Annotated in this window: 52 protein-coding genes and 1 other annotated feature (1 of these 53 running past the window's edge); of the genes, 38 read left to right on the top strand and 14 right to left on the bottom strand. The window is 26.0% G+C overall.

Translation table 11 applies throughout. The features are described from left to right. From BUA70_RS08215 to BUA70_RS08185, 7 genes are all read left to right on the top strand, one after another. A protein-coding gene (locus BUA70_RS08215; protein WP_072896191.1) for an L-lactate dehydrogenase crosses the window boundary here: on the top strand, positions 1-102 show its 3' end. 843 nt of this gene lie to the left of the window's left edge; only the last 102 of its 945 coding nucleotides appear in the window; the start codon falls outside the window, past its left edge; it ends in the stop codon at positions 100-102. Positions 103-235: 133 nt separating this feature from the next. Continuing rightward, positions 236-820: a protein kinase gene (locus tag BUA70_RS08210; RefSeq protein WP_072896189.1), complete on the top strand. Its 585-nt coding sequence runs from the start codon at positions 236-238 to the stop codon at positions 818-820. A 72-nt stretch (positions 821-892) separates the two neighbouring features. Then, on the top strand, positions 893-1,819 hold the full coding sequence (locus BUA70_RS08205; RefSeq protein WP_072896186.1) for an alpha/beta fold hydrolase: 927 nt from the start codon (positions 893-895) through the stop codon (positions 1,817-1,819). Between the two features lie 62 nt (positions 1,820-1,881). After that, positions 1,882-2,799, top strand: coding sequence for a tetratricopeptide repeat protein (locus BUA70_RS08200; RefSeq protein WP_072896183.1), 918 nt, complete (start codon positions 1,882-1,884; stop codon positions 2,797-2,799). Positions 2,800-2,916: 117 nt separating this feature from the next. Next, a complete protein-coding gene (gene ptsG / locus BUA70_RS08195; RefSeq protein ID WP_072896181.1) occupies positions 2,917-4,947 on the top strand; it encodes a glucose-specific PTS transporter subunit IIBC in 2,031 nt (676 codons plus the stop codon). A gap of 221 nt (positions 4,948-5,168) precedes the next feature. After that, positions 5,169-7,106, top strand: coding sequence for a PAS domain-containing sensor histidine kinase (locus BUA70_RS08190; RefSeq protein WP_072896179.1), 1,938 nt, complete (start codon positions 5,169-5,171; stop codon positions 7,104-7,106). Then, the gene (locus BUA70_RS08185) at positions 7,096-9,111 is read left to right on the top strand and encodes a sensor histidine kinase (protein ID WP_072896177.1); all 2,016 of its coding nucleotides are present in this window, start codon (positions 7,096-7,098) and stop codon (positions 9,109-9,111) included. Before BUA70_RS08190 ends, BUA70_RS08185 begins: the two co-directional genes overlap by 11 nt. A 99-nt stretch (positions 9,112-9,210) precedes the next feature. On the opposite strand, the gene BUA70_RS08180 is transcribed toward BUA70_RS08185, so the two are convergent. Together BUA70_RS08180 and BUA70_RS08175 are read right to left on the bottom strand one after the other, a co-directional pair. Next, positions 9,211-10,653, bottom strand: a complete 1,443-nt coding sequence (locus BUA70_RS08180) for a sensor histidine kinase (protein WP_072896175.1) — start codon at positions 10,651-10,653, stop codon at positions 9,211-9,213. A 2-nt stretch (positions 10,654-10,655) separates the two neighbouring features. Continuing rightward, positions 10,656-11,339: a response regulator transcription factor gene (locus tag BUA70_RS08175; protein WP_072896173.1), complete on the bottom strand. Its 684-nt coding sequence runs from the start codon at positions 11,337-11,339 to the stop codon at positions 10,656-10,658. A 123-nt stretch (positions 11,340-11,462) separates the two neighbouring features. On the opposite strand from BUA70_RS08175, the gene BUA70_RS08170 reads away from it, so the two are divergent. The 5 genes from BUA70_RS08170 (at position 11,463) to BUA70_RS08150 (ending at position 19,877) form a co-directional block, all read left to right on the top strand. Beyond that, a complete protein-coding gene (locus tag BUA70_RS08170; protein WP_072896170.1) occupies positions 11,463-11,960 on the top strand; it encodes a TspO/MBR family protein in 498 nt (165 codons plus the stop codon). Between the two features lie 326 nt (positions 11,961-12,286). Then, on the top strand, positions 12,287-14,026 hold the full coding sequence (locus tag BUA70_RS08165; protein WP_242977324.1) for a peptide-binding protein: 1,740 nt from the start codon (positions 12,287-12,289) through the stop codon (positions 14,024-14,026). 662 nt (positions 14,027-14,688) lie between these two features. Further along, the gene (locus BUA70_RS08160; RefSeq protein WP_072896166.1) at positions 14,689-16,416 is read left to right on the top strand and encodes an ABC transporter substrate-binding protein; all 1,728 of its coding nucleotides are present in this window, start codon (positions 14,689-14,691) and stop codon (positions 16,414-16,416) included. Positions 16,417-16,681: 265 nt separating this feature from the next. Beyond that, on the top strand, positions 16,682-17,833 hold the full coding sequence (locus BUA70_RS08155) for an amidohydrolase (RefSeq protein ID WP_072896163.1): 1,152 nt from the start codon (positions 16,682-16,684) through the stop codon (positions 17,831-17,833). Between the two features lie 82 nt (positions 17,834-17,915). Then, a complete protein-coding gene (locus BUA70_RS08150; RefSeq protein ID WP_072896161.1) occupies positions 17,916-19,877 on the top strand; it encodes a DNA topoisomerase in 1,962 nt (653 codons plus the stop codon). A gap of 111 nt (positions 19,878-19,988) precedes the next feature. On the opposite strand, the gene BUA70_RS08145 is transcribed toward BUA70_RS08150, so the two are convergent. The 3 genes from BUA70_RS08145 to BUA70_RS08135 form a co-directional block, all read right to left on the bottom strand. Continuing rightward, complete coding sequence (locus tag BUA70_RS08145) at positions 19,989-20,696, bottom strand: LrgB family protein (protein WP_072896159.1); 708 nt, start codon at positions 20,694-20,696, stop codon at positions 19,989-19,991. 11 nt (positions 20,697-20,707) lie between these two features. Next, on the bottom strand, positions 20,708-21,058 hold the full coding sequence (locus BUA70_RS08140; RefSeq protein ID WP_072896156.1) for a CidA/LrgA family protein: 351 nt from the start codon (positions 21,056-21,058) through the stop codon (positions 20,708-20,710). 335 nt (positions 21,059-21,393) lie between these two features. After that, positions 21,394-22,236, bottom strand: a complete 843-nt coding sequence (locus BUA70_RS08135; RefSeq protein WP_072896152.1) for a tetratricopeptide repeat protein — start codon at positions 22,234-22,236, stop codon at positions 21,394-21,396. 164 nt (positions 22,237-22,400) lie between these two features. On the opposite strand from BUA70_RS08135, the gene ppaX reads away from it, so the two are divergent. Further along, positions 22,401-23,054, top strand: a complete 654-nt coding sequence (gene ppaX, locus BUA70_RS08130) for a pyrophosphatase PpaX (RefSeq protein WP_072896149.1) — start codon at positions 22,401-22,403, stop codon at positions 23,052-23,054. Positions 23,055-23,209: 155 nt separating this feature from the next. Here the strand turns inward: ppaX and BUA70_RS08125 are convergent, their stop codons facing one another. The 5 genes from BUA70_RS08125 to BUA70_RS08105 all read right to left on the bottom strand — a co-directional run bounded on the left by BUA70_RS08125 (position 23,210) and on the right by BUA70_RS08105 (position 28,519). Further along, a complete protein-coding gene (locus BUA70_RS08125; RefSeq protein ID WP_072896146.1) occupies positions 23,210-23,923 on the bottom strand; it encodes a flavin reductase family protein in 714 nt (237 codons plus the stop codon). A gap of 136 nt (positions 23,924-24,059) precedes the next feature. Then, positions 24,060-25,340 carry a D-alanyl-D-alanine carboxypeptidase family protein gene (locus tag BUA70_RS08120; protein WP_072896143.1) on the bottom strand — a complete coding sequence of 427 codons (1,281 nt, stop codon included), beginning with the start codon at positions 25,338-25,340 and terminating at the stop codon, positions 24,060-24,062. 193 nt (positions 25,341-25,533) lie between these two features. Continuing rightward, positions 25,534-26,265 (bottom strand): type 1 glutamine amidotransferase, encoded by a 732-nt coding sequence (locus BUA70_RS08115; protein ID WP_072896139.1) that lies wholly within the window; start codon positions 26,263-26,265, stop codon positions 25,534-25,536. Positions 26,266-26,279: 14 nt separating this feature from the next. Beyond that, on the bottom strand, positions 26,280-27,635 hold the full coding sequence (locus BUA70_RS08110; RefSeq protein ID WP_072896212.1) for a Mur ligase family protein: 1,356 nt from the start codon (positions 27,633-27,635) through the stop codon (positions 26,280-26,282). Between the two features lie 53 nt (positions 27,636-27,688). Next, on the bottom strand, positions 27,689-28,519 hold the full coding sequence (locus BUA70_RS08105; RefSeq protein ID WP_072896136.1) for a hypothetical protein: 831 nt from the start codon (positions 28,517-28,519) through the stop codon (positions 27,689-27,691). Between the two features lie 451 nt (positions 28,520-28,970). Between BUA70_RS08105 and BUA70_RS08100 the strand changes: the two genes are divergently transcribed. From BUA70_RS08100 to pflA, 16 genes are all read left to right on the top strand, one after another. Next, entirely contained in the window at positions 28,971-29,948 is a 978-nt protein-coding gene (locus tag BUA70_RS08100) for a type I phosphomannose isomerase catalytic subunit (protein ID WP_072896133.1), read from the top strand. Positions 29,949-30,229: 281 nt separating this feature from the next. Then, the gene (locus tag BUA70_RS08095; protein ID WP_072896128.1) at positions 30,230-31,132 is read left to right on the top strand and encodes an undecaprenyl-diphosphate phosphatase; all 903 of its coding nucleotides are present in this window, start codon (positions 30,230-30,232) and stop codon (positions 31,130-31,132) included. Between the two features lie 349 nt (positions 31,133-31,481). After that, on the top strand, positions 31,482-31,616 hold the full coding sequence (locus BUA70_RS13295) for a hypothetical protein (protein ID WP_278337204.1): 135 nt from the start codon (positions 31,482-31,484) through the stop codon (positions 31,614-31,616). A gap of 83 nt (positions 31,617-31,699) precedes the next feature. Further along, on the top strand, positions 31,700-32,059 hold the full coding sequence (locus tag BUA70_RS13375; RefSeq protein ID WP_341457269.1) for a tyrosine-protein phosphatase: 360 nt from the start codon (positions 31,700-31,702) through the stop codon (positions 32,057-32,059). Positions 32,060-32,065: 6 nt separating this feature from the next. Next, positions 32,066-32,401 (top strand): tyrosine-protein phosphatase, encoded by a 336-nt coding sequence (locus tag BUA70_RS13370; protein WP_341457274.1) that lies wholly within the window; start codon positions 32,066-32,068, stop codon positions 32,399-32,401. Positions 32,402-32,654: 253 nt separating this feature from the next. Further along, positions 32,655-33,752 carry a 6-phosphofructokinase gene (locus BUA70_RS08085; protein WP_072896123.1) on the top strand — a complete coding sequence of 366 codons (1,098 nt, stop codon included), beginning with the start codon at positions 32,655-32,657 and terminating at the stop codon, positions 33,750-33,752. 157 nt (positions 33,753-33,909) lie between these two features. Beyond that, positions 33,910-34,689, top strand: coding sequence for a serine hydrolase (locus tag BUA70_RS08080; RefSeq protein WP_072896120.1), 780 nt, complete (start codon positions 33,910-33,912; stop codon positions 34,687-34,689). Positions 34,690-34,903: 214 nt separating this feature from the next. After that, a complete protein-coding gene (pyrB, locus tag BUA70_RS08075) occupies positions 34,904-35,827 on the top strand; it encodes an aspartate carbamoyltransferase (protein ID WP_072896116.1) in 924 nt (307 codons plus the stop codon). Continuing rightward, a complete protein-coding gene (locus BUA70_RS08070) occupies positions 35,827-36,255 on the top strand; it encodes an aspartate carbamoyltransferase regulatory subunit (RefSeq protein WP_072896113.1) in 429 nt (142 codons plus the stop codon). The genes pyrB and BUA70_RS08070 overlap by 1 nt, the downstream gene beginning before the upstream one ends. 17 nt (positions 36,256-36,272) lie before the next feature. Continuing rightward, positions 36,273-37,463 carry a dihydroorotase gene (locus BUA70_RS08065; protein WP_072896109.1) on the top strand — a complete coding sequence of 397 codons (1,191 nt, stop codon included), beginning with the start codon at positions 36,273-36,275 and terminating at the stop codon, positions 37,461-37,463. Then, positions 37,453-38,340, top strand: coding sequence for an orotidine-5'-phosphate decarboxylase (gene pyrF, locus BUA70_RS08060; protein ID WP_072896105.1), 888 nt, complete (start codon positions 37,453-37,455; stop codon positions 38,338-38,340). Before BUA70_RS08065 ends, pyrF begins: the two co-directional genes overlap by 11 nt. A 13-nt stretch (positions 38,341-38,353) precedes the next feature. Further along, positions 38,354-39,088: a dihydroorotate dehydrogenase electron transfer subunit gene (locus BUA70_RS08055; protein ID WP_072896101.1), complete on the top strand. Its 735-nt coding sequence runs from the start codon at positions 38,354-38,356 to the stop codon at positions 39,086-39,088. A 12-nt stretch (positions 39,089-39,100) separates the two neighbouring features. Next, entirely contained in the window at positions 39,101-40,003 is a 903-nt protein-coding gene (locus BUA70_RS08050; RefSeq protein ID WP_072896098.1) for a dihydroorotate dehydrogenase, read from the top strand. A 70-nt stretch (positions 40,004-40,073) separates the two neighbouring features. Further along, positions 40,074-40,640, top strand: a complete 567-nt coding sequence (gene pyrE, locus BUA70_RS08045; protein WP_072896094.1) for an orotate phosphoribosyltransferase — start codon at positions 40,074-40,076, stop codon at positions 40,638-40,640. 247 nt (positions 40,641-40,887) lie between these two features. Further along, positions 40,888-43,113 (top strand): formate C-acetyltransferase, encoded by a 2,226-nt coding sequence (gene pflB, locus BUA70_RS08040; RefSeq protein ID WP_072896091.1) that lies wholly within the window; start codon positions 40,888-40,890, stop codon positions 43,111-43,113. A 1-nt stretch (position 43,114) separates the two neighbouring features. Next, positions 43,115-43,837, top strand: coding sequence for a pyruvate formate-lyase-activating protein (pflA, locus tag BUA70_RS08035; RefSeq protein WP_072896088.1), 723 nt, complete (start codon positions 43,115-43,117; stop codon positions 43,835-43,837). Positions 43,838-44,010: 173 nt separating this feature from the next. Here pflA and rd read toward each other — a convergent pair whose 3' ends face one another. From rd to rocF, 3 genes are all read right to left on the bottom strand, one after another. After that, positions 44,011-44,175, bottom strand: coding sequence for a rubredoxin (gene rd, locus BUA70_RS08030; RefSeq protein ID WP_072896084.1), 165 nt, complete (start codon positions 44,173-44,175; stop codon positions 44,011-44,013). Positions 44,176-44,507: 332 nt separating this feature from the next. Beyond that, positions 44,508-45,122 (bottom strand): 3'-5' exonuclease, encoded by a 615-nt coding sequence (locus BUA70_RS08025; RefSeq protein ID WP_072896081.1) that lies wholly within the window; start codon positions 45,120-45,122, stop codon positions 44,508-44,510. Between the two features lie 87 nt (positions 45,123-45,209). Continuing rightward, positions 45,210-46,112 carry an arginase gene (gene rocF, locus BUA70_RS08020; protein WP_072896078.1) on the bottom strand — a complete coding sequence of 301 codons (903 nt, stop codon included), beginning with the start codon at positions 46,110-46,112 and terminating at the stop codon, positions 45,210-45,212. A gap of 217 nt (positions 46,113-46,329) precedes the next feature. Between rocF and BUA70_RS08015 the strand changes: the two genes are divergently transcribed. The 7 genes from BUA70_RS08015 to BUA70_RS07985 all read left to right on the top strand — a co-directional run bounded on the left by BUA70_RS08015 (position 46,330) and on the right by BUA70_RS07985 (position 53,117). Continuing rightward, positions 46,330-47,265 (top strand): LCP family protein, encoded by a 936-nt coding sequence (locus tag BUA70_RS08015; RefSeq protein ID WP_072896075.1) that lies wholly within the window; start codon positions 46,330-46,332, stop codon positions 47,263-47,265. A 228-nt stretch (positions 47,266-47,493) separates the two neighbouring features. Beyond that, positions 47,494-48,870, top strand: a complete 1,377-nt coding sequence (locus BUA70_RS08010; RefSeq protein WP_072896072.1) for a PhoH family protein — start codon at positions 47,494-47,496, stop codon at positions 48,868-48,870. 171 nt (positions 48,871-49,041) lie between these two features. Beyond that, on the top strand, positions 49,042-50,061 hold the full coding sequence (locus tag BUA70_RS08005) for a phosphodiester glycosidase family protein (protein WP_072896069.1): 1,020 nt from the start codon (positions 49,042-49,044) through the stop codon (positions 50,059-50,061). Between the two features lie 22 nt (positions 50,062-50,083). Then, complete coding sequence (locus tag BUA70_RS08000; protein WP_072896066.1) at positions 50,084-51,103, top strand: hypothetical protein; 1,020 nt, start codon at positions 50,084-50,086, stop codon at positions 51,101-51,103. Positions 51,104-51,143: 40 nt separating this feature from the next. After that, positions 51,144-51,791 carry a site-2 protease family protein gene (locus BUA70_RS07995; RefSeq protein WP_072896061.1) on the top strand — a complete coding sequence of 216 codons (648 nt, stop codon included), beginning with the start codon at positions 51,144-51,146 and terminating at the stop codon, positions 51,789-51,791. Between the two features lie 59 nt (positions 51,792-51,850). Then, on the top strand, positions 51,851-52,093 hold the full coding sequence (locus tag BUA70_RS07990) for a DUF3892 domain-containing protein (RefSeq protein ID WP_072896057.1): 243 nt from the start codon (positions 51,851-51,853) through the stop codon (positions 52,091-52,093). Between the two features lie 103 nt (positions 52,094-52,196). Further along, on the top strand, positions 52,197-53,117 hold the full coding sequence (locus BUA70_RS07985; RefSeq protein WP_072896054.1) for a DMT family transporter: 921 nt from the start codon (positions 52,197-52,199) through the stop codon (positions 53,115-53,117). Between the two features lie 224 nt (positions 53,118-53,341). On the opposite strand, the gene BUA70_RS07980 is transcribed toward BUA70_RS07985, so the two are convergent. Beyond that, positions 53,342-54,859, bottom strand: coding sequence for a Ppx/GppA phosphatase family protein (locus BUA70_RS07980; protein ID WP_072896051.1), 1,518 nt, complete (start codon positions 54,857-54,859; stop codon positions 53,342-53,344). Between the two features lie 292 nt (positions 54,860-55,151). Further along, positions 55,152-55,380 (top strand) — a binding site (T-box leader). Positions 55,381-55,444: 64 nt separating this feature from the next. Here BUA70_RS07980 and argS point away from each other — a divergent pair. Continuing rightward, entirely contained in the window at positions 55,445-57,136 is a 1,692-nt protein-coding gene (argS, locus tag BUA70_RS07975) for an arginine--tRNA ligase (protein ID WP_072896047.1), read from the top strand. Position 57,137: 1 nt separating this feature from the next. Further along, the coding region (locus BUA70_RS07970) for a ribonuclease H-like domain-containing protein (RefSeq protein WP_072896044.1) at positions 57,138-57,671 on the top strand (534 nt) is incomplete at its 3' end.

Here is a 57,671-nt window from a genome sequence, read left to right as displayed (position 1 = left end):
ATCTTAGAAATAGAACTAAAAAAAGAGGAAAAAGAAAAGTTAGAGGAATCTGTTAAAATCTTAAAAGAAGTATATAATGATGTTTCTAAAAATAATAAATAATATTTAAAAGAAACTTAATTTAAGATAGAATAAAATTAAATTTTTATTCTATCTTATTTTTTATATATGAAAAAGTTCTTTATAATCTTTATATAAAATATAAATTAATAAGAATAATTTAATGGAGTTTTATATGGTTAGACATTGGGATTATAGTGTAGAGCTTTCAAATGATTTAGAAAAAGATTTAAAAAAAGGTAAATTACTAGCAGAAGGTCATGAAGGAATAGTTTTTTTACTTCCTAATAATAGAATTCTAAAAATATTTAGGGAAGAAAAAATATGGAGAGATGAGCTTTATATTTTAACAAAAACTAAGGGATCTAAGTACTTTCCAAAGGTTTATGAAGCGAATACTAACTATATAGTAAGAGAATATGTAAAAGGTGAAAGACTAGATGATTATATTAAAATTAATGGATTATCAAAAGAACTTGCTTTAAAGCTTTATTATATGCTTATGGAGTTTAAAAAATTAAAGTTTAGAAGGATAGATATAAGATGTAAGGATATATATGTATCAAAGGATAAAATAAAAATTATAGATCCTAAAAATAATTATAAGAAAGTGGTAGGATTTCCAAGGCATTTAATGAAGGGCTTAAAAAATCTTAATGTATTAGATAAGTTTTTAAAAACAATTTACAAAAAAGATAAGAAGCTAGCGAAGGAATGGAAGGAGCACTTTGAAAATTATATAAAGTTTAAGTTTAAATAAGTAATTGTATAAATCTATATTAAAATTGTATAATATTTTTAAAGGCAATAACATCGTATAGAGGTGAAATTAATGAGAAAAAACTTTAAATTTAAAGATAAAGAAGATTTAGAGATAAATTGTTATAAATGGACTCCAGATAATGATATAGAAATGAAAGGTGTAATTCAGCTTGTACATGGAATGGCTGAAAATATAACTAGATATGATTATTTTGCAGAAAAGTTATGTAAAGATGGATATATTGTATATGGTCATGATCATAGAGGTCATGGATTTACAGCTAAAAAGAATCTTTTGGGATATATTGCAGATGATGATGGCTTTAATTGGATGCTTAATGATATAAAGGAATTAACAGATATAATAAAAGAAGAAAATAAAGATTTACCTATAATTTTATTTGGTCATAGTATGGGTTCCTTTTTAAGTCAAAGATATATAGAACTTTATGGAAGTGAAATAAAAGCAGTTATTTTATCAGGAACTAATGGAAAACCAAGTCCTCTAGTTAAATTAGGGAAAGCTATAGCTAAATTTGAAATGAATAGAAAAGGAAGAAAAAATATAAGTAGTAAATTAGAAAAACTATCCTTTGGAAGCTTTAACAAGCATTTTAATCCTGTTAGAACTAGTTATGACTGGATATGTAGTGTTGATGAAGAAGTAGATAAATACATAGATAATAAGTATTGTGGATTTACTTGTACATCATCTTTTTATTATGATTTATTTAATGGATTTGAAGATATTCATAATAAAAAAAATTTAAATAAAATACCTAAGAATCTTCCAATATATATTTTTGCAGGAGAAGAAGACCCTGTAGGTAATTTTGGTAAGGGAATACTTAATCTTTATAATATTTATAAAGATTTAGAAATAAAGGATGTTGAATTTAAATTATATAAAAATGGAAGACATGAAATGCTTAACGAATATAATAAGGATCAGGTTATAGAGGATATTTTATCTTGGTTGAAAAGTAGAGTTTATTAAATTATAATAATTTTTAAGAGAGGTTTTCCTCTCTTATTTTATGCTTTTAGAAAGGATTACAGATGAAAGATGAAATTTTTATAAATAATATATTAAAAAAAGCAGAAGAGGCCTATGAAAAAGGAAAACTTTTAATAGCTTTAAATTATTATTTAAAACTTTTAGAATTAGATAATAAAAATGAAGATTTTTATATAAATGTAGCATTAATTTATGATGAATTAGGAGAAAGAAAAGAAGCTAAAAAGTATTACGAAAAAGCAATAGAAATTAATCCTTATAACGGAAGAGGATATTATGGACTTGCAGTTATTTATGATGAAGATAAGGAATATGATTTAGCTATTAAAAATTACAAAAAAGCAATAGAAATTAATCCTTGCTATGATAAAGCTTATTTCTTCTTAGCTAATGCTTATGATTTAAAGGGAAATAAAGAGAAAAGCATATATTACTATAAAGAATTACTAAAAATATCTCCTTTAGACTTTTGGGGAAATTTAAATTTAGGTTCTATCTATGACGAAATAGGGGAAATAGATAAAGCTTATAAATATTTTAAAAAATCATTAGAAATAAAACCTTCTCATTATATGGCTTTATTTAATATGGCAGTAGTATGTAAAAAATTTAATTCTATAAATAAGGCTGAAAGTTATTATAAAAAAGCAATTAATAAAAATCCAGGTTATCCATACTCTTTTTTAAACTTAGCTGTTTTATATAAAGAAGAAGGTAATATAGAAAAAGGATTAGAAATATTATCTAAGGGAATAAAATATAATCCTAATTGTGAATTTTTATATTATAATAGAAGCTGTTTTTATGTGAATTTAAATATGATAGAGGAGAGTTCTAAAGACTTAATAAAAGCAGTGAAACTCTATCCAGGATTTCTTCAATATATAAAAGAAGATGATGAACTTATAAAAACTAAAAATGAAAAAAACTTTATAGAGTTTATAAAAACAATAAAATAAAAAAATTTATATTAAGGCTTAATTATATGTTTTATAATTAAGCCTTAATTTTTTTAATAAAATTTTAAGTACTAGGAAAGAATAACTCTATAGTAATTGAAGGAAAGGAGAAAAACAATGGGTAAAAAATTTTTTGGTGTGTTACAAAGGATTGGTAAAGCTTTAATGCTTCCAGTTGCATTATTACCTGCAGCAGGATTATTATTAGCTTTTGGAAATATGCTTAGAAATCCAGCTTTTCTGCAAAATGCTCCCTTTTTAGCATCTTCAGGCTTTCAACTTTTTGCAAGTGTTATGGAAAATGCAGGAGATATTATATTTGGTAATTTATCACTTATTTTTGCAGTAGGAGTTGCAGTAGGACTTTCAGACGGAGAGGGAGTTGCTGGACTTGCAGCTATTGTTGGTTTCTTGATTTTAAATGTAACTATGGGTACATTTGTTGGAGTTACATTAGATATGACTAAAGACCCGATGTATGCATTAGTTATGGGTATACCTACACTTCAAACAGGGGTTTTTAGTGGTATTATAATAGGAGTTTTAGCATCCTTCTTATATAAAAAGTTTTATAATATACAATTACCACCATACTTAGGTTTTTTTGCAGGAAAGAGATTTGTACCTATAGTAACAGCGGTGGCAGCATTATTATTAGGAATATTAATGACCTTTATATGGCCACCTATTCAAAGTGGACTTTTTGCTTTTTCAAAAAGTATGATAGATGCAAATAGAAATCTTTCTGCTTTTTTATTTGGTATAATTGAGAGAGCATTAATTCCTTTTGGACTTCATCATATTTGGTATAATCCATTTTGGTACCAATTTGGAGAATATATAGATAAAGCAGGAAATCTTATAATTGGAGATCAAAATATATTCTTTTCACAATTAAAAGACGGAGTTAATTTTACAGCAGGAACTTTTATGACAGGAAAATTTCCAGTTATGATGTTTGGTCTTCCAGCAGCAGCATTAGCAATATATCAAGAAGCTAAACCAGAGAACAAAAAAGTTGTATCAGGGATTATGGTTTCTGGAGCACTTACCTCTTTTTTAACAGGTATTACAGAGCCTTTGGAATTTTCTTTCTTATTTGTAGCTCCAATTTTATTTGGAATTCACTGTATACTTGCTGGTTGTTCATTTTTGGTAATGAATTTATTAAATGTAAAAATAGGTATGACTTTTTCAGGAGGAATTATAGATTTTATTTTATTTGGAGTAATTCCTAATAGAACCCCTTGGTATTTGGTCATAGTAGTAGGATTAGTACTTGCAGTTATTTATTATTTCTTATTTAGAACTGCAATTAGATTATTTAATTTAAAAACACCAGGAAGAGAAGATAATAAAGAAGACTTAGTATCTACAGATTTAGTAGACGATCTTCCAATTAAAGTTTTAGAAGCTTTAGGTGGCAAAGAAAATATAAATAATTTAGATGCTTGTATAACTAGATTAAGAGTTATTGTTAAAGATAATGAAAAAGTTAATAAAGAAGAACTTAAAAGACTAGGTGCAGCTGGTGTTATGGAAGTTGGGAATAACATTCAAGCTATTTTTGGACCTAAATCAGATACTCTAAAATCTCAAATAAAAGATGTTATGGAAGGAAAACCTCCAACAAAGGTTCAAGATGTTCCATCTAGGGAAGAATTATTAAAGGAAGGATTAGAAATAGGTGATGAAAGTATAGTAGCACCTTTGTCTGGTAAAGTGTTAGATATTTCTGAGGTGCCAGATTCAGTATTTGCTCAAAAGATGATGGGTGATGGTTTTGCTATAAATCCTTCTGGTGGAGAAGTATTTTCTCCAGTATCAGGAACTATATCTATTTTATTTCCAACAAAGCATGCAGTAGGTATTACATCTGAAAGCGGATTAGAAATTCTTATACATGTAGGAATGGATACTGTTTCTTTAAATGGAGAAGGATTTAAAGCTTTTGTAGAACAGGGTGATTCTGTAAAAGCTGGGCAAAAACTTTTAGAAGTAAATATAAAAGAAATAGAAAATAAAGTTCCTTCAATAATAACACCTATAGTTTTTACTAATCTTAAGGAAAATCAAAAAATAGTTATTGACAAAAATATTAATATAAAAGGTGGAGAAGATATAGTAGCAAAGGTAGTAAAAGAATAATCTTTTATATTTTATTAAAATTTTATATAAAATTTATAGAAATTAAAAAGCTATAATTGATAAATAAAAAATATCAGTTATGGCTTTTTTGTTTGTTTGAAAATGCATAAAGTTTAAATAAATTCATAATTATGGTAAAATGTGCAATGATATGCAAAGTATAAAATACTATTCCTATTTGAAGTAAAATAATGTAAGATAATGTTATAGGAGGAGTTATAATGGAAAATAAAATTCATAATTATGAATTAATATACATAAATAAAAGTAAATTTAAAAATATAAGTTTATTTTGGATTATATTAATTGTATTTTTTTCTTGTTTAAAATACATGGATTATAAAATAACAGAAGATATAATACATATATGTTGCATTATTTTATGTTTATCAACTATGCTTATTGCTTTTGTAACATCTAATTATGTAAAACATGACTTTTTTTTGTTTACAGGAATAGCATTTTTATTTATAGCGGCTATAAGTATTCTTCACATAGAACCTAATAATTCTAGAGAGAGTTTATTACTTCTTTATAATCATCATTATTATGATATTTCCTTAGAATTTAGTGAGGGAATGTTTGTATATTGGGGATATAAGATATTAAATAATAATATCTCTTATAAGAAGGCAAATATAATATATGTTTTTTGTACAGCTGTTATATTTATTCTCCAATACAACATAAAGAACTCAAATTATAAAAATAGAATATCAATAGAATATATAGTGTCTTTAATTACAATTTTCACATTGTTTTTTATATTGTTTAAACTAAGAAATAAAAAATGTATAGAAGAAGATAAAGTATGTTATTTTAAATTATTTATATTTTTAATTTTAATTAGTGATTTTTTAAATTTATTTGTAATAAGTAAGTTTAATAAGCAATTATTATTTCTTATAAATATAGGGGAATGTTTTGCTTATAGCATAATATTTACTGCTATATTAGATAAATTATTTAATAAACCATATAATCTATTGTTTACAGATTTATATAAAAGAAATGAACAATTATATGAAATAAATAGAAAAATAATAAATAGAAACAAAGAATTAGAAAAACTTCAAGAAGAATTAAAAGAATCTGAATCTACATATAAGAATTTATTTAATAATTTACCTCTTCCTATTGCTATAATTAATAGGGAAAATTCAAGAGTAATATATGCAAACAAGAGTCTTAAAGAACTTTTTAAGTTAAACGATATAAAGAAGATAATAAATAAAAACATAAAAGATATTGTTAATTTTAAAGAAGATATTGATGAAAATATAAATAAAACTTTAAGTATAGAAGCGGAGCTTAAAAACAGTGATAAAAATATTCAATTAGAAGTTAGAAGATTCGGAAACAATGTAATTCTAGATGAGAATATATTAATATTTCAAGATATTACTGATGACAAAAATATTGAATATATGAAGTCTAAAGTAGAGAAAAAGAAATTAGAAGAAAAAATTAGAAATGATTTTTTATCTAATATTTCCCATGACTTAAAAACACCAGTAAATATTATATATAGTGCAATGCAGCTTCAAAATATTTTTTTAGAGAATGATAACTTCGAATCTATAAAAAAATATAATAGAATAAATAAAGAAAATTGTATGACCTTAATAAGACTTACTAATAATCTTATAGATTGCTCAAAAATTAATAACGATTATTTAAAGCCACAATTTGAAATTATAAATATAGTAGATCTTATAGAAAATACAGTTACTCATATGGTTGAGTACAGCAAAAGTAATAATATCAAACTAATATTTGATACTGATGAAGAAGAGATATTTGTATTATGTGATAGAAACTTTATGGAAAGAATAATTCTTAATTTGGTGTCTAATAGTATAAAGTATACAAAAGCAGGAGTTATTTTAGTTACTTTAAAGATAAGAGGAGTTTATGTAGATATAAATGTTGAAGATAATGGAAAAGGAATGGATGAAAAATTTCTTCAGAAAGCATTTAATAAATATAGTATAGAAGAAAAGCATAAAGATATTTCTTATAGAAATAGTGGTATTGGATTATATGTTGTAAAAAACTTAGTAGAACTTCAAGGTGGAATTATAAAAATTGAAAGTAAAAAGGATAGAGGAACAAAGGTAATAATAACTTTTATGAGGGAGTGTATTTATGAATTTTAATAAAGATATATATCTTCAATTTAATAATAAAAGATATCATATAAGTGTTTTATTTTTAATAATACTTTTCCTTAATATAGTATATTATTTTTTAACTAATGATTATATAATGACAGAAATTATTATAGAAGCTATATGTACAACCATAGGTCTAGTTATAGGAATAATTTCAATTTCTAAATATACTACTAGGAATAGAAATCTATTTAATTATATAGGTATAAGTTTTTTTACTATTACTTTTGTTCAAATAATCAATTTGGCATATTTAGTAGGTGGAATACATTATCAACTAAATAATTTCTCATATTTAGCTGTTAATTACGGAGAATATAGTATATTTATAATTGCATATTTTGCTTATAAATATAGAATTAAGTATAGTAAATACTTTAAGTTAAACATACTTCTTTCAGGAGTTTTAGCTATTTTACTAACAATAAATTATTCTATGATAAGCAGAGGATATGTGTCTTTATATATCAGTAGAAACTTTTGGTTAGCTAACTTCATAATACTAACTGTAATATATGTTATAGGAATATTATTATTTACCTTTGGAAAATTAAAATTGACTGCTATAGAAAAATTCTATCTTTTTACCTTTATGGCTTTTTTAGGTATATATCAAACATCTAGTAAAATTTTATATTTAACAGATGGTATCTATGATTTAAGATTATTATTTATAGTACATGTATTTAAATATTTAGCCTATTACACAATATATGAATCTATATCAGAATTTTTAGTTAATAATACATATAATCAAATATATACAGAACTTTTAGTTATAGAAAAAGATAGGGAATATTATAACAAGATTTTAAGTGATAGAATGAATCTTTTAAAAGACTTAAATAGAATGATTAAAAAAAGTGAAGGCAAATATAAAGATTTAATAAACTCAATAGAAGATCCAGTCATAATTTTAGATGAAAAATCTATAGCTTATTTAAATAAGACAGGATTAGATTTATTAAAAACTCTTAATATGTCTACAAAAACTATAAAAAACAAAATGGATTTCATATCTAAGTTTAACTTAGAACAAAAAGGTAATAATTTTTTATTTAGTTATAAAGATTCAGAAGGAAACTACAGAAAATGTCAGTTTAATGATTTTTTAATAAGTGATAATTCATTAATGATTTTAATAAAGGATATTACAGAGAGCTTTAAGGTGAATTTATTAAAAAAGGAACTAGAAAATTATTTAACAGAAGAAAATTTAAAAAGAGACTTTTTTACAAATATATCACATGAACTTAGAACTCCTGTGAATGTAATATTTTCAGCTCTTCAATTAAATGATATATATATTAATGATAAAAATAAAAATGGACTTATGAATAATGGAAAAAATATAAAAAGGAATTGTTTAAGACTTATAAGAACTATAAATAACTTTATAGAAACTAATAAAATATATGAGGGGTATGTTACTCCTAATTTAGAGGTAGTAAATGTGGTAGAGTTAATAGAAAGTGTTGCAGAAGCTGCCTATGTTTATTTTGAAAAAATGAATTTTAAATTTACCTTTGATTCAGAGTATGAGGAGATATTTATAAGATGTGATAAAGAATTTTTAGAAAAGATATATTTAAACTTATTATCTAATAGTGTAAAGTACGGAAAAGTTATGGGTCAAATATGGACAACAATACAAATAAAAGGGGATAAGGTTGTAATAACAGTAAAGAACGATACATCTCCAATGGTTCATGATGAAGATATTTTTGAAATATTTTCAAAGGCTAATCAGCCTTTTGCAGTTAGAAAAGAAGGAAGTGGACTTGGCCTTTTTATAACTAAATCATTAACAGAACTTATGGGTGGCAACATTCTTCTTGAAAGTCGGGAAGAGGAAATACAGTTTATTTTAACTTTTGATATTTTAAGGGAAGATATAGACTACTCATCTTATTATGAAAAAGAGGAATTTTATAATATTAATGAATTAAAGGAAAAGGTAGATATAGAGTTTTCAGATATATATATATAAATAAAAACTATGAAACTAAACTTTATAAAATTTAGTTTCATAGTTTTTTATTATATGGATAAATTTAAAAATCTTTCTATATGAAAATAAATATTAATATTATTTTTGAGAAATAGGAATGTTTATAATAAACTTAGAACCTTCTCCTAAATTTGAAATTAAATTTATAGAACCTTTATGTTTTAGAACTATTGATTTTGTAATAGCTAAACCTAAGCCAGTGCCGCCGCTTTTTGAGTTTCTAGATTCATCTACCCTTACAAAAGGATTAAAAATAGTTTCTATTTTTGATTTATCAATGCCTATTCCAGTATCATAAAAAATAATATTAATATGATCTTCATAACTATTTAAAGTTATTATAAACTTAGTGCCAGGAGGATTATATTTTAAGCAATTAGTTATGATGTTTGAAAAAGCTCTATCTAAATTTTTACTATCAAAGTCTACTAAAATTGGAGTTTCAGGAATTTCAAAATCATAAATGAAACCTTTATCCTCAAGTTCTGTTATATAGTTTGCAATTAAGGTCCTCAAAAATTCACAAATATCTTGATTTTTTAATGAAAGAGAAAAATCAGGACTTTCTAATTTAGAAAATTGAAATAGCTCTTGAATTAAATCATTAGCTCGTATACTGTTACTTTCTATAACAGATAAGTATTTTTTTAAATCTTCCTTAGATATATCATTTGTTTTATTTAAATAACTAGAATATCCCATAATGCTTGCAAGAGGATTTTTTAAATCATGAGATATATCTAAAATTAATCTTTTTCTTTGCTCTTCAGATTTTTCTTTTAATTTTCTTTCCTTTTCAATTTTCATTGCCATAACATTGAAAGCATCAGATAAATCTGCAAATTCATTAGTAGTTTCAAGCTCTATTCTAGCATCATATTTTCCATGGGCAAGTTTATTTGCACCATCAATTAATTTTTTTAAAGGCTTTATAAAATATCTAGAAGTTATTCTAGAATAGATTATAAATATAAGAGAAAGTAATAAAACACATATTAAAATAGAAATAGATGCAAATTCTTTACCATTAATCTTAGTTTTTCTAGTGGTGAATTCACGATATTTATCAGCTGGAATAGCAACAATTAGCATAAATCCTTTTTCTTTGTTATAACTTGATTTATATATGTAATCATTAGAATCTTCTTTACTATCTAAAGGAACCTCTGAATAATCTGAGTCATTAATCATTCTATTAAAGTCATCTAGGGTGATTTTATCATTAAAACCTTTAACTTCACCTTTAGAGTATATTATATTAAAATCCTTATCTACTATTAAAATAAATCCACCTAATTCTTCTAATTTAGAAGAATCTATAGATTTATAATTTTCATTCATAAGTATATTAGGATCATGCATATTTGATGGCAAAAGATCAAAATAAATTAAAGCTACGAAAGTAGCTATAATCGTAGAAGATAATATAACAAAAGACATAAGTATAAAAGAAATAATATAATTTTTTAAAAGTAAATTTGCTAATTTTTTTCTTTTAGGTTTGTGATTGAAAATTTTCATAATTAAAATTTCTCCATTTTATAGCCTATTCCTCTAATGGTTTTTAGATATTTTGGAGATTTTGGATTGTCTTCTATCTTATCCCTTATATGGCTTATATGAACCATTATAGTATTATCATCACCATAATAAGGCTCACCCCATACTATTTCATAAAGTTGTTTTTTAGTATATACTTTCCCAGCATTCTCTATTAAAAGTTCTAAAATTTTATATTCTTTTGCATTTAATTCTAGTGGAATATGATTTTTTTCTATAGAGCAACTTTCCTTGTTTAACTTTAAATTTCCTAAGGTTATTTCATTAGATACAGCATCGCTATTATATTTATAATATCTTCTAAGTTGAGCATGAATTCTTGCTATAAGTTCTATTGGACTAAAGGGTTTTATAACATAATCATCTGCTCCTAATCCTAAACCTAATATTATATCATTATCTTCCCCTCTTGCAGTTAAAAAAATTACAGGAATTTTGCTTTTAGATCTTATATGCTTTAATACAGCAAGACCATCCTTTTTAGGCATCATAACATCTAATAATGAAAGATTTATATCCTCTTTATCAAATATTTCAATAGCTTCTTCACCATTTTCAGCTAAAAAAACATTAAAGCCTTCTTTAATTAAATGAAGTTCAATAAGATTTCTTATATCTAGTTCATCTTCAGCTAAAAGTATATTCATATTTTCACCTCTTTAATAATTCTGTTAATAGATTATAACATATATTTATTTTAAAAGTAAAAATAAGTATTTGTAATATAAAGGTATTTATCAGAATAAATTAATAAATAAAGGAGGAATAATATGAATTTATTTAAGGTAGATAATAAAGTAAATATAGGAGATTTTTTAATTACTTTATTATTAATATCTGGAATACCAATAATAACGACTTTTTTTATAACTAATATTAAAGAACAATATGAAATCTTAAATAAACCTAATTTTGCACCGCCAAATTGGATTTTTGGTGTAGTTTGGCCAATACTTTATTTATTAATAGCTATAGCGACTTACAGAATATATCAATATAAAAAGGAAGGAGTGGATATAAAGACAGCATATATTTTTAATTTTAGTCAGCTGGCCTTAAACTTTTTTTGGCCATATATTTTTTTCTTGTTAAGACTTTACGGCCTATCTTTTATCGTAATAGTTCTTTTAGTAATATTATCATTTATAACTTTTATTAAGTTTTACAAAATTGATAAGATATCAGCATTACTTATTATCCCTTATATAATTTGGTTATCTTATGCATCAGTATTAAATTTTTATATTTGGAAATTGAATGAGATGTAGTAATTTATAAAATTATAAATGCTCATATGAATTACAATTTTTAGAATAATTATTTAGAAAAAACTTATTTACTTAATTAAAATTAAATAAAAAAACAAAAAACTATAATAAAATGAATAAAAAATATTGTTATATAAGTTAAAATATGGTATAAAATATATAAACATTTAAAATTTGTTAATAATTTTATTGTATTTATTAATTAAATAAATGTTTATAAGAATTAAAAAATAAATAAGCAAAGAATGTCGAAAATCAATAAGTAGAATAAAGGGGGTGAATCTATATATTCGTTTACTTAATAGATGACGGATATATAGTATATTATGAAAAGAAGATCAATAGCACTGTTAACTTTATTTATGGCAAGTTCTTTTGTTTTAGGGGCATGTAATTCTGGTGAAAAAGAGCCACCGGCTAGTAATGAACAATCTCAAAGTGAGGATAAAGAGGATAGTAAATTAAAAGAAACTCTTAAAGCATCAGAACCTTCTAAAATTCCAGAAGTAGCTAAAAAGAGAGATGATACTTTAGTGGTAGGAACAGTAGATCCATCAGGAAAATTCTGCCCAATTTATTCAGATACTACTTATGATCAAAGAGTTTGTGAACTTTTGTTTAATGGACTTATAAGTAATGATGAAAAGGGAAATCCTATACCAGATGTAGCTGAAAGTTGGGAGATATCAGAAGATGAGAAAACTTATACCTTTAAGCTTAAAAAGGGAATTAAATTTTCTAATGGAGAAGAATTAACGGCTAAAGACGTAGCATTTACTTATACTGCAATTTGCGATCCAAAGTATGATGGGGCTAGAACTGATGCGGTTGAAAAGTTATTAGGATATGAAGAGTATAGAAATGGTGATGCAAAAACTGTAGAAGGAATAAAGATTATAGACGACTATAATATTTCCTTTACTTTAAAAGAGATAAAAGCTTCTGGAATATATGATTTTGGTTATGGAATAATGCCAAAGAGTGTTTATAACTTTGAAAAGGGAAATATTCAGGTGTTAAAAGATAAGTTTTTACAACCTATAGGATCAGGTCCATATAAGTTTGTAGAATTTAAACAAGGGCAATATGTAAGCTTTGAAAAAAATCCTGAATTTTTTAAGGGAGAGCCTAAAATTCCTAAAATTATAATGAAGGTTACAAATGCAAAAACTAATATACAAGAACTTCAATCAGGTAATGTAGATATGGATTCTATACCAGCAAATAAACAAAATATTCAAATGCTTCAAAGTGCAGGATTTTTAAATATACAATTATATACTCAAAATTCTTATGGATATTTAGGATATAATACAAGAGATCCTAAATTTGAAGACAAAAGAGTTCGTCAAGCTTTAACTTATGCTATAGATAGAGAAGGATTTTTAAATAACTATTATCAAGGATATGCTACTATATCAAATACTCACTGTTCACCAGTTTCATGGGCATATCCAGATGAAAGTAAATTAAATCCTTATAAATATGATCCAGAAAAAGCTAAGGAATTGTTAGATGAAGCAGGATGGAAGTTAAATGAAACTACAAAGATAAGAGAGAAAGATGGAGTTCCTTTAGAAATTAGATGGATGACTTATACAGAATCTAAATATGTAGAAAGCTTAATTCCTATAATCAAGGAAAACTGGGAAGCTATAGGGGTTAAGGTTACTCCAGAACTTATGGACTTTGGAACATTGTCAGAGAAAGTTCATACAAAACATGATTTTGACGTTTACAATATGGCGTGGAATTTATCAATAGATCCAGATCCATCAGGAATATTTTCAGCAGCTCAAGATTCAGCAGGAGGATTTAATGGTCCAGGTTGGCATCCACAAGAATCAGAAGAGTTAATCCAAAAGGGATTAGCAACAACAAATCAAGAAGAAAGAAAGAAAATATATCAAGAATGGAATGAATTAGTTAATGATGAACTTCCTTATACATTCTTAGGATCTAATAAAGAATGTGTAGCTGTTAGTTCAAGAGTTAAAGGATTAGAGTTATCAGCTTATATTAATTGGACAGCAAATATTCATGAAGTAGAATTAGTTACACCTTAATTTTAAAAGTAAATATTAAATCAATATAACTTAAATTACAAATAAAAAGAAGGAGATTGCTCCTTCTTTTTATTTATTAATAATGGTTTTTGTTATATATAATTTATTATTTAAAAAATAAAAAAAGTAAATTAATATAGTTTTGAAAAAATTTCTTTATATTTATACAATTAATATAAAAGCTTTTCAATAAATTCTTTATAATAAACTAACTTATTCAAGAAATTTTTTAATAAATTGCAAAGAATTTTATTTAATATAAATAAAATTAATAATAATATAAATTCCAAAAAATTCACATACATAATTTGTAAGGAATAATAAAGATTATTAAAAATAGGGCCAAAAAAGTAATAAATTGATAAAAAATAATTCTACAAAGAAGGATATGCTTAAAAAATAAATTACAATAATGTAAATTTTTAATTAGAAAATGTTGTACATTTATAAATTTTGTGGTATAAATATATAAAGATTTAAAATTTGTTAACATTCAAAAAAAACTGACAATATTATTAATTATATTTTATGGGGCAATTTAAATATATTAATCTATTGTTAGAAAATGATTAACATTAAAATGATGAGCTAATAAGTTAATAAAGAAGGGGGTGAATCTACTTAGATTTAAATAAAAAAATAATAATCTAAGTAGAAAATTAATGAAAAGAAAGTCAATTGCGTTACTTTGTTTACTAATGTCAGCTTCATTTGCTCTTGCAGGATGTGGTGGCGGAAGTGATAATGTTTCAAGTAATCAAGAATCAGGAAACAAAGAATCTACAGAAAAAGAGATTCTTAAAGCAAAGGATCCATCTAAAATCCCAGAAGTATCTAAAAAGAGAAAAGATACATTAATAGTAGGTACTCAGAACCCAGCAGGACAATTTTGTCCAATATATTCAAGTACAACTTATGATAGTACTGTTAATTCTTTAATATTTGAAGGACTATTATCAAATGATGAAAAAGGAAATGCAACTGCTAATATGGCAGATTTACCAGAAATATCAGATGATGGTAAAACTTATACCTTCAAAATAAAAGATGGCATAAAATTCTCAGATGGTTCTGATTTAACAGCAGATGATGTAGCATTTACTTATACAGCAATTTGCGATCCTAAGTATGATGGACCAAGAACAGATGCTGTAGAGGGATTAGTTGGTTATGAAGAATATAGAAATGGTGATGCTAAATCTGTATCTGGTATTAAAGTTATAGATCCACATACAATTTCATTTACTTTAAAGAAAGTAAATGCATCACAACTTTATAATTTTGGTTATGGCATAATGCCAAAGAGTGTATATAACTTTGAAAAAGGAAATATTCAAGTTTTAAAAGATAAATTCTTACAACCAGTAGGTTCTGGTCCATATAAATTTGTAAAATTTGAACAAGGACAGTACATAAGTTTTGAAAAAAATGATGGTTATTGGCAAGGTGAACCTAAGATTCCAAATATCATAATGAAGGTTACAAATGCTAAAACAAACATACAAGAACTTGAAGCAGGAAATGTTGATATAGATGATGTTGCAGCTAAAAAGCAAAATATTCAAATGCTTCAAAGTGCAGGTTTCTTGGATTTACAATTATATCCCCAAAGTGCTTATGGTTACATAGGATTAAATTTAAGAAATCCTAAATTCCAAGATAAAAAAGTTCGTAAGGCTTTAATGTATGGGCTAGATAGAAAAGGCTTTATAGATAACTATTATCAAGGATATGGTGCAGTGCAAAATACTCATGGTGCTGTAGTATCTTGGGCGTATCCTTCAGAGGATTCATTAGAAAAATATGAATATAATCCAGATAAAGCTAATGAATTATTAGATGAAGCTGGTTGGAAGATGAATAAACAAACAGGACTTAGAGAAAAAGATGGAGTTCCATTTGAAATAAGTTGGTTAACTTATACTGATTCTAACTATGTTGATAGTTTGATTCCAATTGTTAAAGATTGCTGGGGAAAACTTGGTATAAAGGTTACTCCAGAGCTTATGGAATTTGCAACATTATCAGAAAAAGTTAATGATAAGAGAGATTTTGAAATTTATAATATGGCATGGAACTTATCAATAGATCCAGATCCATCAGCAATTTTCTCAAAGAGTCAAGATGTACCAGGTGGATTTAATGCTGTAGGATGGCATCCAGAAGAATCTGATAAATTAATGGAAGAAGGAATTGCAACTACTGATCAAGAAAAGAGAAAAGAAATCTATGGAAAGTGGATGCAACTTATAAATGATGATCTTCCATATATATTCTTAAATAATAATAAAAAGTGTACTGTAATAAGCTCTAAAGTTAAGAATATTAATCCATCAGCATATGTTTCTTGGACTGATAATATTTATAAAGCAGAAATTTCTACTAATTAATATAGAATAATATTTTAAAAGTTAAAATAATATACTTTTAAAATTCAATTTAAAATTAAAGAATTAGTGTATTATTGCACTAATTCTTTTTTTATACTATAAAATTTATATTATTATTTAAAAGTAAACATATAAATAGTAATTAAAGAAATATTTCTATATAAATTTAATATATAGAGTATATAAACATTATTAAAAGTTATGTGTAAATTAGGATTATGAATAAAAATTCTAATTATTTAATTAATAAAAGGGGGCAAATAAAATGATTATAAAAAATGGAAATATATTTACCATGGCAGGAGAGCCTTTAGAAAGAGGAGATATTTTAATTAAAGATGGAAAGATTAAAGAAGTTGGGGTAGATTTAAATTATGAAGAAGAAGAAATCATTAATGCTGAGGGAAAAATCGTGATTCCAGGTATGATAGATGCTCATTGTCATGTTGGTATTTTCGAAGAAAATATGAGAGCGGAAGGTTCTGATGGAAATGAAATGACTAATCCTGTAACACCGGAACTTAGAGCTATTGATGGAATAAATCCTTTTGATAAATCCTTTGAAGATGCAAGAGAAGGGGGAATTACTACTGTAGTTACAGGACCTGGTAGTGCTAATGTAGTAGGTGGACAATTTGTAGCATTAAAAACTTATGGAATTTCAATTGATGAGATGATTTTAAAAGAACCTGTGGCTATGAAAGTTGCCTTTGGAGAAAATCCTAAAAGAGTTTATAGAGAAAAAGGAAAAACACCAATGACAAGAATGGCTACAGCAGCTATTCTTAGGGAAACTTTACTTGAAACTTTAAACTATATAGAGAAAAAAAAAGTCGCAAAGGAAAAAGGAGAATTTTTTGAGAAAAAATTAAAATATGAATCTTTAATTCCTGTAATTGAGAAAAAAATACCTTTAAAGGCTCATGCTCATAGAGCTGATGATATATTAACAGCTATTAGAATTGCTAAAGAGTTTGATTTAAAGATTACTTTGGATCACTGTACAGAAGGACACTTAATAGGGGAACAAATAAAAAGAAGTGGAAAAGATGCTATAATAGGTCCTACAATGACAACTAATTCTAAAATAGAATTAAGTAACAAAACTTTTAAAACTCCTAAAGAATTAGTAAATAAGGGAGTTAAGGTAGCTATTATGACAGATTATCCAGTAATTCCTATTAAATATTTACCAGTTTGTGCCGCATTAGCAATGAAGGAAGGACTAAGTTTTTATGAATCCTTAAAGGCTATTACAATAAATGCTGCAGAGATTGTGGGAATCGATAATAGAGTAGGTTCTATAGAAAAAGGAAAAGATGCTGATATAGTTATATTATCAGGAAGTCCCTTTGAACTTTCTACAAAAACATTGTATACTATAATAGATGGTAAAGTTGTATATAAAGAAGCGTAATTTTATATAAATAATAAATAGTTACCTTTAAAGGTAACTATTTATTATTTATATAGACTTTAAATTAGAAAGGAATTAAGGTATGGGAAAAGCTTTATTTGTAACAGAAAAACCCTCTGTTGCTATGGATTTTGTAAAACTTTTAAATATTAAGGGTAAGAGAAATGATGGGTTTATTGAAGGAGATAAAGCAGTATTTACTTGGTGTGTAGGACATATGGTAACTATGTGTTATCCAGAAGCTTATAATGAAAAATTAAGATTTTGGAACCTTAAAGACTTACCTTTTTTACCTAAAGATTATAAATATGAAGTAATAAGTGGAGTGAAAAAACAATTTGATATCGTATCTACTTTATTAAACAGAGAAGATATAGATACCATATATGTTTGTACTGACTCTGGAAGAGAAGGAGAATATATTTATAGATTAGTAGATCAAATGGCAGGAACTCCTAAAAAGGCGAAAAAAAGAGTTTGGATAGATTCTCAAACAGAAGAAGAGATAAAAAGAGGTATAAGAGAAGCAAAACCTTTAGATGAATATGATTCCTTAGGTGATTCTGCATATTTAAGAGCTAAAGAAGATTATCTTTTAGGAATAAATTTTTCAAGACTTCTAACTTTGATATATGGAAGAAGAGTTTCTGATATATTAAAGGAGGATAAAGTTGTTATTGCAGTAGGAAGAGTAATGAGCTGCGTTTTAGGGATAGTAGTAGACAGGGAAAGAGAAATTAGAAATTTTAAGAAAACATCATTCTACAGATTAAATGGTAAGTTCTCAAAGGATAAGGAAGAATCTTTATATGAAGGAGAATGGAAATCAGTAGAGGGCTCTAAATATTTTGAAAGTAATTTACTTTACAATGAAAATGGATTTAAAAAAGAAGAAGACTGTAAAAAACTACTTCAAGAACTTTTAGATGAAGGAGATGGAGTGGTAGATTCTGTAAAAAAGACAAAAGAAACAAAATATGCACCGCTTTTATTTAATTTAGCAGAAATTCAAAATGAATGTAGTAAAAAGTTTAAAATAAGTCCTGATGAAACTTTAGGAGTTATACAAAAGCTTTATGAAAAGAAACTAGTAACTTATCCAAGAACAGATGCTAGAGTTATATCAACTGCTGTAGCAAAAGGAATAAAAGGAAATTTAATAAAACTTTTAAAACTTCCATTAGGAGAAGATGTGGAAGGATATGTAAATGAAATTTTATCAAATAATTGGAATAGTAAAATATTAAAAAGTAAATATGTAGATGATTCCAAAATAACAGATCACTATGCTATAATTCCTACTGGAGAGGGAAATTTACAGGGAATAAGTAAAAGGGAATATGAAATATATATGCTTATTTTAAAGAGATTCTTAGCTATATTTTATCCTGCTGCAAAGTATAATAAAGTTCAAGTTATAACAAAAATAAAAACAGAAAGTTTTTTTACCACAAAAAAGGTTTGTGTTGAAAAGGGATATTTAAATATATTAAAAAATCAAGATAATAAAGAAGAAAGTAATGAATCTGAAATTTTAAATTCCTTAAGAAAGGGTAACAAAATAAAAATTGAAGATTTATACATAAAAGAGGGGGAAACAACTCCACCTAAAAGATATACAACAGGGTCTATTATTATTGCTATGGAAAATGCAGGGAAATTAATAGAAGATGATGAATTAAGAGAGCATATAAAATCACAGGGCATAGGTACATCTGCTACTAGAGCAGAAATAATAAAAAAGCTTATTAATATTGGTTATTTAAAATCTAATAATAAAACACAAGTTTTAACCCCTACAATTAAAGGTGAAATGATATATGAAGTTATTAAATCCTCAATTCCGTCTCTTTTAAATCCTATATTAACTGCTAGTTGGGAAAAAGGATTAAAGATGGTTTGGGAAAAAGAAATAATACCAGATGTGTTTATGGGAAAACTTGAAAACTATACAAAAAACAATATATCTAAAGTTATGGAAAATTGTAATTTAGCTTTTATAAATAGAAGACTTATAGAAGTTAAAAATATATATGAAAAATAAATCTATAAATTAATATATAAAATATATGAAAAAAACTAAAAGCTAGGAATTTTCCTAGCTTTTAGTTTTATCTATAAAATTTAAAAACACAAAAAATTAAAGAATCTATTTTTATTTAATAAAAATCTTTGATAAAAATGTTATTATAATTGGTGCTAAAAATACTGTCATTAATCCAGATATTCCAATAGATAAACTGCTCATAGCACCTTCAGTTTCTCCAAGTTCTAAAGCTTTAGTTGTTCCAACAGCATGGGATGCTGTTCCTAAAGAAATTCCTTGAGCCACTTTATTTTTTATTTTAAATATTTTAAATATTAAAGGTCCGATTATAGCACCTATTATTCCTGATAAAATAATAGCAGCTACAGTAATTGGAAGTAATCCATTAAGCTGTTTTGAAATTTCTAATCCTATAGGAGTAGTAACTGATTTTGGTACTAAAGATAATAATAAATTTTTATCTAAGCCTACAAGAGTAGATACTAAAACTACACCAAGTATAGATGAAATACATCCAATGAAAACACCTAATAAAATTGGTAGAGCATGTTTTTTTAATAAATCTAATTGTTTATATAAAGGAACAGCTAATATTATAGTAGATGGTCCTAATAATAGATTTATAAATTGAGCACCTTTATTATAGGTATCAAAACTTGTGTGAGTTAAACTTAAAAATATTATAATAAGTATTATAGCTATTAAAAGTGGATTAAAAATTGCAAGTTTAGTTTTTCTATATATAAAAAGCCCAATTTCAAAGGCTATTAAGGATATTACTATTCCAAATAAAGCATTATGCGTAATAAATTCCATTTGAGAGCCTCCTAACTTTTCTTTCTTTCAACAAGAAATTGCACAACTAATCCAGTTATAGCTATAACTATCATAGTAGTAAGAATACAAACTATTAACAATTTAGCCCATGCACTTTTTAATATTCCAAAAGATGATATTAAACCAACACCAGCAGGAATAAAGAAAAAAGCTAAATGGTCTAGAAAAAAGTTTGAAACTGTTTCAATTGCTGAAACTTTAATTTTTTTTGTCATTAATAGTACTAAAAGTAAAATCATACCGATAATATTACCTGGTACAGGTAGATGAAAAATATAAGATACAAATTCACCTATTAAATAAATAGATAAGATAATTATTAATTCTCTAAATAATTTCATTCTAAATCCTCCTCAAATTACTTTTATAATTTAGCACATTTTTTTAAAATGATAAAACTTAATATTTAAAAAAAATAGAGGTGTTAAACAATTACATTAGCTGATATTAAAAGTATATAGTATATATTATATATTTTCTCGAAATACCTTCGTTTTTGAGTAGTATAGGGAGAATTTTAGGAATATATGTATTTTTTATAGGAATTTTTAAATGAAATTTATAAATCTACAAAAAAATATTCTAAATCTAAATTAAAAATATATTAGATTTAGAATATTTTATTATTATTTTAATAAAATATTAAGGTTTCTAAATATTAGCTATATGTTAAAATTTAATTATTATTTAAGATAAGTGTATTATTTATATCAAGAGAAGAGAGTTCTTTTTTTATAGTTTCTAAATTTAAGGTGCTTAAAAAAGATTCAGGAAAGGATAAAGCTTTTTCAAACATAGCCTTTGCTTCAGATAAATTTCCTTTTTCTTTTAGTATAAGGCCACAGTAAAAAAAGGGTTCTGAAAAATTTACATTTTCATCTATTAGAGATTTAAAAATTTCAAAAGATTTATCTTTTTTATCTAATTTATAATAAATTTCACCTAGATTTGCAAGGATTACAGGAGATGGCTCATATTCTAAAGCTTTATTATTTATATCTAAAGCTTTTAAATAGTCTTTATTTGCAATTAGCATATAACCTAAAGTTTCATAAATAGATAAATTTTCTCCATCCTTTAATAATTTTTCTAATATATCAATAGAATCATTTATTCTTTTTTCTTTCCACATTATAAGAGATTCCGTAATTTTTATGTTGTATAAATCATGTCCATAAAAAGTTCTAGATTTAATTATTTTATTAAATACATTTTTAGCTCTCTCCAATGAACCTTCCTTTAGCTCTACAAGAATATAACTTTTTATTATTTTTGCCTTAGAAGAGTTACTTAAAGCAGCTTTTTTATACCATTTTAAGGCTTTATCATAGTTTTTTTTACTGTAAGCAAAATTGCCTAATAATCCAAAAATTAAATCTTTATGTTTGAAGGCCTTATATATTAAATAAATCCAAAAAATAATACTTCCAACTAAAACATTTATGAAAGTTATTAACACAGCCCCAACTAATATTATAGAATCAATGGTTAGTATAGATTTAGTTCTTTTCTTTTCCATTAATATTCCCCCAATTTATAATATTATATTGTAATAATTATACTATCTTTTAAAGATAAGATAAATATATTAGAAGAAATATTAGAAAAAGCTGTAGGTTTGAGAGAATAGTTAGTATTTGATATAATAAAAAGGAATAAATTAAATTAGAAAAGGAGATACTAATGATTAAAGCAGTTTTATTTGATCTTGACGGAACTTTAATTGATACAAATGAATTAATTCTTCAGTCTTTTAGATATGCCTTTGAAAAAGTATTAAACTTAAAAGTAGATGATAAAGAAATAACTAAAATGTTTGGAGAGCCATTAAAGTATAGTTTCAAAAGATATAGTGAAGAGCACTTAGAGGAACTTATAACAACTTATAGAGGGTACAATGAAGATATACACGATACAATGTGCAAGGCGTTTCCAGGGGTTATAACTATGCTAGATAACCTTAAAGAAAAAGGGCTAAAACTTGGAATTGTTACATCTAAAAGAAAAGTTCTTGCAGAACGTGGTATGAAAATTGCAGGAATATATGATTACTTTGATGTAGTTGTAAGTCCAGAGCTAACTGAGAATCATAAACCACATAAGGAACCGGTAGAAAAAGCTTGTGAACTTTTAGGAATATCACCTAAAGAAGCTATAATGGTTGGAGATAGTCCTTATGATTTACTATCAGGAAAGAGTGCAGGGGCAAAGGTTTGTGCAGTAAATTATACAGCATTGCCAATTGAAAGATTAAAAAAGGAAGAGCCTGAATATTATATAGATGAAGCTTTAGAAATTATAGATATAGTTGAAAAAGAAAACTGGCATGTAGCTTAAAAATATTAATATATTAGTATAATTTTGAAAATCATTTTCATAGAAACTTTTTATCTTAATATCTTAAAGAAAACTGTAAATATTTATATTAATAATAAATAAATCATAAAAAAGAGCAAACTTCTTAAAAGTTTGCTCTTTTTTATATAAGAAAATTATTTAAATTTCTTTTTGTTAGGTTTAGTGCTTTTTTTATTATTGGTTTTAGTATTTAATTTAGGTCTATTATTTTTTATAGTGCTTTTTTTATTTTTAGGCTTATTGTTTTTAATAGTAAAAGATTTAGTAGATTTAGCTTTTGATGTTTTTTTTGCTACTGAAAATCCAAATTTTCCAATAGATTCACTAGGAAGAGGATAATATTCTCCATGACAATAAGCTATTAAATTAGCCCATTCAAAATGAATTTTTCCCTTATCATCTAATAAATCACTATTAACTAAAGAATTAGTAACTTCTCCAATAAATAAATCATGAGTACCTAAAGGAATAATTTGTTTTACTTTACATTGTATATTTACAGGACATTCCTTTATAAATGGGGTAGTAAAGGATTCATCACTACCTAAACTAAAATTCATTTCTTTAATTTTATCTAAATCTCTACCAGATCTTACTCCACAAAAATCTACAGCTTTAGTTAAATTTTTAGATGGTAGGTTAACTGTAAATTCCATAGTTTCTTTTATATATTCATAAGAAAGACGCTCAGGACGTATTGATATACCAATCATAGGAGGTTTTGTACAAATTGTTGAACACCAGCCTATTGTTAGTACATTTACTTTACCTTCATTATTCTTACATGTTACAAGAACAGCAGGAACAGGATTTAAAATTGCGCTACCTTTAAATTTTTCTTTTTTCATATTATCCTCCTAATTTACAACTAGTTAAACTTATATATAAATTATATAAAATATATTTATAGGTGAAAAGAATAAGTGTAACTAGAAAGTCATTAGAAAAAGAGAAGTCTTTTTTTTAAGGCTTCTCTTTTTACTATTAAAATCTTATTCTTCTTTTTCTTCTATGTCTTCTTCCAGAGATTAATTTTATTATTAATAAAATTAATATTATAATTACTGCAATTACTATTAAAGAAACAATATATAAGCCAATATTTGCTTTAAATAAAGTACCTTTGGTTATATTAGCTTTTAGATTATAGTCTTTTTCATACACTCTTTCTGAAACCTTAAGTTTTAATAAATTATTATTACCAGCTAAATTCCATGCATCTACATCAGTTATATTAATTGTAGTTTTTAGATCCTTTTTATTTATTTCGTTATTGTAATATGATACATCCTCTGTTAAAACTAAAGGAACATCAATTGTTTTTGTAGGACCAAAGAATTTAAATGGTTTATAATTTACAGTTATTTTATCAATTTCTGTACCAGCTTTAAATGCAGGAACCTTTTCCGCTTTATAACTATAGTCCATTATTTTATTCATATCATCAAAAACTATTTGATCGTTTGCATCATACTGAGATTGCAAAACAGCTCCAACGATTTTTCTACCATCTCTTTCATAAACAGAAACTAAACATCTTCCAGCAGGAGTAGTGTAGCCTGTTTTACCACCGATATTACCATCTTTGCCAAGACCTTTGTTTCTATTTTCTAAGTTAACAATAGAGCCATCCCCTAAATGGATTTGAGCTTTATCAGTTTTCATTACATCACTAACCCAAGAGTTTTCGAAGGCAGCTCTTCCTAAAACAGAAAGATCATAAGCTGTTGAATAGTGATCATCATTATGAAGTCCATTAGGAGTTATAAAATGAGTATTAATCATACCTATTTCTTTAGCTTTATTATTCATAAGATCACTAAATGCCTTAGAATTACCAGAAACAGAATCTGAAATCATATAAGCTGCATCATTAGCAGAAAACATTAATAAAGCTTTCATTACATCATCTGCAGACATTTTTGAACCTACAGTTTGAGGTTTAAAATTTACATTTAAAGCATATTCAGGTTGCTTTTTTGCAGATTGAGTATATTCTAATGAATCATTTGGAGATTTATTTTCAGCAAGAAGTAAACCTGTCATAAGTTTTGTAGTACTTGCTGGATATTTTTTTTCATCACCGTTTTTGGCATAGATTACCTCACCGGTGTCATAATCAATAGTTACAGCTGCTTTACCATGAATAGTTGGAGGCTTGGCATCTGAAATTTCATCGGCTTTTACAATTTTAGCAGATGAAGCGAAAATTGAAATACTAAAAGTTAATAATAATGTTGTGATTATAGGCTTACGTTTCAACATACATCTCTCCTGTTAATTTTTTTAGTAAATATTTAAAGTATATCATTTATATAAATGTATAACAATAAAATCGTATAATTTTCCAATAATTTTATATTAAAATTATTGGAAAATTAATAGTTTTTTTAGTAGAAATATATCAAAAGAAGGTAGAATTTTAATAATAGAATAAGTTCATACCTTCTTTTAAATTTTATTTTTCTGTTTTATTTAGCATATCTAGAACTGCTTTTTTAGCTTTAAGTTCAAGAGAATCATCTAAAGGTTCTAAGTTAAAATTTTCATATTTTTTATTTAAGGCTAAAGTAATAAGTCTATCTGCTAATTCAGGATTCTTAGATAGAAGGGAACCATGAAAATAACTTCCAAAGGTATTTTTATAAATACAACCCTCATTATTATCAGAACCATTATTGCCATATCCATGAAGACACTTTCCAAGAGGTTTAAGGTCATTTATATAAGTTCTTCCTGAATGATTTTCAAAGCCTACATAGGTTTCATTAAAATCTTCATTTAAAATTGCGGTATTTCCAATAAACCTTGTATCTCCACCTTCAGTATATATATTTAAAGCACCTAAACCTTCAAGCTTTTCTCCAGTTGGAGTTTCATAATATTTTCCTAATAATTGATATCCTCCACATATAGCTAAGAATACACCGTTATTTTCTATATAGTTTATAATTGAAGTCTTCTTTGTTTCAATTAAATCTTTAGATACAATTGATTGCTCATAATCTTGACCACCACCAAAGAAAACTATATCATAATCTTCTTCTTTAAAAGAATCATTAAGAGAAACATTAATTATATTCACTTTAATTCCTCTAGCTTCTGATCTATATTTAAGAACTAGTATATTTCCCAAATCACCATATACATTTAAAAGATCAGGATATAAATGACATATATTTAACTCCATAATAATTTTCCTTTCTACCAAAGTTTTTCAATATAACCTTTTGAATGAAGGAATTTTCTATAGTTTATCATAGCAGTATAGGTTGCTAATATATATACTCTATTTTCTTTTCCTTCTATAATTTTATTTGTTAGATTTTCATAGTTTTCTTCAATTATAAATTTACTAGGAGAAAGAGAAGCAATCTTTAATCTAACAGCCATGTCATATCTTCTTGTACCTGAAATAAATATTTCAGCAATATCCATAGAATATAATTTTTCAAAATTAACATCCCAAAGCCAAGAAATGTCTCTTCCGTCAGCGTAATTATCATTTAATAAAAATGCTGCTGAAAACTTATCTTTATTTAAGCACAAAGTATCTAAGGCTTGATTATAACCGGCAGGATTTTTAACCAAAATAATTTTAATTTCTTTTTCATTAAGATTTATATTTTCCTGTCTTCCAAAGCTTGATTCTTGCTTTTTAAAAGATTTTTCAATTGTTTCATCATCAATATTTAATTCTTTACATATAGAATAAGCACATAATCCATTATAAATATTATAGGTACCAGACTGTGTTATTGTGAAAGGTTTATTATTAAATTCTACTAATGATCCATCAGGAGTAGATTCAATAATTTTTGTAACCTTATATTTTAAATCTTCTCTTTTATAACCACAGCTTGGACAGTAAAAATCTCCTAAATGATTATAGGTTATATAATTATAGGAATAAGGACTTTTACAAAACTTACAAAACTTAGCATCAGCATTTAGTTCTATTTCAGTGTTATCATTTATTTTAGTATCAAAACCAAAATATACAGTAGGATTTTTAAGGTTTAGCTTACCAAGTAAAGATTCATCACCATTTAATATAAGTTTAGTGGAAGGACTTTTATTTACGCCTTCAAGAATTTTTTCTAAGGTAGTATAAACTTCACCATAACGGTCTAATTGATCTCTAAATAGATTAGTTATAGTAAGAAGTTCTGGAGATATATATTCTGTTATAAATTTTACATTAGCCTCATCTACTTCTATAACAGCATATTTTTTTTCTTTATTAAAAAATTTATAATTAGATACAAAACAATTAGTTATCCCAGGAAACATATTAGCTCCTGTGCTATTTGTTATTACATTATATCCCTTTTCTTTTAAGATATTGTATATCATACTAGTGGTAGTAGTCTTACCATTAGTACCAGTTATTAAAATTACATGATAGTTTTTACATACTGTATTTAATATGGATCTATCAAATTTTAAAGCGATTTTTCCTGGAAAGTTACTTCCACCTTTAAAAAAGTTTTTAGCAACAAAATGAGTTAATTTAGAAGTTATGATTGCAAAAAAAGTATTTAATTTAATTTTAGACACCACCTTTTATTGTTATCTTTTGAATTATTTACAGATTACCTTAAAATTAATCACTAATAGTCTATATAGGAAAAGTTTTTGCTTAAATCAATGGCAAAGTTTTTAGAATTTTTTATTATATCATCGTATTCTTTATCATTTTTTGAGCCATTAGAGTGTAGCTTAATTCCTAATGCTATAGGATTATTATCTTGAAATATTAAATCAAATTGAGGCATACATTCTTCAAAATTTTCTACTCCATAAATTATAACTGAGCTTTTATTTTTTTCAATAGAAGTATTATTAAGAGCTGGTGAAAAAATTATGTTTACTCCTTCATCACATAAAAAATCTAAAGTATTTTTTGTAACTCTTGCTTTTGAAGATATATAAATAACTATAAAGCCTTTTTTAGCTTTATATCTTTTAATAATATTTTTATATGTAGATATTTCAGAAGGTGAAGATAAATCTTTATCAAGATACATATAGTTAATAAAATTATTTTCTATAGAAGTTTCATAGAAATGATTAGTATTTAAAATATGAATATCATTGTTTAATAAATTTTTATCATCATCTGCAATTAAAGTTATTGATTTTGAGAAAGAATTTAAATTTAAACCTTCATTTTTTTTAATAATTCCTAAAGTTAAATCAAAATTAGATATATCGGAAGGATTAACAAAACTTTCATTTTCTAACAAAACTGGTGAAAACATAATTTCTGTTATATCATCGTTATTATTTTTATTAGAAAAAACTCTACAGTTTTTATCTAAAATATTATTAAACTTTAAAGATATATTTGGTATTAAATAAATTGTAAAACCAATAAAAATAAAAATTAGAAAAATTATTATAGATTTTATTAGTTTTATTATGATACTTTTGTTAAACATTAATAGCTTTTCTCCTAAAAAATAAACTATATTTAAGTATATCATAATATCTATACTATACAATATTGCTATACTGGTTTTTAAGATGATTAATATATTTTATTTTAATTAAACAATATATTTTTTATAAATTTTGCAAAATATTTTAAAGATAAAAGTATATAAATTTAAAAAATTTACTTTAGCAGTTAACAACTAAAAATTTTTTCTATGTAACATAAAGTATTAATATAACTTATTAAAATAAATTTAGTTATAAATATGAAATAAGTACATTTTTTATTGTAATTATACAATTATGGATACTTTTAAAAACTTTTTTAAAATGATATTATGATTTTAGTTGTTATATTTTATGAATAAGATAAAATCTTTGAATTTTGTAAGTAAATATTAAAGTTAATAAGATTAATTAAAATAAAGAATTTATAGCGGTAGGAGGAATTTTTACATGTATCCAATTAAATTTGAAAATTTATATTATGATAAAATATGGGGTGGAAGAGATTTTGAAAGTTTTAGAGATAATCTTCCTAATGGAAATATAGGGGAAACATGGGATATAGCTTGCCATCCCAATGGAACTGGTATTGTATCAAATGGAGCTTTTAAAGGAATAAAGTTTGATGAACTTATAAAAAAATATGGAGATGATTTATTAGGTAGTAAAATAAACAAAGAAAAGTTTCCACTACTAGTTAAGCTTATAAATGCTAAAGACAAACTTTCTGTACAAGTACATCCTGATGATGATTATGGAAAAAGGGTAGAAGGAGAGCTTGGAAAAACTGAATGTTGGTATGTAGTTGAAGCTTTTAAAGGAGCCAATTTAGTTGTAGGAACTAAAAATTGTAATAAGGAGCAATTTATAAAAGCTATAGAAACAGGAATTTTTGATGAATATTTAAATAAGATACCAGTTAAAAAAGGAGATTTTTTCTTTGTAAAAAGTGGATTGGTACATGCTATTGGAGAAGGCGTTATAATTGCAGAGATACAACAAAATAGTGATACTACATATAGAGTATATGACTATAATAGAGGAAGAGAAATTCATGTGGAAAAAGCTTTAGATGTTATTGACTTCTCATTAAAAGGTCATAATAATAAAGGACTTAAAGCAGAATTTTCAGGATATACTAAAACTTATTTAAGTCTTTGTAAATATTTTGCTATAGAAAAATATGAAATAAAAGATTTATTAGAAGAAGAAAGTGATAAGGAAAGATTTTTTATATTTACAGCAGTAGATGGAAAAGGAATTATTTCTTATGATAAAGGAGAAGAGGTAATAAAAAAAGGAGATAGCATACTTATACCAGCATCCTTAGGAAAGTATACTATAAAAGGTGATATAACATTATTAAAAAGTTATGTTCCAGATGAAAAAAAAGTAGAAAAAGAAATAATTGATATAATAAGATATTAAAATAAATAAGTTAAAATAATTTTCATAAAGACTCTTTATATTTAGATTGACCTAAAAATTAGAATTAAAAATTAAAATTTTAGGCTTAGTATAAGGAGTCTTTATATTTTATGTAAAATCAATATAAACTATTTTTCTACCTTAAATTCTATTATTATTGGTATTATAGCTTATATATTAAGAAATAATTTATTTTAATTTAAGTATTTTATAATAGACAATTTGAAAAATCAAAATTATAATTAAATGGTGTGTGATTATAATAGAAAGAGAGTGAAAATATGGGTTTAAATTTTATATTTATATTAAAAGCTATAGTTATAGCCATAGTAGAAGGTTTAACAGAATTTGTACCAGTTTCTTCTACAGGCCATATGATTTTAGTTGGAGACTTAATAGGGTTCCATGGAACAGAATTTACTAACATGTTTGAAGTAGTAATACAATTAGGTGCAATTCTTGCAGTAATTGTTTTATATTGGAACAAATTATGGGGCCTTTTATGTTCTTTCTGTAAATGGATTGTAAGTCCTATAGCAAGATTAATTAAAGGGAAAAATTATTCATTAAGTAGTAAAGATAAAAAAGGTGTAAAACTTAGTTTAGCAATAATAATTGGATGTATTCCAGCTGCAATTTTAGGTCTTTCATTAGATGATTTAATAGATAAATATTTATTTAGTACAAAGACTGTAGCTATAGGATTTATAGTTGGTGGTATATTATTGTTAATAGTTGAAAATAATTTTAGATCTAGAGCTAAAAGAAGCAAAACAACAAAAACTGTTGATGATATATCGTATGGACAAGCATTAAAGGTAGGTATTTTCCAATGTCTTTCTTTATGGCCAGGAATGTCAAGAAGTGCATCAACAATAATGGGCGGATGGATTGCAGGTATTTCAACTACAGCTGCTGCTGAATACTCATTCTTTTTAGCTATTCCAGTTATGTTTGGAGCATCTGGATTAAAAATTTATAAATATAAAGGTTTTGCAACTATGACATCAACTGAATGGGTATCTTTAATCGTAGGATTTATTGTTGCTTTTATTGTATCAATATTAGTAATTGATGGATTCATAAGTTACTTGAAGAAGAAACCTATGAGAATTTTTGCATTATATAGAATAGTTGCTGGTATAATACTAGCTCTTTTAATATTAATTGGGGTAATTAGCTAATATATTAAGGCTTTATAAGCTGATTTTTGTAAAAAACATATTTAATATTAATTTAAATCAAGTAATACTTATATAAAATAAATCTCCTAAAGTAATATTTTTTACTTTAGGAGATTTATTTTATTTTGAATATAAGACAAAGAAAATTTTTATTTAAAACTTAAAAGGAATTTTTCAATAAATATTTTTAAAGTAAAAGAATAATACTTTAAAAAGTATTATTATGATATTATAAATTTTGTTAATTTAGCGTTAGCATTAGGCAAAATCACTTTTTATATTTTTTACTTAAGTTAGAATATAAATTATAGATTTAAATTTATATTGAAAAGATAAAAAGGGATACAAAGTGAGTAATTTAGATGGAAGTTTAGTGAAAAATAAAGATGAAAATATTAAAATAACATTAAGTAAAAATTTAAGTGATGGAGAGATTTACTACTTTAATAAAATAGATGGAGATAAGATTTTCTTAAAAAAATAAATGGAGAAAATTCTATAATTTTCAAAGATCCATCTCCTAACAATAGAACTTTTTATATAATAAAATATGAAGGAGAAAAACTAATGATAGCAGAAAGAATAGTTCCTTTAAAAAAATTCCATAACTTTAGGAATTTAGGAAGATATAAAACAAGGGATGGAAGAAAAGTAAAATGGGGATTATTTTACCGTTCTGAAGATCTTTCTAAATTAAAAGATGATGATTTAAAGTATTTTAAAACCTTGGGAATAAAATATATTTTAGATTATAGATCAAAAGAAGAAAAGGAGAGATTTCAAGATTTTAAGTTAAATGATATAAAAAATATCAATATATCAGCTATGACTAATTTAGATGTATATAAAATAATGCCTATAAATAATAAGGATTTTAAAGAACTTATGAAATTATTTAAAAATCCTAAGGATACTGCAATATTATAACACTGTATATCAGGAAAAGATAGAACTGGGATTGGATCAGCTTTAATTTTATTAGCATTAGGTGTAGATGAAGAAACGGTTACAGAAGACTATTTAAAGAGTAATCTTCATATAAAAGAAAATGAGAACCAAATTATAAATGTGTATAGTGATTTTTTTAAAAGTAAGGATTCTTTAAATATGTTAAGAGATATTTTAGAAATAAAAAGAGAATATATAGAAATATCCTTAAAATCTATAAAAGATAATTATGGGAACTATGAAAGATATTTTGAAAAGGAATTTGGATTAGGGGATGATGACATAGAGAATCTTAAAAATGTCTATTTATATTTATATTAATATTTATAGTATATTTTAATTTTAAAATTATTAATTAAGCTAAGGATTTAAAAATAAGTTCTTAGCTTTTATTTATATAAATATAAAATAATATAAGAAGAAAATGATAGAAAATTATAAAATAACACAAAATTTAAAATATTAAAAAAATAACTTTGAAATGAAAAATTATTATGATATCATAAAATAAAATAGGAAAAATTTTAATTTGGTGTAAAGAGCTTGTAGTTATTGGGTAGAGGAGGAAAGATTTATGAGAAAAGAAATTAAAAAAATAGCAATACTCACTGGAGGTGGAGACTGTCCAGGATTAAATGCAGTTATTAGAGCAGTTACTAGAACAGCAATATTGCAGTATGGGTATGAAGTATATGGTTATAAATTTGGATATAAAGGGTTATACAATAATGACTTAATTCCTCTAACATTGGAAACAGTTTCAGGTATTCTTCATAAGGGAGGAACTATTCTTTATAGTTCAAATAAAGATAATCTATTTGATTATCTTGTTGAAGAAAATGGCAAAATGGTTAAAAAAGACGTTTCAGATGTAGCAGTAGAAAATTTAAAAAAGGAAGGAATAGATGCTTTAATTGTTATAGGTGGAGATGGTACTTTAACTTCTGCAAGAGATTTTGCAAGAAAGGGAGTTAATATAATAGGTGTACCTAAAACTATTGATAATGACTTAGCAGCAACAGATGTAACCTTTGGTTTTAATACAGCCATTGGAGTAGCTACAGAAGCTTTAGATAGACTTCACACTACAGCAGAATCTCATCATAGAATAATGCTTCTAGAGGTTATGGGAAGAGATGCTGGTTGGATTGCTTTAGAATCAGGAATTGCAGGATCTGCAGATGTTATATTAATACCTGAGATTCCTTATGATATTAATAAAATAATAGAAAAAGTAAAAGAAAGAGAAGCAGAAGGAAAATTATTTTCAATTATTGTAGTGGCAGAGGGAGCAAAACCTAAAGATGGTTCAGCTACTGTATATAAAATAGTAGAAGATAGTCCAGATCCTATAAGATATGGAGGAGTAGCTAATAAATTAGCAGTAGAATTAGAAAAATTAGTTAAGAACCATGAGATAAGAAGTACAGTATTAGGTCATATACAAAGAGGTGGAAATGCATCAACCTATGATAGAATTTTATCAACCAGGTATGGAGTTAAAGCAGTTGAATTAATTAATGAAGGTAAGTTTGGTAATATGGTTTGCTTAAAGGGAAGCGATATATCCTATGTAAGTTTAGAAGAAGTAATAGGCCATAATAAGTATGTTAATCCTAATGGAGAATTTGTTAAAATAGCAAAAAAAATAGGGATTTCCTTTGGAGATTAATATAATAAGCCATAATAAATTGAAGAATCTTTGTTATTATGTGAAAAATATCTAAAAAAATTAAAATGTTAACGTTTTAACTATAAATACTTCAAAATTTTCTGACAATATGCTATAATTCAATTGTGCATTATAACAAAGAAAGCTGGAGGGTATTATGAAAGAGATAAAAAAATATATTGAAACAAGAAATGGAAAATATAGCTTTTTCTTCGAGGATTTAGATGGAGGTTATGTTTATGGGTATAATGAACATGAACCGATGACAGCAGCTGGGTGTATGAAATTACCAATAGCAGTTGCTTTAATTAAAGAAGAGGAATTAGGAAACATAAATTTTCTAGATAAAATAAAGATTGAGACTAAAGATAAAGTATATGGAACTGGAATTATCCATGAATTCGGAGAAAGAGATTATACAGTTTTTGAACTTTTAGTAGCAATGCTTATTCAAAGTGATAATACCGCTGCTAACAAAATAATTGAGATCTTAGGAATAGAAAAAATAAATGAAACAATAAAAAAATTAGGACTTAAAAATACTAACTTAAATAGAAAGACCAGAGACGAAAGAAATCCAGAAGTAGAAATAGAAAATATAACTACAGCTTATGACTTATGTATGATATGGAAACACTTGTATAATGCAACGTATTTAGATAGAAAAAACAGTACAATGCTTATTGATATATTAACAAGACAGCAAATAAAAAACAAATTAGGTTTATATATACCAGAAGAATCTAAGTACAGTATATCAAGTAAATCTGGTGATAAGCATGGCGTTGAAAATGATACAGAACTTATTCATTTATCTAAAGGAAATTTCACATTTACGGTTATGTCAGAAGGAGTACCTAATAGTGTATATGGTACAGTAACTCTTGCAAAATGTGGTAAAATGATGTGGGATTTTGTTATGAATCAATGGAATTAATAACCTATTGACAATAACTGAAAAAAATGGTAGTATATCTGTAGTTTAAAAAACCTTTAATTTGATCCAGAGAGATCAATAAGGAAGTTATATAATGCTATGTTAATAATAGAGATTATACTATGCCTTCCTTAAAGGAAGGCATTTTTTTATAGCCTAATATAACCTACCTTCTTTAAATTTAACACAGAGATGTTAAAAAGGAGTGATAATAATGTTAAAAGTAAAAAATTTAATTGACCCAATGGATTTAAAAGTAGAAGAATTAGAAGAAATCTTTAATTTAGCACATCAAATAATAGCTAATCCTAAAAAATATTCTAATATCTGTGATGGAAAGATATTAGCTACTCTATTCTATGAGCCAAGTACAAGAACAAGATTAAGCTTTAAAGCTGCTATGATGAGACTTGGAGGAAAGGTCTTAGGCTTTTCAGAACCAAATTCATCTTCTGTATCTAAGGGAGAGTCCTTAGGAGATACAATAAAAATAGTTTCTGCATACTCTGATATAATAGCTATTAGGCATCCTAAAGAAGGTGCAGCAAAGGTAGCATCTATGTATTCAGATGTACCAGTTATTAATGCCGGTGACGGAGGTCATCAGCATCCAACTCAAACCTTAACAGATCTTTTAACAATAAAATCTTTAAAAGGTTCTCTCCAAAATTTAACCATAGGTTTTTGTGGTGACTTAATGTTTGGAAGAACAGTACATTCTCTTGTAAAAGCTATGTCAAGATATAAAAATAATAAATTTATATTAATTTCCCCAAAAGAATTAAGTATACCTAATTATATAAAAGAAGAAGTTTTAATAAAAAACAATATAGAATTTGAAGAAGTAGAAACTTTAGAAGAGGTTATTGGTAAACTAGATATACTTTATATGACAAGGATCCAAAAAGAAAGATTTTTTAATGAAGATGATTATATAAGATTAAGAGATATTTATATACTAGATAAAAATAAAATGAATCTTGCAAAAAAAGATATGATAGTTCTTCATCCACTTCCAAGAGTAAATGAAATATCTAAAGAGATAGACGATGATCCTAGAGCTTGCTATTTTAAGCAAGCTAAATATGGAATGTTTGTAAGAATGGCTTTAATAGCTAAGCTTTTGGAGGCGATGTAATGATTAAAATAACTAAGCTAAAAGATGGTATAGTAATAGATCATATAAAAGCAGGAAGAGGATATGAAGTATTTAAATATCTAAAACTTCAAGAAGCAAAGTATCCAGTAACTTTAATAATGAATGTAGAAAGCAAAACATTAGGTAAAAAGGATATTATAAAAATAGGTAAAATAATAGATATGGATTTAGAGATTTTAGGTCTTATATCACCGGAAGTTACTTTAAATATATTAAATAATGAGAATGTTGTAGAAAAGGTAACTTTAGAGTTACCTGAAAAAGTAGAGGGGATTATAGAGTGTAATAATCCAAGATGTATAACTACAGTAGAAAATTATGTTCCTAAAATATTTAAGCTAACTAATAAAGAAAAAGGCACATATAGATGTATATACTGTGATAATGAGTATAAGGTAATAAAATAAATAAAGGGGATTTGAGTATGGATTTATTAATAAAAAATGCTAATATAGTTGATTATAGTCATAGCTTTTATGGAGATATTTATATAAAAAATGGGAAAATTCAAGAAGTAGGTAGAGAAATTTCAAAGGATTGTAAGGTTATAGATGCTAAAGGTTTAACTTTAATGCCGTCATTTATAGATATGCATGCTCATTTTAGAGAGCCAGGATTTACCTATAAAGAAGATATAGAGTCTGGTTCTAAGGCTGCAGTAAGAGGTGGATATACAGCAGTAAACTTAATGGCAAATACAAGGCCTATTTGTAGTACAAAGGAAATTTTAAACTTAGTAGAAAATAGAGCAAAAGAAGTAAATCTTATAGATATAAATCAATGTATTTCTGTAACTAAAAATTTTGATGGAGTAACTTTAGATCACCTAGATGATTTTAAAAAAGAAGAGATTGTAGCTATATCAGATGATGGAAAAGGTGTATCAGATGCTAAGGTTATGATGAAAGCTATGAATAAGGCAAAGGAAAATAATTGGGTTGTAATATCTCATGCTGAAAGTAAAGAATTTTCTGATATAGATATGAGGCTTGCAGAGAATATGATGACATGGAGGGATATAACTTTAGCTAAGGTTACAGGATGTAAACTTCATATGGCTCATGTAAGTACTAAAGAGGCAATGAAATATATAATAGAGGGAAAATGTGATGGAGTTAATGTTACTTGTGAAGTAACACCACATCATATAGTTCTTAATAATAAAATATCAAATTACAGAGTAAATCCACCAATTAGAGAAGAAGAGGATGTTAACTTTTTAATAAAGGCAATTGCTCATGGAGATGTAGATGTAATAGGAACAGATCATGCTCCTCATACAAAAGAAGATAAGGAAAAAGGAGCTCCAGGCCTTGTAGGTATAGAAACAGCTTTTCCAATTTGTTTTACAAAGCTTGTAAAAGAAAATATTATAACTTTAAATAAGCTAAGTAAAATGATGTCTCAAAAACCAGCAGAGTTATTAGGATTTAATAAAGGGAAAATATGTCCAGGCTATGATGGAGATGTAGTTTTATTAGATTTAGAAAAGGAAGTAATAATAGATTCAAGTAAATTTGAATCTAAAGGAAAAAATACTCCTTTTGATGGATACAAAGTTTATGGAGAAGTAGTTCTTACAGTTAAGGAAGGAGAGATTGTATATGAAGGATAATAAAATTACAATTATAGATAGATTATATAAAGCAGTAGAGGAAAAAGGTGTAGTTTGTGTAGGCTTAGATACAAGCTTAGATTATATACCAGATTTTTTAAAAGAAGAGTATAAAAATATAGAAGATGTAATATTCCAATTTAATAAGAGAATAATAGATGAAACTAAAGACGTTGTAGCTTGCTTTAAAGTTCAAATAGCTTATTATGAAGCTCTAGGAATAGAAGGGTTAATAGCTTATAAGAAAACTTTAAAGTATTTAAGAGATGAAGGCTGCATAACAATTGGAGATATTAAAAGAGGAGATATTGCAGCTACTGCAAAAATGTATGGGAAAGCTCACTTTGAAGGAGATTTTCAATGTGATTTTATAACATTAAATCCATATATGGGAATGGATAGTATAGAACCCTATATACCATATATAGAAAAAGGTGATAAAGGAGTATTTGTTCTTGTAAGAACTTCTAATAAAGGTGCAGAAGATATTGAATATATAGAATCAATTAATGGAAAAAGAGTTTATGAAATAACTGGAGAAAAAATAAAGGAAATAGGAGATAAATTTTTAGGTGAATGTGGATATTCACCAATTGGAGGAGTAATAGGTTGCACTCATACTGATGAAGGAAGAAAAATTAGAAAAGATTTATCAAGCATGTTTTTCTTAATACCTGGTTATGGAGCTCAAGGTGGGAAGGCTGAGGATGTAGCCTTATATCTTAAAAATGGTAATGGTGGAGTTGTAAATTCTTCAAGAAAAATATTATTAGCATATAAAGATAGAAATATGGAAAAGGATTTTGCAAAGGCTTCTAGAAAAGAAGTTTTAAGAATGAGAGATGAAATAAAAAAAGCAGTAGAAGCTATAAAATAATAGGAGGATATATATGAAACCAATTTACTTAAAGACAAAAGTTTTGGAAAATAATAAGATTTGTGATGGAATATATAAACTTACTATAAAAGATAATAGAGATATTAAATCTGGACAATTTTATATGATAAAACCTAAAAATGCTTTTTTAGGAAGACCTATTTCAGTATGTGAAGTAAAGGACGGATGTGTAAACTTTCTTTATGCTGTAGTAGGAAAAGGAACTGAGGATTTTATGAATTTAAAACCTCAAGATGAAATTGAAGTTATGGGACCTTTAGGAAATGGATTTGAAGAAAAAAAATATGGGAAAATAGCCTTAGTAGCTGGAGGAATTGGAATAGCTCCTATGGTTCAACTTGCAAAAAAACTTAAAGAAGCAGGAAATGAATTAATAGATTTATATGTAGGATTTAGAGATGAAAGTTATCTTATAGAAGAGTTTTTAGAGTATGTAGATAATGTAAATATAACAAGTAATACTGGAAAAGTTGGAATTAAGGGATTTATAACAGAGATTTTAGAACCATCAAAATATGATACAGTACTTTGTTGTGGACCAGAAGTTATGATGGAAAAAGTAGTAGAAATGTGTAAGAAAGCTAAGGTAAATATATATGTTTCTATGGAAAAACATATGGCCTGTGGAGTAGGGGCATGTCTTGTATGTACTTGCAAAAGCAAAAGTGGAAATAAAAGAACCTGCAAAGATGGTCCAGTTTTTAATGGATATGAAATTGAATTTTAAAGAGGTGGTTCTATGTTAAAGACAGTTATAAACGGAATAGAATTTAAAAATCCCATAATAGCAGCTTCAGGAACTTTCGGTTTTGGAGAAGAATATAGAGATTTTTATGATGTAGGAATTTTAGGTGGAATATGTTCTAAAGGATTAACCTTAAATCCTAAAGAAGGGAATGAAGGACTTAGGGTTTATGAAACAAGTTCTGGAATGATGAATAGTGTAGGTCTTCAAAATCCTGGTGTGGAAAAATTTATAGAAATAGAACTTCCTAAAATGTTAAATCTTAATACAAATATTATAGCAAATGTAGGAGGAGGAACTATTGAGGATTACGAAAAAGCTGTGGAGAAACTAAATAGTACTGATATTTCCATGATTGAACTTAATATATCGTGTCCTAATGTAAAATCAGGTGGAATGGCTTTTGGAATAAAATCAGATGTTGCCTTTGATGTAGTTTCTAAGGTTAGAAAACTTACAAATAAACCTTTAATGGTTAAACTATCTCCTAATGCAGAGGATATAGTAGATATGGCTTATAAATGTCGTGAAGCTGGAGCAGATTCTCTTTCTTTAATAAATACAGTAAAGGGAATGGCAATAGACATAGAAAAAAGAAAACCTGTATTTAATAATATATTTGCTGGACTATCAGGACCTTGTGTTAAACCTATAGCTTTAAGAATGGTATATGAAGTTTCAAAAGCAGTAGACATACCCATAATAGGTTTAGGAGGAATAATGAATGGAGAAGATGCTATAGAATTTATAATGGCAGGAGCTTCAGCAGTACAAATTGGAACTGTAAATTTTGTAAATCCTTATGCAGGTAAAGAAATAATAAAAGAAATGGAAGATTTTTTAAAAAAAGAGGGAATTAAAAATATAAATGAAATAGTAGGAATAGCGAGAAAATAATTTAATTAAATATAAAAACAAATATTTTTAAAAATTTGATTAATTACTTATTTTAAGGAGGATTTTATAAATGGTTATAGATATATTAAAGGAATCAGAGGCATTGCTTGAGGGACATTTTTTATTATCATCAGGAAGACATAGTAACAGATATTGTCAATGTGCAAAGCTACTTCAATATCCAGATAAGGCAGAAAAAGTGTTGAAGGTTGTTAAAGAAAAACTTGAAAAAGATAATATAGAATGTGATTTAGTAGTAGGACCTGCTATGGGGGGAGTAATAGTAGCTTATGAATTAGGAAGACAATTAGGAAAACCAGCTATATTTACAGAGAGAGAAAATGGAGAAATGACTTTAAGAAGAGGATTTAAAATAAATCCAGGACAAAAAGTTATAATTACAGAAGATGTAGTAACTACAGGAAAGTCTTTTAAAGAAGCAGCGAAGGTAATAGAGAAGCAAGGTGGAGTAGTTGTAGCAGTGATTTGTATAGTAGATAGAACATCTGAAAAGGTTACTGACTATCCAATGTATAGCGCAGTAAAACTTAATATAGAAAGTTATGATCCAAAAGATTGTCCTTTATGCAAGGAAGGAAAACCCTATATAAAACCAGGTAGTAGAAATATAAAATAATGGTATAAATTCCTTATTAAAAACTATTAAATAGTATGTTAAAGTAAGAGGGTAAACTTTTAGGTTTATCTTCTTTTTTTGACGAAATAAGTAATATTTTAAAAAATATTTGATAATATTTATAAATATATTATTAATATTAATGTATTATTAATAATGAGCAGTAAATAGTTCATAAATACTAAAAATGCAAATAAATAAATAATAGAAAAATTTTATAGATAAAATTGCTATAAGGAGGACTAAGATGTTTAAACAATGGGAAGGCTTTAAAGAAGGTAATTGGAAAGAACAAATTGATGTAAGAGGTTTTATTCAAAAGAACTATAAATTATATGAAGGAAGTAAAGACTTTTTAGCACCAATTTCAGGAAAAACTAAGAAAGTATGGGAAAAAGCTAGTAATTTAATAGTAAAAGAAATAGAAAAAGGAATAATAGATGTTGCAACAGATAGAGTTTCTGGTATAGATAACTATGAACCGGGATATATAGATAAGGAAAATGAAGTTATAGTAGGACTTCAAACTGATGCTCCATTAAAGAGAATAGTAAATCCATGGGGTGGATGGAGAATGGTTCAAAACTCTCTTAAAGACTATGGGTATGAAATGGATAAGGATATAGAAAAGTATTTTCCGGCATATAGAAAAACACATAATGAAGGTGTTTTTGATGCATATACAAAGGAAACAAGACTTGCAAGAACAGCTGGCCTTTTAACAGGACTTCCTGATGCATATGGAAGAGGAAGAATAATAGGTGACTATAGAAGAATAGCTCTTTATGGTATAGATTACTTAATAGAAAAAAAGAAAGAAGATTTAGATAACTTAAAAGGTGATTTACTAGATGAACTAATAAGATTAAGAGAAGAAGTTTCAGAGCAAATTAGAGCTTTAGAAAAAATAAAATCTATGGCATTAAAATATGGAGTTGATTTATCAAAGCCAGCATCTAATGCCAGAGAAGCGGTACAATGGGTATATATGGGATATTTAGCTGCTGTAAAAGAAAATAATGGAGCTGCAATGTCCTTAGGAAGAACTAGTACCTTCTTAGATATATATATAGAAAGAGACTTAGAAAATGGAGTTATAACAGAGGAAGAAGCTCAAGAGATTATAGATCAATTTATAATTAAATTAAGATTAGTAAGACACTTAAGAACTCCAGAATATAATGAGTTATTTGCAGGAGATCCAACTTGGGTTACTGAATCAATAGGAGGAGTTGGAATAAATGGTAAACCACTTGTAACTAAAAACTCATTTAGATATCTTCATACATTAATAAACTTAGGATCAGCACCGGAGCCTAATATGACAGTTTTATGGTCAGATAAACTTCCAGAAAACTTTAAAAAGTACTGTGCAGAGATGTCAATATTAACAGACTCAATTCAATATGAAAATGACGAAGTTATGAGACCAGTTTATGGTGATGATTACGCTATAGCTTGCTGTGTATCTGCAATGAAAGTTGGAAAGCAAATGCAGTTCTTTGGAGCTAGATGTAATGTTGCAAAAGCATTACTTTATGCTATAAATGGTGGAGTTGATGAAAAGAAAGGTATCAAAGTAATAGAAGGAATTGAGCCTATTAATGATGAAATTTTAGATATTAATAAAGTTAAAGATAACTATTTTAAGGTTTTAGAAAAGGTAGCGAAGCTTTATGTAGATACAATGAATGTAATTCATTATATGCATGATAAATATGCTTATGAAGCAGGTCAAATGGCATTACATGATACTTCAGTTGGAAGACTTATGGCTTTTGGTATAGCAGGTCTTTCTGTAGCAGCAGATTCATTAAGTGCAATAAAATATGGAAAAGTTAAGGTTATAAGAGAAAATGGTATAGCTGTAGATTTTGAAAGTTTTGGAGACTTCCCAACATACGGTAATGATGACGATAGAGTAGATGATTTAGCAGTTATGATTGTGGATAAATTCTCTAAGGAATTAAAGAAACATCCATTATATAGAAATGCAAAGCATACATTATCAATTCTTACAATAACTTCAAATGTTGTATATGGTAAAAAAACTGGTACAACACCAGACGGAAGAAAAAAAGGAGAGCCTCTAGCACCAGGAGCAAATCCAATGCATGGAAGAGATAAAAATGGAGCTCTAGCATCACTAAATTCAGTAGCTAAAATACCATATGTTCCTTGCTGTGAAGATGGTGTTTCAAATACATTCTCAATAGTACCAGATGCTTTAGGAAAGGAAATGGAAAGCAGAGTAAATAATCTTGTTACAATATTAGATGGTTATTTTGTTCAAGGGGCTCATCACTTAAATGTAAATGTGTTTAACAGAGAAACATTAATAGATGCTATGAACAATCCAGAAAAGTATCCATCACTAACAATAAGAGTTTCAGGATATGCTGTTAACTTTGTTAGATTAACAAAGGAGCAACAATTAGAAGTAATAAGCAGAACTTTCCACGAAAGTCTTTAATATGATAAAAGGAAGAATACATTCTATAGAATCAATGGGGCTAGTAGATGGACCAGGTGTTAGAGTAGTAGTATTTTTTCAAGGATGTAACTTAAGATGTGCATATTGTCATAATGTAGATACATGGAATCTTGAAGGAGGTAATGAATTTACTCCAGAAGATCTTGTTAAAAGAATATTAAGATTTAAACCTTATTTTTCAAAAGGTAATGGAGGAGTTACTTTCTCAGGAGGAGAGCCTTTACTTCAAAAAGAATTTTTGCTAGAAACATTAAAACTATGCAAAAAAAATGGTGTTCATACAGTTTTAGATACTGCTGGATGTGGAGTAGGCGGATATGAAGAAATATTAAAATATGTTGATTTAATATTATTTGATTTAAAACATAGTGATAAAGAGTCCTTTAAAAACCTTACTTTAAGAGATATGAAAGAATCAGAAAAATTTCTTGAAATAGCAAATTCTATGGGGAAAAAGTTTTGGATAAGACATGTAGTTGTACCAGGAGTAACAGATGGAGATAACCACATAAAAAAGTTAGCATCAATAATAAAAAATATAAATAATGTAGAAAAAATAGAATTATTACCATACCATTTACTTGGAGTAAATAAATTTAAAGAGCTTAGAGTACCTTATAGGTTAGAAGGTATTCCTGCTATGGATAAAGATAAAACAAAAGAAATAGAAAAAAAATTAAAAGATTATATTATGAAAATATAAATTATAGCTAAAACTTAACTATATTATAAAGTTTATTAAAAATTTAATAAAAAGATAAAAAATAAGAAGACTATATAGTCTTCTTATTTTTTTTATTTTTAAGATAGTAATATTTAAAATAAAAAAATATATAGACCTAATACTTTTAGGTCTATATTTAAAGGATTATTAAATTATTCTTCAACTACTGAAAATTCATCTTTACCAACGAAGCAAAGAGGACAAACCCAATCTTCAGGTAAATTTTCAAATGCTGTTCCAGGTTCTACGCCGTTATCTGGATCTCCTAGCTCTGGATCGTATATATAACCGCAAACATCACAAACATATTTTTTCATAATAAGTACCTCCTGTATATTCAAATAATCTGTTAAGTAATAATTATTCTTTCTTAATTACAATAATAATTATAACAGAAAAATATATAAAAACAAGATGGAAAATGTAAAAAGTTATTTATTATTATTTTAACGAATTTATATAAATTTTATTAAAATAATATTTATTTTATTTAATAACATTAAAATAAAAATTAGTTTGTTAAAAACATAAAAATTATAGAAGAAATTAATTCCTATAATTATTAAATAAATACAATTTTTATTATAAACCAAAAAAGAAGCATTCCTAAGAAAATAGAAAGCTTCTTTAGAGAGTTTAATATTAAATTTTAAGAATTAATTAATTGATTTGTAAAAAATTTTGGTTTAATAAACCCTTTTTTAATTCCTTCCACAACTATAAGATAAGTAGCTGCAGTATCAAATCTTGCATCATGATAATTTCCACTGCCTTTAAATAATTTATCAGCAGTTTCAGATATTTGCTCTTTAGATATATTTAAGAATTTAACTACTTCTTCTAATTTTGGATTTTTATAATCCCCGTTAGGCCTAAGAAGTTTGCATATATCTTTATAATAATTCATTGTACAAAAAGTATGTTTAGGTTCATAATCATCACCCATAGAGAAAAGTTGATGTTTTAAAAATTTTATATCAAAATTAACATTATGACCAATAACAAAATCAGCAGTTAAAAAATCATTATAAAAATCATCAATTAAATCTTCAAAGTATTTACCTTCACTAAGTTCATAAAGCTTTTCTATTGAAAATCCATGAATTTGTTCAGCAGAAGGATCCATCTCATCTACAGAAAAGAAGAAATTTCTACCTATAGTGCTTTGAGGTTTAGTTGAAGAATCAACGATTATATAACTAAGTTGGCATATACTACCAGGTCTTATGCTTGTTGTTTCAGTATCAAAAAACAATAACTTCATTATGTATCCTCCTATAATAAGCTATATTTATATGATAATACAAAAGAGTATTAAAATATAGTAAAAAAATCTCAGAAAGCTGAGATTTTATAAATTATTGCCTATAACTTTTAACATATCTAGGCAGTTATTTAAAGTTATATTATCTTTATCAATTTCAGGATTAAATTCTACAAAATCCATAGATCTTACTTTTTTAGTTTCTAATATTTTTTCTAATATTTTTTTTACTTCATTAAAATTCATACCAGAATCAACAGGAGTACCTGTTCCAGGAACTAAGGATGAATCTAAACAATCTATATCAAAGCTTAAATGAATATTATTAACTTTTATTTCATCTAATTTCTTGTAAACTTCATCCATTAAAGCTTCTACACCAATATTTTGTATGTAATTAGTTGACCATACATTTAAACCTTCATTTTTTATTAAAGATTGTTCTCCTTCATCTAAATCTCTAGCACAAATAATAAATACCTTTTTAGGATCTATTTTTCTTCCATGAAAATAAAGATTTGTTAAGTCTTTATATCCAAATCCCATAGAAGCTGCTAAAGGCATTCCATGAACATTACCGCTAGGAGAAGAGTCAAAAGTATTTATATCACCATGGGCATCTACCCAAATTACAGCAAGGTCATCTTTAAAATATTTAGAAGCACCTGCTAGGCTTCCAAGACCTAGAGAATGATCTCCGCCTACTACAAAAGGAAAAGAACCACCCTTAAGAGAGCTATAAACAATATGAGCTAAGTTTTTATTTAATTCTGTAATTGGAGATAAATATTTCATTTTATTATGATTTTCATATTTTTTATCTTCACTTACTATTTCTACATTTAAATTACCAAAGTCAAAAACCTTATTTAAGGAATTTTGGCTAAGTATGGATATTAAACCTTTCTCTCTTAATTTATTTGGGCCATTTTCTACGCCTTTTCTATCACATCCATAATAAATAGGAACTCCTATTATATTAATATCCACTTCTGCATACCTCCAATACATATTTATTATCAAAATAACAAAATTGATTATATATTAAAATGAAAAAAAATATAAGTAGTTTATAAAATATATATATATGAATTTTGTGTGAATAAGAATAAAGTTTAATAACTTTATAAATAATATATATAAATTATCTTTATTTAGTGTTTTTTTAATAAATAATTAATATTAAAATAAGATTTTAGGTGATCATATGAAAAAATATGTAAAATTAATAATTATCCTTATAATAAGTATAATAGCACTTATATCCATATATATGTATAAAAATATAAAAACTTTAACCTATAAAGAAGATAATATAGATTTTAAGGAAATAAAAGAAGATTTAAAGGAAGAAAATTTAAAGGAAAAGGAAGATACAATAAATATATTATTAATAGGTACAGATAAAAGAGAAGAAAGTGAGAGAGGAAGAGCAGATAGTATAATAATTGGAACTTTGGATAATAAAAATAATAAAATTAAACTAACATCTATTTTAAGAGATACTTATGTAGATATTTATAATCATGATAAGGATAAGATAAATAGTGCATACTCTTTTGGAGGAGCTAATTTACTCTGTGATACTATATATAGAAATTTAAATATAAAAATAGATAAATACATAGAAATTAACTTTTGGGGCTTTGAAGAAGTTATAGATAAGCTAGGTGGAGTGGAAATAGAGGTAAAGGACTATGAGATAAAAGAGATAAATAAGTATATCGGAGAATTTAATGAAGAAAAATCTAAAAAGTTAGAAAAGAGAGGAAGACAAATTTTAGATGGGCAACAAACCTTAGCTTATGCAAGAATAAGAAAAGTTGGAGATGGGATTTATGAAAGAGATGAAAGGCAAAGAAGGGTTTTAAAGCTATTATTTGAAAAGCTAAAAAATATAAATCCTATAGAGTATCCTTCATTAATATCCACTGCTTTAGAAAATATACAGACTAATATAGAACCTGTTACCTTATTAAAATATTTATATTTTGCCTATAAAATAAATGATTCTAATATAGAGCAAATACAAATACCTACGAAAGAGTACAGTGAAGGCAAACTATATAAAGGTAAATGGGTTATACTAATGGATAAAGAAAAAAACTCTGAAATAATTAATAAATTTATATATGAAAACTAAATAATATAAAAATAAAATTATATTTTTAATTAATGATTTTTATAAAGACTAAATTAATTGTGAGAAGCAAAATTTAGTCTTTATCTATTTTTAATAAAAATAAATAAAAAAATATTATTTAAAGAAAAACTATTGGAAATTTAAGTTTTAAAGGAATAAATCTAATCATATAATTTATAAAGAATTTAATATTAAAGAGACATTAAGAAAGTAAGGGAGGTTATAAGTTTGAAAAAAACATATGTATTAGATACAAATGTTTTACTTTACTCACCAAGTGCTCTTTTATCTTTTGAAGATAATGATGTAGTTATTCCAGAAGTAGTTTTAGAAGAGCTTGATAACTTTAAAAAGTTAAATAATGATTTAGGAGTAAATGCAAGACATGCAGCTAGAATTTTAGATAATTTTAGAAAGAAAGGAAATTTAAGAAAAGGTGTTAATTTACCTAACGGTGGAAGGCTAAGAGTTGAAACCAATCATTATAATGTAAAAATACCTCCTGCTTGGGATATAAAAAAACCAGATAATAGAATAATTCAGGTATGTGTAGCCCTAAAGGAAGATGGGGAAAATGTATTTTTAATAACTAAAGATATTTTTGAGAGAATAAAAGCTGACACAGTTAATATAAATGTAGAAGATTTTTACGAATCGGTAGTTCCAAATTTTGATGAACAGTATACTGGCAGAATAGAAGTTTATGCTACTGATGAAAATTTAGATAATTTCTTTAAAAATAAATATATGGAAAAAGAAAATATAACTTTTTTCCATGAGGATACAGGAAGCTATATTACTCCAGAGCTTACAATAAATCAATTTTTGATTATTCATTCAACAATGAATAGCAAAAAAACTGCATTGGGAAGATTTGATGGTAAAAAAATAGTTCCTTTAAGATTTAAAGATCATAAAATACTAAATTTATCACCTAGAAATGTAGGGCAAAAATTCATGTTAGAATGTTTATGTACAGATGCTAAAAATGCACCTTTAGTTATTGTAAAGGGTCCTGCTGGTACAGCAAAAACTCTATTTTCTTTAGCAGCAGGACTACAAAATATATTAGAAGATCCTAGCAATAAATATAGAAGAATATTAGTATGTAGACCAAATGTAACTATGGATGAGGATATAGGATACTTACCAGGTTCTGAGCGAGAAAAAATAGCTCCTTTTATGAGACCTATTTTTGATAATTTAGAAATATTAGTAGATTCAGATGAAAATGAAAGATATAAAAATCAAAAAGAACTTGATGATAAAATAGAAGAGTTATTTGATAGAAAAATAATAACTACAGAGGCAGTAGCTTATTTAAGGGGAAGATCCATAGTTAAGACTTGGATTATAATAGATGAAGCCCAAAATCTTACTCCAAAGCAAGTAAAAGCTATAATAACAAGGGCTGGAGAAGGTAGTAAAGTAATTTTAATTGGTGATCCAGATCAAATAGATCAAGCTTTTCTAGATTCAAGATCTAATGGATTATGTTATGCTTCTGAAAAAATGAAGGGAAGTTCTATTTGTTTTCAAATAACATTAAAATATGAAGAATGTGAAAGAAGCTCATTAGCTAATGAGGCAGCTATTAGGCTTTAAATCTACTAAAATATGCTTTAGGTACTGATTTTTTTATGAATTAGTTCTAAAGCATTTTTATTTGTAAAATTAAATTTAGGTTAAAATATAAATTTTTTGTAGTAAATTCATATTTAAATGTTGTAAAATGTAGATATGCTTTAAATATCATGATGAAGAAGGAAGTATGAAATGGTAAGAAGAAAAAAGAATTTTTATAAACATAAGAAAATGAAAAAGAAAAAATTTAAATGGGGAACTTTTTTTAAATTTATAATATTTGAATTGATTTTTACGATGATAACAGTACCTTTTTTAATTTACTATGGTCCTTTTCAAAATGTGAAAAGAAGCTTAGTTGGAGCAGCTATGACATCTTTAAGTCATCAATACTTAGCTACAGCTTTTTTATCTAAAGATAAGATTAATGAGATTTTAGGAGAAAATTCTATAGAAGAAATTAAACAAGATAATAATAGTCAAGAAGTGTTATTGCCTAAAAAGCATGATGACACTATAGAAAGATATGATATAGAAGGAAAGAAATTTAAGGGATATATTTTAGTTGTAAAGGATCCTACAAGAGTAAAGGTTGGATATTCTTCTAAATTAGGAAGAGAGGGACAAACTACTTCTCAAATAGCTAAAAACTTTAATGCAGTGGCAGCTATAAACGGAGGAGGTTTTACTGATGTTTCTGCAACTTCAGAATGGACTGGAAATGGAGGAACCCCAACAGGAATTATTATATCTGATGGAAAAGAAGTGTTTAATGACTTAAAACCAGATGCTAAGGTAGAAATGATGGCAATTACAAATAAAGGCAGATTATTAGTAGGAAAGTATTCTCCAAATGAATTAAAAAAATATAATGTTACAGAAGCAATAAGTTTTGGACCACCTTTAGTTGTTAATGGAAAACCAACAATAAAAACTGGAGATGGAGGATGGGGAATTGCTCCAAGAACAGTTATAGGACAAAGAAAAGATGGTTCTATGTTATTTTTAGTAATTGATGGACGACAAATATTAAATTCTATAGGAGCAACTTTAAAGGAAGCTCAAGATGTAATGTTACAATATGGAGCAGTTAATGCTGTTAATTTAGATGGAGGAAAATCTACTACTATGTATTTTGAGGGAGAAGTTATAAATAATCCTTCAGATCACTTAGGAGAAAGAGCGGTACCATCAGTAGTTATGGTTAAGTAGAAAGGAAGTTAAACAGACAGTTATGAAGAAGGTTAGAATAATTTTTGCGTGGGTAATAGTGTCTTTGATTGTACAAGTAGCAGGATTATTGTTTTTAGATAAGTATTTTTTCCAAAGTGATGGAAGTGTAAAAAGTAAAAAGATAGAAGTTAAAGATAAGGCTCCTAAAAAGTTAGCAAATATAAAGGTACCAGAAGGCTCTAAAAATATTAAATTATCCTTTGATGGAAAATATATATCTTATGAAGATAGTGGTATACTTAAAGTTTCAAATACTTGGGATGGAAGCACGTTAGAAGTTAAAAATAATATAAATTCTAAACTTATGAATTATACTTGGTTAAGTGATAGGCATAGAATATTAATAGGAGAGAGAAATAATAATAGTGGAATGCTTACTTTATCCTATTATGATGTAGCAAAAAATGAAAAAAGAGAGATAACTTCAATATCAGAAATAAGCAAAAAAAGTGAATTAAGCTCTATAGAAGCTTCAACTTTAACTGATGTTACATATTTAAAGATTACTGATGAAAATAAATATACTAAAATTTATAGATTAGATATAAATCAAAAGTTAAAAAAAGAATCCTTAATGTGTAAAAGTGTAGGAAATATAGAAGTTATACCTCATGAAGATAGGCTTCTTTATGAAGATAGCTATAATAAGCAAATTTATGTAACCAGTCCTCAAAAGAAATTGGCTTTCGGTAAAAATAAAGTAAAACTTCTTAAGGTGGATAGTGAAGATGTTGTATATGTAGGAATTTTAAGTGGAGAAAAAATATCAGAAATAAAATATGGAACTTTAGGAGAAAATACAAATGACTGGAAGACTATAAACTTAAAGGATTCAGTAGAAAAAGATGATATATTAATTTCTCAAAAAGGACAAATATTTTATAATGATAGTTTTAAAGGAGAACTTATAGATTTATCTAAAGATAAAAAATATAATTATAAAGGAAAGTTTATTTCAATTTTTGATGATGGATATGGTACACTTATAGACAGTAAGTTAAATATTCAAGAATTTAAATAAGACTTTAGATATTAAAAACTTTAAAATTAGGAGGTATTAGATGACCGGTGCAGTAAAATTACAGATGCTAAATTATCTTACAATGATTCCTGGAATTTTATTAGCTTTTACCTTTCATGAGTATGCTCATGCAAGGGTTGCAGATATGTTAGGAGATAAAACTCCAAGATATGAAGGAAGATTAACGTTAAATCCTTTAGCACATTTAGATTTAGTAGGAACTTTACTTATTATAATATCAGGCTTTGGTTGGGCAAAACCTGTAACAGTAAATAGAAGAGCCTTTAAAAATTACTATAAAGATGATTTGAAAGTTTCAATTGCAGGGCCTTTAGCTAACTTAATGGTAGCTATTTTAAGTGGATTTTTACTAGGAGTTATAGTAAAGATTGCTCAATTTTCAGATGCTGGTACTATTTTAGGAATATTAAGCAAAATATTTAAGGTTTCAATTATTTTAAATGTTAATTTATTTATTTTTAATTTATTACCAATACCTGGATTTGACGGATTTAATGTTTTAGTAGATATGTTTCCTAAGTTTTTCTATAAATATATAGATAAATTTTATAAGTATCAATATATACTTTTATTTGGAGCAGTAATAATCAGCCCATATATTATATCAACACCTGCTTATTATATAACTGATAGTATACTTTCTTTAGTTAATATTATAATGTTTTAAAAGTATATAAATAAATATTTTAGGCAAACTATTATTAATAAAATATAAGGAGTGATAGTATGAAAGATGAAACATACAGTGCTCAAAAGATAGTTGCCATAAAAAAAGACAGTAAAGATGAAATAGAAGCTTATAAGCTTTCTAACGGTGAAATTTTATCTAAAGAAGAAGCAGTAGAGTTTGCTAAGAATGGTAAAATACAAGACGTAATTATAAGTAAGAGCAAAACTGGAGAAGAATATTTAAAAAGTATTCCAGATGGAAAAGAATCCAATAATTTAAGTAATTTAGAGCAATTTTAAATAAAAATAAGATAAGCTAATTAGCTTATCTTATTTTTTTCTTTATTTAAGAAAAAAAATGAGTATAATATTAACTGTATGTTTTGGAAAATGGAGGATTGAGATGAATAAATACAAAGGTATAATTTTTGCAATACTTTCTTCAGTAGCTTTTGGACTTATGCCGATATTTGCAAAAGTTGCTTATAATAATGGATCAAATACATCAACAGTATTAAGTTTTAGATTTTTAGTAGCAGCTATAATACTTTTTATTTTTGGAATTATTACTAAAACTTCTTTTAAGGTTAGTAAAAAGCAGCTTATAACCCTAATTTTAATAGGATCTTTAGGATACACCTTTACAACAGAAACTTTATTTTTATCCTATAGATATATGAGTGTAGGTCTTGCAACTACAATACATTTTATTTATCCAGCTTTTGTTTGTATATTTAGTTTTTTAGTATTTAAAGAAAAGCTAAGCAAAAATAAAGTAGGAGCATTAATTTTATCTGCTGTAGGAGTATATCTTTTAGTAGGGGTAAGTAATTCTGGAGTTAATTTAAAAGGAGTAGGTCTTGCTTTAGTTTCTGGTGTTTCTTATTCTTGTTGTATTTTAAGTATGAATAATAAGGCTATAAAAACTTTAGATAATAAAGTTATGACTTTTTATTTTTCTTTATTTGCAGGAAGTACAATAACATTGTTAAGTTATTTTAATGGAGGATTAACACTTCATTTTAATAGAGAACTGATATTTTCTTATTTTGGACTTTCAGTAGTATCAACTATTATTGCAACAATTTTACTTATTAAAGCAGTTAAAGTAATAGGAGCAACTTCAGCATCTATTTTAGGAACTTTTGAACCAATTGTAAGTCTTATATTAGGTGTTGCGTTATTTAATGAGTCTATAACTAGTATAATGATTTTTGGAACTATTTTAATACTATTTTCTGTAATAATCATATCTATGGAAAGTAAAGATAAAAAAGAGAATAAAGGAAAAGTTAATCTTAAGGAAGAAAATGCTTTTCTTTAAAACTTAATAGTAAAAGAATTTATATAATATTCTAATTTAAAATAGCGTGATAAAATATTTTAAAAGAAAAAGATGTATCTTAAAATAAGCTTAAAGTTATTTTTAAAGATACATTTTTTATATAATTATATTTGGTTTTTATAAAAATTAGCTGTCTTAAGGAGGAAACTTAATTCCATATTAAAACAGCTTTTTTCTTTTATTAGAAAACTTATGTTTAAGATTTATATTTCTGCCTTTTTTATAATAAGTTCTTTTTGATAAATTTCAGAGAATTTATCTTTAGATCTTAAAGCTTGATGAATTTCTAAATCTAAATCATTATTAGAATAAAGTAAAATTTCTACAGTATCTTCCTTTATAGAAATATTTAAATCATAAACAGATCCATCTAAGCTTCTATCAAGACCTTCTGCAATTCTAAGAAGTATTCCTATTTTTTCTGTTGCAGCTACATCTAATTTATTTAAAATTCCTGAAAATTTTACTAATGGAATATGAAAATTATTATTTCTATGGAAAGCTGCTGCAAATCCACTAATAAGGATTTCTTTATGCGATAATCCATTTATATGTGAGTTTAGAATTATATACATTGAGTGAAGATGGTGATCATAATATCTAATGCTTATGCCACAATCATGAAGTAAGGCGGAAGTCTTTATGATATTTTGATAATTATCCCCTAATTTATGGAGAGATTTTAATTCTGTAAAAAGTTTTTTAGTTAATCTATAAACATTATTTGCATGAGAAACATTCATATTTAATGTTTCCATAATTCCATGAATACTAAATTCTAATATATCTTCTTTAGAAGAAGGATAATTTTGATTTAAATATTGATTTAAGATACCTTCTCTTAATCCTCTACCGCATAAAGTTATTTTTTCAATATTTGTATATTTAGTAATTCTATTTAAAATTGTTACTGCTCCTAAAATTACGTCAGCTCTATCACTAGATAGCCCATCTATTTTTGCCCTTTGCTTTAGATTTTTACATTTCATAAGATTATAAATATCAGATATATCATAATCATTCATAGAATAGTTATGAGATAAATCTAAAGGATAGTGTTTTTTTCTTCTATCTACTTTACAAAGATTTCTTATAGATCCACCTAAACCTATTATATTATGGAATTCATATTTTTTTAGCCAAGGTATTTCTTTTAAAATATTTTCAACAAATTCATTTGCGCTTTCTGCATTATCATAAGTTATTATATCACGAAGAGAAAATTTATTACTTAAATTTACACAACCTATAGGAATAGTAGCTCTTTCTAAAAGTTCTTCTCCTTTAATTACAGCTAAATGAGTAGATGTTCCACCTATATCAACCATAAGAGAAGTTTCAGAATACATACTATTTATTATGCCTAAATATATGTAATAAATTTCTTCATCATATGTTAAAATTCTTGGAGTAATATTAAGTTCTTTAATGATTCTGTCTTTTAGTATTTCTTTATTTTCTGCTGCTGAAATATCTTCAGTTATTACTGTGATTATTTGAGAAGCACCAGACAAAGTACAAAGGGATTTAAAGGATTTTAGTGTAGATAAAGCAGATTCTATTTTTTCTTCTGATATAGTTGAAGAATTCATTAAATCACAGGCTAATCTTACAGTTCCTTTAAGTTCATCAATTATTTTAAAATAACCGCTATCCTCTACTTCAGAAAGCATTAGTTTAATAGAGTTAGCACCTATACTAATAACACCTATTCTTTTCATTTTTAACTCCTTCTTTATTGCAATAATTCTATAGATACAATGTTATATAACTTTCTTATGTTTTACAAGGATAAAAAGAAATTTTTGGAGAAAAGTTTAATTTTAGAATAATTAATAATAATTAAATACTAATTATTATTATATTTGTTAAGATTTTGGTAAATAATTAAAGAGAATAGTAAAAAATAAAATTATAAATTAAATATATAATTAATAATAATTTAAGTAAAAATTACTTATGTATTGACAATAATTTATGTATATCTGTATAATATATAAGAAAATAGAATAATTAAATTCCTTGAAGAGGAAAAGTACTATAGTAGATGTTTTAAGCGAGTAGAGGATGGTGTAAGCTCTATAAACTATATTATAAGAAAAGAGCCTTTGAGAAGCGGCCCTAAATGTTTTAATTTTAAAGCAGAATAAGGCTAGCCGTTAATTACGTTAAAATTATTAAGTGGATGATTATTAATAATATCATCAATTGGAGTGGTACCGCGGATATATCCGTCTCTTTTTATTTAAAAGAGGCGGTTTTTTTATTATATGAATATATAAATATTTTTATAGGAGGAATAATATATGGATTATAAAAAGCAAACTGCTGAAAGAATAAAAGAATTTGTTGATTTAGACTTAGAAACTATAGAAAAATTAATAGAAATACCACCAAAACCAGAGATGGGTGATTATGCTTTTCCATGCTTTCAATTAGCAAAGGTTATGAGAAAAGCTCCTAATATGATTGCAGAGGAATTAAAGGATAAGATAAATGGAGAAGGCTATGAAAAGATAGTTAACTTAGGACCTTATTTAAACTTTTTTGTAGATAAAGCATCCTTTGCAAAAGATATAATAAGTAAGGTACTTGAAGAGAAAGATAATTATGGTGCATCTAAAATAGGAGAAGAAAAGAATGTAGTTGTTGAATATTCATCACCAAATATTGCAAAGCCTTTCCACGTAGGACACTTATTTACTACTGTTATAGGAAATGCATTATATAAAATGCTATCTTTTGAAGGATATAACTGCGAAAGGATAAATCACTTAGGAGATTGGGGAACTCAATTTGGTAAACTTATATCAGCTTATAAAAGATGGGTTGATGAAGAAGCCTTAGAAAAAGATCCTATAAGTGAACTTTTAAGAATATATGTTAAGTTTCATGATGAAGCAGAAAAGAATCCTGAATTAGAAGATGAAGGAAGAATGTACTTTAAAAAGCTTGAAGATGGAGATAAGGAAGCTACAGAATTATGGGAAAGATTTAGAAACCTTTCTCTTAAAGAGTTTAATAAGATTTATAGCCAGTTAGGAGTAGATTTTGACTCATGGGCAGGCGAAAGTTTCTACAACGATAAAATGGATGTAGTAGTTGAAGAGCTTACAGAAAAAGGTCTATTAACAGAGAGTAACGGAGCTAAGGTTGTAATGCTTGAAGACTATAATATGCCTCCTTGTATAGTTTTAAAATCAGATGGAGCATCAATATATGCAACAAGAGATTTAGCAGCTGCTATGTATAGAAAGAAAACTTATGATTTTGATAAATGTATATATGTAGTTGGAAAAGATCAATCATTACACTTTAAACAAGTTTTTAAAGTATTAGAGCTTGCTGGTGAGGATTGGGCAAAAAATTGTGTGCATATTCCATTTGGATTAGTTAAGTTTGCAGATAAAAAGCTTTCAACTAGAAAGGGAGATGTAGTACTTTTAGAGGATTTATTAAATGAGGCAGTAAGTAAAACTTTAGAAGTAATAAATGAAAAAAACCCTGAGCTTGAAAATAAAGAAGAAGTTGCTAAAAAGATAGGTATAGGAGCTATGATATTTACTTATCTTAAAAATAGTAGGGAAAGAGATATAGTATTTGATTGGAAGGAAATGTTAAGTTTTGATGGAGAAACAGGTCCATATGTTCAATATTCTTATGCAAGAGCTAAGAGTATATTAAGAAAAGTTGGGGAATGTAAAGCAGAACCAGATTTTTCAAAATTGACTTCTAAAGAAGAATTTGAACTAGCTAAAACTTTAGAATCATTCCAAAAATCAATATTATTAGCTATAGAAAAATTAGAGCCATCAATAGTTACTAGATATGTTATAGAAGTAGCTAAAGATTTTAATAAGTTCTATAATAATCATACAGTTTCAAATTTAGAAGATGAAAGCTTAAAGAGTGCTAGACTACAATTAGTTAAAGCTACTTGTCAAGTAATTAAAAATGGATTAGCTTTAATAGGGTTAGATGTAGTAGAAAAGATGTAATATGGACATTATAACTAGAAAATCTAGAAAAATTTTAGATGATAATATAATAAAAGAGTTCCATTTAAATAAATATATTTTTTTAGATATAGAAGCTACTGGATTTAATAAAATAGAAGATAAGATTTTTTCTATAGCTTTAGGATATATAGAAAATAATATTTATAAGGCTAAGGTTATTTTTGAAGAAGAAGATGAAACGCTTCTTCTTCAAAATTTTTTACAAATAATCGGAGACAAAAATAAATTTTGTACATTTAATGGAAAAGCATTTGATGAACCTTTTCTTCAAAGTAGATTGGAATTTAATGGTTTTAATAAGCTAGAAATAGATTATCATATAGATTTATATAGAATAATAAGCTTATATAAAAGTTCTCTAAATTTAGAAGGAATATCTCTAAAAAGTTTAGAAAAATATTTAGGTATAGAAAGAAAAGATAATATTTCAGGAAAAGAGTGTAAAGAGCTTTTTTATGAATATATGGAATATAAAAATAAGACTCTTAAAGAATATATGATTATACACAATCTT

The sequence above is a fragment of the Clostridium fallax genome (genome assembly GCF_900129365.1).
GTDB lineage: Bacteria > Bacillota > Clostridia > Clostridiales > Clostridiaceae > Clostridium_AH > Clostridium_AH fallax.
This window is presented reverse-complemented; position numbering and strand designations above follow the sequence as displayed.

Excerpts from the sequence above, each read along its gene's own strand:
- BUA70_RS08210 (WP_072896189.1), top strand. The coding sequence starts at position 236 with ATGGTTAGACATTGGGATTATAGTGTAGAGCTTTCAAATGATTTAGAA.
- BUA70_RS08205 (WP_072896186.1), top strand. The coding sequence starts at position 893 with ATGAGAAAAAACTTTAAATTTAAAGATAAAGAAGATTTAGAGATAAAT.
- BUA70_RS08200 (WP_072896183.1), top strand. The coding sequence starts at position 1,882 with ATGAAAGATGAAATTTTTATAAATAATATATTAAAAAAAGCAGAAGAG.
- ptsG (WP_072896181.1), top strand. The coding sequence starts at position 2,917 with ATGGGTAAAAAATTTTTTGGTGTGTTACAAAGGATTGGTAAAGCTTTA.
- BUA70_RS08190 (WP_072896179.1), top strand. The coding sequence starts at position 5,169 with ATGGAAAATAAAATTCATAATTATGAATTAATATACATAAATAAAAGT.
- BUA70_RS08185 (WP_072896177.1), top strand. The coding sequence starts at position 7,096 with ATGAATTTTAATAAAGATATATATCTTCAATTTAATAATAAAAGATAT.
- BUA70_RS08180 (WP_072896175.1), bottom strand. The coding sequence starts at position 10,653 with ATGAAAATTTTCAATCACAAACCTAAAAGAAAAAAATTAGCAAATTTA.
- BUA70_RS08175 (WP_072896173.1), bottom strand. The coding sequence starts at position 11,339 with ATGAATATACTTTTAGCTGAAGATGAACTAGATATAAGAAATCTTATT.
- BUA70_RS08170 (WP_072896170.1), top strand. The coding sequence starts at position 11,463 with ATGAATTTATTTAAGGTAGATAATAAAGTAAATATAGGAGATTTTTTA.
- BUA70_RS08165 (WP_242977324.1), top strand. The coding sequence starts at position 12,287 with ATGAAAAGAAGATCAATAGCACTGTTAACTTTATTTATGGCAAGTTCT.
- BUA70_RS08160 (WP_072896166.1), top strand. The coding sequence starts at position 14,689 with ATGAAAAGAAAGTCAATTGCGTTACTTTGTTTACTAATGTCAGCTTCA.
- BUA70_RS08155 (WP_072896163.1), top strand. The coding sequence starts at position 16,682 with ATGATTATAAAAAATGGAAATATATTTACCATGGCAGGAGAGCCTTTA.
- BUA70_RS08150 (WP_072896161.1), top strand. The coding sequence starts at position 17,916 with ATGGGAAAAGCTTTATTTGTAACAGAAAAACCCTCTGTTGCTATGGAT.
- BUA70_RS08145 (WP_072896159.1), bottom strand. The coding sequence starts at position 20,696 with ATGGAATTTATTACGCATAATGCTTTATTTGGAATAGTAATATCCTTA.
- BUA70_RS08140 (WP_072896156.1), bottom strand. The coding sequence starts at position 21,058 with ATGAAATTATTTAGAGAATTAATAATTATCTTATCTATTTATTTAATA.
- BUA70_RS08135 (WP_072896152.1), bottom strand. The coding sequence starts at position 22,236 with ATGGAAAAGAAAAGAACTAAATCTATACTAACCATTGATTCTATAATA.
- ppaX (WP_072896149.1), top strand. The coding sequence starts at position 22,401 with ATGATTAAAGCAGTTTTATTTGATCTTGACGGAACTTTAATTGATACA.
- BUA70_RS08125 (WP_072896146.1), bottom strand. The coding sequence starts at position 23,923 with ATGAAAAAAGAAAAATTTAAAGGTAGCGCAATTTTAAATCCTGTTCCT.
- BUA70_RS08120 (WP_072896143.1), bottom strand. The coding sequence starts at position 25,340 with ATGTTGAAACGTAAGCCTATAATCACAACATTATTATTAACTTTTAGT.
- BUA70_RS08115 (WP_072896139.1), bottom strand. The coding sequence starts at position 26,265 with ATGGAGTTAAATATATGTCATTTATATCCTGATCTTTTAAATGTATAT.
- BUA70_RS08105 (WP_072896136.1), bottom strand. The coding sequence starts at position 28,519 with ATGTTTAACAAAAGTATCATAATAAAACTAATAAAATCTATAATAATT.
- BUA70_RS08100 (WP_072896133.1), top strand. The coding sequence starts at position 28,971 with ATGTATCCAATTAAATTTGAAAATTTATATTATGATAAAATATGGGGT.
- BUA70_RS08095 (WP_072896128.1), top strand. The coding sequence starts at position 30,230 with ATGGGTTTAAATTTTATATTTATATTAAAAGCTATAGTTATAGCCATA.
- BUA70_RS13375 (WP_341457269.1), top strand. The coding sequence starts at position 31,700 with ATGATAGCAGAAAGAATAGTTCCTTTAAAAAAATTCCATAACTTTAGG.
- BUA70_RS08085 (WP_072896123.1), top strand. The coding sequence starts at position 32,655 with ATGAGAAAAGAAATTAAAAAAATAGCAATACTCACTGGAGGTGGAGAC.
- BUA70_RS08080 (WP_072896120.1), top strand. The coding sequence starts at position 33,910 with ATGAAAGAGATAAAAAAATATATTGAAACAAGAAATGGAAAATATAGC.
- pyrB (WP_072896116.1), top strand. The coding sequence starts at position 34,904 with ATGTTAAAAGTAAAAAATTTAATTGACCCAATGGATTTAAAAGTAGAA.
- BUA70_RS08070 (WP_072896113.1), top strand. The coding sequence starts at position 35,827 with ATGATTAAAATAACTAAGCTAAAAGATGGTATAGTAATAGATCATATA.
- BUA70_RS08065 (WP_072896109.1), top strand. The coding sequence starts at position 36,273 with ATGGATTTATTAATAAAAAATGCTAATATAGTTGATTATAGTCATAGC.
- pyrF (WP_072896105.1), top strand. The coding sequence starts at position 37,453 with ATGAAGGATAATAAAATTACAATTATAGATAGATTATATAAAGCAGTA.
- BUA70_RS08055 (WP_072896101.1), top strand. The coding sequence starts at position 38,354 with ATGAAACCAATTTACTTAAAGACAAAAGTTTTGGAAAATAATAAGATT.
- BUA70_RS08050 (WP_072896098.1), top strand. The coding sequence starts at position 39,101 with ATGTTAAAGACAGTTATAAACGGAATAGAATTTAAAAATCCCATAATA.
- pyrE (WP_072896094.1), top strand. The coding sequence starts at position 40,074 with ATGGTTATAGATATATTAAAGGAATCAGAGGCATTGCTTGAGGGACAT.
- pflB (WP_072896091.1), top strand. The coding sequence starts at position 40,888 with ATGTTTAAACAATGGGAAGGCTTTAAAGAAGGTAATTGGAAAGAACAA.
- pflA (WP_072896088.1), top strand. The coding sequence starts at position 43,115 with ATGATAAAAGGAAGAATACATTCTATAGAATCAATGGGGCTAGTAGAT.
- rd (WP_072896084.1), bottom strand. The coding sequence starts at position 44,175 with ATGAAAAAATATGTTTGTGATGTTTGCGGTTATATATACGATCCAGAG.
- BUA70_RS08025 (WP_072896081.1), bottom strand. The coding sequence starts at position 45,122 with ATGAAGTTATTGTTTTTTGATACTGAAACAACAAGCATAAGACCTGGT.
- BUA70_RS08015 (WP_072896075.1), top strand. The coding sequence starts at position 46,330 with ATGAAAAAATATGTAAAATTAATAATTATCCTTATAATAAGTATAATA.
- BUA70_RS08005 (WP_072896069.1), top strand. The coding sequence starts at position 49,042 with ATGGTAAGAAGAAAAAAGAATTTTTATAAACATAAGAAAATGAAAAAG.
- BUA70_RS08000 (WP_072896066.1), top strand. The coding sequence starts at position 50,084 with ATGAAGAAGGTTAGAATAATTTTTGCGTGGGTAATAGTGTCTTTGATT.
- BUA70_RS07995 (WP_072896061.1), top strand. The coding sequence starts at position 51,144 with ATGACCGGTGCAGTAAAATTACAGATGCTAAATTATCTTACAATGATT.
- BUA70_RS07990 (WP_072896057.1), top strand. The coding sequence starts at position 51,851 with ATGAAAGATGAAACATACAGTGCTCAAAAGATAGTTGCCATAAAAAAA.
- BUA70_RS07985 (WP_072896054.1), top strand. The coding sequence starts at position 52,197 with ATGAATAAATACAAAGGTATAATTTTTGCAATACTTTCTTCAGTAGCT.
- BUA70_RS07980 (WP_072896051.1), bottom strand. The coding sequence starts at position 54,859 with ATGAAAAGAATAGGTGTTATTAGTATAGGTGCTAACTCTATTAAACTA.
- argS (WP_072896047.1), top strand. The coding sequence starts at position 55,445 with ATGGATTATAAAAAGCAAACTGCTGAAAGAATAAAAGAATTTGTTGAT.